Consider the following 54,399-nt stretch of genomic DNA (forward strand, 5'->3'; position numbering starts at 1 on the left):
GTCCATGATATTCATGGTGTCTTCAAGAGACCGCAATTGTCAGCGTTCGAGATGAACCTTTCAGTCCATCGCCAGAGCGCCGCCGCCTGCGTTTCTCTTTCCAAATCAACAATGTCAAAGACCCGCCCACCTTCCGGCGAACCAACCGTTTAACGCCCGTCGTCGGCGGAGGCGGCTATCTAGCGAACCTCGAATTCCATGTCAAATCGTTTCTCGAAGAAACTCTCCGACTTTCCCCGCCTGCCGGCCCAGAAGGCTTTCGGCGGAGCCGGCAGCTTCTAAAGAAGCCACCGGAGCCAGTCAAGCGCCTTTTCCAAAGAAAAGAGAAGCTTTCCTGGGGCGAAATACTTGGAAGCTCTTGCGAACCTCTTTGCATTTCTAAGAGGGCGGCTTCTAGCGAAGCAGATCCTCCCGGTCAACCGCCCTTTTCGCTTTTGTCTTCTTGGCGGCCAAAGCCACTTCAGAGCGCAAAAACCGACCGAGGCGCGCCGCTTGGAGCGCCGTAAGTCAGAAGGGATTCGATTGAGGCTGCGGAACTTAGCGATCCACTTTCAGAAACGCAAGCCCCGGAGGTCAAGGTTTCGTCCGGCGGGCCGCGGCCCCGAAGCGAGGGGCGGCTTCTAGAGCCCCCTCCCCGGCCCCGCAAGCCGGAAATCGCCATTCCATCCCCAGGTCCGCCAATCCCCTGTGCATGAACGCCGTCACGCGGACCTTGCGCATTGGCCAAGCCTCGCTCAGAAGGCTGAACGTTCCAGAGCGCGCGTATCCAAGCCGCGCGCTTATATAAGGTGACCGGCGTCCATGTTGTCCCAGAAGGCGCGTTACGCTCTGCGCGCGATGATCGAGCTGGCCCGCCACAACGGCCAGGTGACCGCCGGCGAACTGGCCGAGCGCGCCGACGCGCCGCGCAAGTTCCTGGAAGCGATTCTGCTGTCCTTGTCGCGCGAAGGGCTGGTGACCAGTCGGCGCGGCAAGTTCGGCGGCTACGTCCTAGGCCGTCCGGCCGAGGCGATCAGCTTCGCCGAGATCATCCGCCTGGTCGACGGCCCCCTGGCCCTGACGCCCTGCGTCAGCCGCACCGCCTTCCGCCGCTGCGAGGATTGTCGGGACCTGGCGACCTGCGCCCTGCGCGAGGCGCTGCTGCGCGCGCGCGACGCCACGGCCGCGGTGCTGGAAGGCTACAGCCTCGCCGACGCCGCCCAGGGCGCCGGCGCCGAGCTGATCGGGGGCTGAGCGCTCTATATAGAGGCCCGCCCTCAGCCCGCGGCGATATAAGCCTTGAGCCCGTCGGCCTCGGCTTGGGCCTCGTTGATCTTGTATTTCACGAGATCGCCGATCGAGATGATCCCGGCCAGGCGCTCGCCCTTCACCACCGGCAGGTGGCGGATCCGGCGATCGGTCATCCGCTCGAGCAGGGCGTCGATCGTCTCGTCGGGCTGGGCGAAGATCACGCTGGTGGTCATGCAGCCGCTGATCGGCTTGGTCAGCGCGCTCGCGCCTTCCTTGGCGATCACCCGGACGACGTCGCGTTCGGACAGGATCCCGACCACCGCCTCCTTGTCGTCGACCACCACCATGGCCCCGACGCGCCGCGTATGAAGAAGCGCCGCGGCCGCGCCGACGGTCTCCTGGGGGGAGGCCGTGAATACGAGATCGCCCTTGTCCTTGAGGATCTGAGAAACCAACACTGCGCTTTCTCCCTTGTTCTTTGGAGAACGAGAGTCTCGCAAAGAGGCCTCGGGATCAATGGGGGTCGGCGCCTTCCGGTTTGACTCCGGCCCAGCGCGCGAACGGGCCGATCAGCAGGACCCCGACGGCGAAGCCGACCAGGTGCGCCTCCCAGGCCACCGCCCCGGTTCCCATGGTCAGCAGACCGCCCGCCACCGCCATCACCAGATTGACCACCAGCCAGCCCAGGCCGAGCGAGATCACCCTCGGCCCCAGGATCGGACCGACCTGTCCGGGATGGTCCATGGTCCGGGCCGCCGCGCCCATCAGGCCAGACACCGCGCCCGACGCGCCGATCACCGCTACGGCCCCGTCGGGATGGATCGCCGCATAGCCGAGACCCGAGAGCGCGCCGCACGCCAGGTAGAAGAGGCAGAAGATTCCCCCTCCCCGGCCGTTTAGTCCTAGCAGGCGGGCCACCGGCGCGCCGAAGGCCAGGGCGAAGGCCGCGTTCATCAGGGCGTGAACCCAGCCGCCGTGCACGAACATCATGGTCACGACGCCCGTCCAGCGGCCCTCCCAGAAGTCCCGCGGGACAAGGGCCAGGGACTCGATGGTCGCGTCGCTGGCCCTCAGCAGAACCACGTGGGGAACCAGGATCGCGGCGCTCGCCAGCAAGGCGGGCCAGGGCGCATTGAAGATCGGCTCGGGGCGCTGGTCGGTCATCACGTTCTCATCTGGGACGGGTTCGTCGCGATTCGAAGCGTCCGTCCGCACGCTTAACCATTTTTTCTCGACCTTGGCGCTACACCCGAGGCTGTACCTTTTTGGCACGAGGGTTGCTTGCCCTTTCGTGTCGACAGTTCTCGGAGCCGCTTATGGCCTGGCATCGCATGAAGAAGATGAGCGTCGCGTCGGCGCTGACCGTCGTCGCGGCAGGCGTCGCGATGGGCGCTTGGGGCGCGGCCGCCGCCCAGACCATGTCGACGAACTCGGCCTCGTTCAACGCCGGCTACGGCCGCTCGTCGGGCCAGGAAAACCGCATGGTCGAATATTCGACCCGCGACGCCAACGGCAACCGGGTGGTCGTCGACGGCGTCATGCTGACCGGCGCGGACCAGAGCGTCTATTCGTCGAGCCGCAGCTCGGGCTCGCTGGACGCCTATTCGGGCGTGGGCGGGGTCGGCGGCTATGCCGGGGCGACCGCGATCGGCAACAACCTGACGGTCATCACCCAGGGCAACAACAACACGGTCATCGTCAATTCCAGCCAGGTCAACAACGGCAACGTCAGCGCCGGCTCGAATGTCGTGAAGGCGGGAACCGCGCAATGACGCTGAAGCGTACAGTGAGCCTGAAGCGCACGAGCTTGGCGCTGGCCCTGCTGGGAGCGACGACGCTCGCCGGCTGCGGCGGCGTCCCCATCGCCTCGACGGCCGGCAACTACGCGACGCCGATCGGCTCGGCGCCGGTCACGGCCAACCCCACCGACTATTCGGCGGCCCTTGTCTGCCTGAACCAGTACGCCCGCGCCAATCGCGTGGCCGCGCCGCGTATCGCGATCGGCCGCATCGCCGACTATACCGGCAAGGAAGAGTCCGACGGCTCGGGCCGCAAGGTGACCCAAGGCGCTTCGCTGATGGCCTTCTCGGCCTTCGCCAAGGCTGGCATGCCGATGGTCGAGCGCTTCGACACCTCGGTGTCGGAATTCGAGCTGAAATACGCCAACAACAAGCTGATCTCCGACCGTCCGAACGCCGCGCCCGATGCGCCGGCGGACTACCGCAAGATCCTGGCCGGCCAGGTGCCGGGCTCGGACTTCTACGTGGTCGGCGGCATCACCGAGTTGAACTACAACATCCGCTCGGCGGGCGTGGACGCCTATGCCGGCGACAAGGACACCGACGGGCTGAAGGGCAACTTCCGCCGCCGGGTGTTCGTGATGAACATCGCGCTGGACCTGCGACTGGTGAACACCCGCACGCTGGAGGTGGTGGACGTCATCTCCTACCAGAAGCAGGTCGTCGGCCGCGAAGTCAGCCTCGGCGTCTTCGACTTCCTGAACGGCAACCTGTTCGACATCTCGGCCGGCCGCGGGGCGCTAGAGCCCATGCAGCTGGCCGTGCGCGCCCTGATCGAGCGCGCCACGGTCGAGATGAGCGCCAATCTCTACGGCATGCCCGGCCCGCAAAGCTGCTTGCGCTACGACCCGTTCGGCGACGCCACCGTCGGCCAGACGGGCGCGTTCACGCCGGCCTACAACAACCTGGGAACCAACAATGCGCAGACCCGCGATGACCCGTCTCGCTGGAACGCTCACCGCGATCCCGATATTCGTGATGCTAAGCGGGGCCGCTACTAGCCAGACGCTTTCGCCGAGCCCGGTTCTCAACAACCAGGTCAATCTCGGCGAGATCTTCTCGGAGCAGACCCTCAACGTCCAGACCGTGTCGGACGGCGTCACCGCCAGCACGACGGCCCAGGCCAATGGCGTCTCGGTCGGGGTGACCAACGCCGACGCGTCGATCACCTCGAACCAGACCAACCAGGGGACCGTCTACGGCCACACCGTGGTCGACGTCGGCGTCAACGCCGGCGCCAGCAGCGCCGTGCGCACCACGGCGGTCGGCAATTCCGGCGCCTTCGCCGCTTCCAACGGCACGATCTCGGCCTTCGCGGTCCAGACCAATTCGGCCGAGGTCACCGCGCGCGGTCAGGTCGAGGCCGCCGACGCCGAGGCCAAGGACCTGACGGTCTCGACCCTGGCCATGGGCAACAGCCAGGGCGTCAACCTGGACAACGGTTCGGCCGGGGCGCGGATCAGCCAATCGACCACGGCCAACGTGCTGGCCGACGGCGGCGCGATCGTCCAATACGCCTCGGGGACCAGCGCGGTCACCGCGACCACCGCCGGCAACAACATCAACATGACGGGCGCCAACCAGTCGGCCGCCCGCCTGATCACCGACCAGGCCAATACGGCCGAGGTGACCCAGGCCAGCAAGTTCACGGCCTACGGCAACAGCTACCTGTCGGCGACCACCGCCACGGCCACGGGCAACAACCTGGCGGTCCAGAACGAAGGCCCGCTGGTCGATGTAGCGTCCAACCAGTGGAACACCTCGTACATCCGCGGCCAGGCCGAGGGCACCTCGTACCTGTTCGGCGCCGCCCAAACGAGCGCCTACGCGGTCGGCAACTCCTCGCAGGTCAACAATGTCGGCCCCGAGCTCGTGCTCGACAACCTGCAGACCAACACCGGCGGCGGGGTCGAGGCGACGGCCAGCTTCTCGGGGCAGGACGGCTATGACGCCGTGACCACGGCCACGGCCATGGGCAATGCGGTCACCGGTTATGCCTGCTCACGCTGCAACGGCCGCATGAGCGTGACCAACACCCAGAACAACAGCGCCGACGTCGGGGCCAGCTCCAGCACCACGATCGCATCGGGCGGCCGCCAGGTGACGGGCGTGTCGACCGCGATCGGCAACAACGCCAGCTTCAACGTCACCGCGCCGGGCTACTGAGGCCGAGGTCGGGTCTCGACCTTGAGCAGACCTTGACTGTCGAGCCGGGCGCGAAGAGCGTGGAAAAATGTCAAAAGATCCGGTGCTCGATGCGGCGATTGCCGACGTCCTTAGTCAGCTTGAGGCTGACGAAGAGATAGTGGTGTGTACGGCCTCGCCGCAGCGCATTGTGAAACGTCTGAGCGAAGCTGTTCTCAACGTCATGCCGAGCACTGAACTGACCCTCTCGGACCTTCAAAATCTGAAGGCGCTGCTCCACTATGCAGCCCACAACAAGGGCGTCTTTGATTGGGCGGAGATGCCGTCAATGACAGGCTTTTCTTCGCCCGACGGGCTCCGAGCGGTCGCGGATAAGCTGCCGACAGGATAGCGACACTTCCAGCCGCCTTTCCGGATGTCCGCTCTCCCCCCCAAAGTGGCCGCTCGGAAGTTTCGCCTTCGGGAAACTCTTCGATTGTCAGGCCTGAGCGCCGTTCGCCATCGGTTCGTCCGGGCGGCCCTCGCTCCATAGCGCGATCTTCAGCAGCAGCTCGCGAGGGCTGATCGGCTTGCCGACATGGTCGTCCATGCCGCTGGCGCGGTAAAAGGCGATCTGGTCGGGGAGGACATTGGCCGTCAGGGCGATGACCGGAGTCAGCGCCGCGGCGCCCGGCAGGCCGCGGATCACGCGGGTGGCGGCCAGGCCGTCCATGCGCGGCATCTGTACGTCCATCAGCACCAGGTCGTAGCCGCCCGAGCTCACCGCTTCGATGGCCGCCAGGCCGTCGGCTACGACGTCGACCGTATGGCCCATGGCCCGGACCAGGGTTCCAATCAGCTCGCGATTGGCCTCGTTGTCGTCGGCGACCAGCACATGAAGCGGTCGCGCGCTCTCTTGGATCGACTCGGCCTCGCGATGGTTGGGCGCGGCGACCACCGGCAGGTCCAGCACGCACCAGAAGCGGGCGCCCTGGCCGGCGATGCTGTCGACGCCGATCTCGCCGCCCATCAGCTGGACGATCTCCTTGCTGATCGCCAGGCCCAGACCCGTGCCGCCGAACGTCCGCGACACCTCCGGCCCCGCCTGGGCGAAGCGTTCGAAGACGGTGTCCAGCATGGCGGCCGGCACGCCGACACCGGTGTCAGAGACGGCCAGCTCGAGACGCGCCGAGCCGGCCTTCGCCCCGCTTCTGTAGGTCGCGCTCAGGGTCACCGATCCCGCGCCGGTGAACTTGACGGCGTTGCCCAGGAAATTGACCAGCACCTGCCGCAGGCGCTGGCCGTCGCCTTCCAGCCATTCGGGACAGGCCGGGTCGATGCGCAAGGTCAGGTCCAGGCCCTTGGACAAGGCCTGGGCTTCGAACATGCCGGCCGCCTGGTTCAGCAGGGCCCGCAGCGCGAACGGCCGCGACTCCAGATTGACGCCGCCGGCCTCTAGCTTGGCGAAGTCGAGCACGTCGTTCAGCGTGTCCAGCAGCACGACCCCGGCGTCGCGGATGCGGCCCAGGCGGCGGCGCTGCTCGTCGTCCAACTTCGAGGCGTCCAGCAGGTCCGTGAAGCCCAGGATGCTGGTCAGCGGCGTACGCAGCTCGTGGCTCATATTAGCCAGGAAGTCCTGCCGGGCGGCCATGGCCGCCTCGGCCCGCTCGCGCGCCTCGGCCAGGGCCGATTGCGCCTCGACCTCCTCGGTGATGTCGGTCTCGTTGACCAGAACACAGAGCTCGCCGGTGACCGGGTCGGGCGTGCGGCGGGCGGCCAGGCCGTGCCAGCGCTCGCCATGAGCCGTGATCATCCGATAGGCCCCCTCGACCGCGTCGCCGTCGAGGGCCGAGCTCCACAGCGCGCCGCCGGCGTCGCCATTGGCGAAGATCTCGGCGAACCGGACGCCGGCCCCCGGATAGCAGGACAGGGCGGCGGGATTGCCGAAGATGCGGAAGCCGTCGGCGTCGTACAGAGAGACCAGGGCGCTGGTGTGCCGCAGGGCCTCGATCGCCCGCTGCTGCTGCGCCTCGGCCTGAACCTCTGCGCCTTCCAGAAGCATGGCGTGGCCGCCGCCGGGCAGGGCGATGCGCGAGATCGTGGTGTCGACCACCAGCGGGGCGCCGTTCGGATAGAAGGTCCAGCGCTCCTCGACGGCGCCGCCGTTCTCGATACGGGCGGCGATGTCCTTCATGCGCGTGCGCACGGCCGGCGACTGGTCGGAAAAGTCCCTGGCCAGCAGGTCATCCAGCGTCGACGCGCCCCACAGGTCCAGCGCCGCGCGGTTCGCGTAGACCTTGCGCTTGCGGACGTCGTCGAACACCCAGATCGGCCGGCGCAGATGATCGAAACCCAGGCCCAGAAGGGCGGGAACATCAGAAGCGGCAATCCTTTCCGGGCTCGACGTCAAGGTGTGCACCTATGCTCCGCTAGGCCAAGGTCGTAGCAAGCTCACGCTTGGTGAGCCGTTAACAGGCGAATTTGTCGCGGTCGCCGACCGGCGTTCCTTGACCTGTGTCAAAGCCAGACTAAGCCGTGATTTTGACGTTTCCTCGGCGCGCCGCTCCCAGGACCGGTTGAAAAACCGACTTCGGGTTCACACGATTAGGGCGCACGCGTTCACGCGGCGAAACCGCTTACACTTTGCCCTGACGCGCTCTATACGCCCTCACCTCCGCGACACTCCGCCGCCTCCCAGTCCGAAGATCATGGCCTCCCCCACCCGCGCGCCCGTACTCGCCCTCAAGGACGTCCGTCTCGCCGACGGCGCCAAGCCCCTGTTCGACGGCGTCGACCTGGCCCTGGAGCCGCGCGTGCGCGCCTGCCTGGTCGGCCGCAACGGCGCGGGCAAGAGCACCCTGCTGAAGATCCTGGCCGCCCAGGGCGTCGAGGCCGACAGCGGCGAGCGCTCGGTCCAGCCGGGCGCCAAGATCATCTTCGTTAGCCAGGAGCCGGACATCACCGGCGACACCCTGCTGGACTATTGCACCGCCGGCGGCGCCGAGGACTACGAGGCCCAGGCGGCCCTGGCCGACTTCGGCCTGGATCCCGAGAAGAGCACGCAGGGCCTGTCGGGCGGCGAGAAGCGTCGCGCCGCCCTGTCGCGCGCCTTCGCCGAGCAGCCCGACGTGCTGCTGTTGGACGAACCGACCAACCACCTGGACATCTTCGCGATCCAGACCCTGGAAGAAGAGCTGGCGAACTCCAAGTGCGCCGCCCTGATCGTCAGCCACGATCGCGCCTTCCTGAACCGCGTCACCCAGCGCACCTTCTGGCTGGAGCACCGCAAGGTGCGGCGTCTGGACAAGGGTTTCGGCGAGTTCGAGATCTGGAGCGAACAGGTGCTGGCGGCCGAGGCCGACGAAGAGCGCCGCCTCAACAAGGTGCTGGAGCGCGAAAACGCCTGGCTGGCGCGCGGCGTCCAAGGTCGCCGCGCCCGCAACGAAGGCCGCCGCCGGGCCCTGATGGATCTGCGAGCGCAAAAGAAGGATCTGCAGGGCGACAAGCGCGGCTCCATGTACATGGCCGTCGAGACCGCCGCGACGTCGGGCAAGAAGGTCATCGAGGCCAAGCACCTCACCAAGGCGTTCGGCGACCGCGTGATCGTCCAGGACTTCTCGACCCGAATCCTGCGCGGCGACCGCGTGGCGCTGGTGGGTCCCAACGGCGCCGGCAAGACGACGCTGGTCCGCCTGCTGCTGGGCGAGCTGGAAGCCGACGCCGGCACGGTGCAGCTCGGCACCAATCTTGAAGTCTCCTACATCGACCAAGGCCGTATGGCGCTGTCGGACAAGATCACCCTCTGGGATTTCCTGACCCCCGGCGGCGGCGACTCCATCCTGGTGCGCGGCCAGCCCAAGCACGTGGCCGGCTACGCCAAGGACTTCCTGTTCACCGAGGCCCAGCTGCGCCAGCCGGTCACCAGCCTGTCGGGCGGCGAGCGCAACCGCCTGCTGCTGGCCCGGGCCCTGGCCAATCCCACCAACCTGATGGTGCTGGACGAGCCGACCAACGATCTGGACATGGACACGCTGGACCTGCTGGAGGACCTGCTGGCCGACTTCGACGGCACGCTGATCCTGGTCAGCCACGACCGCGACTTCATCGACCGCCTCGCCACCTCGACCATCGCCATGAACGGTCATGGCAAGGTGCTGGAGACTCCCGGCGGCTGGACCGACCTGATCGACCAGAGCCCCGATTTCTTCAAGGGCGCGCGCGGCGCCGCGGTCGGCTCGTCCTTCACGCCGGTGGCCCGCGCCACCAAGGGCGCGGCGCCCGCCCCTGCTCCCGCCGCGCCGCCCAAGAAGGTCGGCAAGTTGACCTTCAAGGACCAGCGCCGCCTGGAAGAGTGCGAGGCCCTGATCGCCAAGAGCCCGGCGATCATCGCCAAGTTCGAGGCGACCCTGGCCGATCCCGGCCTCTACAGCCGTGATCCGGCGACCTTCGACAAGACGATGAAGGCCCTCGACAAGGCCCGCGCCGATCTCGAACAGGCCGAGATGGAGTGGCTGGAGCTGGAAGAGAAGAAGGAAAGCCTGACCGCCGGCTAGCTGCCGAGCTTCGGCGCGTCATTCGACAGCATCGCCCGCCAAGTCGCCTATCCGACACGCCCACGCATCCTTCCGGGCGCGAGGTGCGTTGTGAAGCCCGAGGGACCTTCACCGGCGAGGAGCACATGGCTCGTCTCATCGTTATCGGCCTGGCCATCGGCGCCATGGCCCTTCCCACCGTCATGGCGCCCACCGACGCCGACGCCGCCACCTGCCACAGCCGCAAAGCCACCGGCACCGTGATCGGCGGCCTGGGCGGCGCCCTGGTCGGCAACGCGGTCAAGCGCGGCGGCGCCGGCCTGCTGATCGGCGGCGTCGGCGGCGCCTTGGTCGGCCGCGAGATCGGCAAGAGCGGCTGCCATCGCACCCGCACGGTCTATTACGAAGGCGGTTCGCGCGGCGCTTCCGCGTCGCGGACGACTCCGGAGCGGGCCCCGCCGGTCCGCCAGGTCTATTACGACCACATGGGCAACCCCGTCGCCGCGGGCGGGGTCGGCGGCGGAACCGTCCAGCAGGTCTCCAACACCACGTCCGGCGGCGTCTGTCGCGACGCGACGATCTCCTACTACGACGATCGCGGCCGCCTGAGTTCGCGCGCCGTCCAGATCTGCCCCCGCTGACCTTTGCTCACGAACGGAACTCAAGATGATCCGCAAGCCCGTGATGGCCGTCCTGGCGCCCATCCTTGCAGGAATGGCCGCTCTCAGCGTGGCGGCCTGCGAGGACCGGCATGACGCCATGGCCAATCCCAGAATCTGCGCCGACTTCAAGGCCAATCCGGGCGCGACCGCCGCCGCCGATCCGGCCACGCCGGTCGAGGAATGCACGCGCCGCTGGGCCTATAGCCTGGCCGGCGCCCGCGACAGCGCCGAGGTCGTCGCCGACGCCGTGGTCGCCGCCTGCGCGCCGGTCCTCAGCAAGTGGAACCAGGCCTCGCTGGGCCAGGCGGCTCCGGCCGGCGGCGAGCAGGCCTTGAGCCTGACCACCGGCCAGCCGACCAATCCCCTGGCCGAGCACAGCAGCTTCGCCCAGGGCCGGGCCCTGTTCTATGTGGTCCAGGCCCGCGCCGGTCGCTGCAAGGCCCCACCGGTGGTCAACGGCGCGCCCGAAGGTCTTTAGGGCTCTGACCTAGGCGAGCGCGCCGCGTTCCCATTCGAGGAACTCCGGCGTCTCCAGCAAGCGCTCGCAATAGGCGCCCGCCGCGCCGGCGTCGCCGTAGTCGGACAGGTGGACGCCGTACGTTCGGAATCGCGTCGCCACCGGCGTGTAGAAGGCGTCGGCGATCGACCATTCGCCCAGCAGGAACGGGCCGCCCGAACGCTTGAGGAGCTGGTTCCAGCGCTCGACGATCTTGCGCACGTCCTTCTGGGTGGCCTCGGAGAGGTCCAGCTTGCGGGGCGCCTCCTCCAGCGCCATCGGGCACTCGCCGCGCAGCGACTGGAAGCCGGAATGCATCTCGGCCGCCGCCGAGCGACCTATGGCGCGCAGGGCCCGATCTTCGGGCCACAGCTTCGCCTCGGGAAACGTCTCGGCCAGATATTCGCAGATCGCCAGCGAGTCCCAGACCACCAGGTCGCCGTCCTTCAGGGCCGGGGCCAGCTTGCTGGGCGAGACCTTGCCGATCTCCGCGGTCGTGACCTCGCCGTGGCGCAGCTCGACCAGAGTCTCCTTGAACGGCGCGCCGGTGCGCTTGAGCGCCAGCCACGGACGCAGCGACCAGCTGGACCACCGCTTGGTGCCGATCACGATCTCCATGGCGCGCTCCTTCGTCGATTCCTGTTCGGCAAGGGCTTAGCGCGCCCGTCGGCGCAAGGAAACGACCGCCTTGGCGCGACCGCGATTTAGCCTCTGGCGCTCCGGCTTCGGCTGCGTCTACAGTCGCCTCAAGAAATAGAACAAATGTTTGAAGGGAGAGTCAGGATGGCCGACGCGCGTGCGTCCGGCGGCGACCGGCCGCTTTATTCGAACGGCTACAAAGCCACGGTGCTGGGGCTGCTGCTGGCCACCTACACCTTCAACTTCATCGACCGGACGATCATCGCCACCATCGGCCAGGCCATCAAGGTCGACCTCAAGCTCTCCGACACCCAGCTGGGGTTGCTGGGCGGCCTCTACTTCGCCCTGCTCTACACTCTCCTTGGCATCCCCATCGCCCGCCTGGCCGAGCGCTGGAACCGGGTCAGCATCATCTCGGTGTCGCTGGTGATCTGGTCGGGCTTCACGGCGCTATGTGGCGCGGCCACGACCTTTGGCCAACTGGCCCTGTTCCGCTTCGGCGTCGGGGTCGGCGAGGCCGGCTGCTCGCCGCCCAGCCACTCGCTGATCAGCGACTATTACGAGCCCAAGAAGCGCGCCTCGGCCCTGTCGATCTATTCGTTCGGCATCCCGCTGGGCACCATGTTCGGCGCGGTGGCCGGCGGCTGGCTGGCCCAGGAGTTCAGCTGGCGCGTGGCCTTCGTCATCGTCGGCCTGCCCGGCCTGATCCTGGCGCTGATCGTCAAGCTGATCGTCAAGGAGCCGCCGCGCGGCCACTCCGAGATCATCGAGCGCCCGCTCGAGGCCGAAGGGCTCGTCGTCGAACCGGCCGGCAAGCCCCGCTTCTCCATGGCCACCGAGTTCTCCGAGCTGTGGACCGTGACCAAGGTGCTGTTCGGCAAGTGGCCGGTATTGCACATGGTTCTGGGCGTGACCGTCGCTTCGTTCGGCGCGTACGGCTCCGGCGCGTTCGTGCCGCCCTATTTCGTGCGGACCTACGGCCTGGGCCTGGCGCAGGTGGGCCTGATCGTCGGCCTGATCGGCGGCTTCTCGGCCGGCGTCGGCACCCTGGTCGGCGGCTTCCTGACCGACTGGGCCGGCAAGAAGAGCACCAAGTGGTACGCCCTGACCCCCGCCATCGGCCTGCTGATCTGCACGCCGATCTATATCAGCGCCTATCTGCAGACCCATTGGCAAACCACCGCCCTGATCCTGCTGGTCCCGGGGATCTTCCACTACACCTACCTGGCTCCGACCTTCGCCGTGGTGCAGAACTCGGTCGAGCCGCGCCGGCGGGCCACGGCCACGGCCCTGCTGTTCTTCTTCCTGAACCTGATCGCCCTGGGCGGCGGGCCGGTGTTCACCGGCTGGCTGATCGACCACCTGGCCCAGTTCAACTTCAACCATCCGAGCTCGAGCGGCCTCTTCCATGCCTTGGGCGGCGCGTTCGGCGAGAGCGGTCCGGCCAGCTTCGGGACCAGCTGCCCTGGCGGCCTGGCCCCCAAGGGCTCCGCGCCCGAGCTCGCCAAGGCTTGCGCCGGCGCCATGGCCCGCTCGACCCAGCAGGGCATCATCGTCTCGCTGAGCTTCTACGCCTGGGCCGGCGTGCACTACGCTTTGGCCAGCATCGGCTTGGCCAAGCACATGAAGGAACGGGCGGGGGCGTAGAGGACTTGCCCCCTCCGGATGCTGCGCATCCTCCTCCCCCGGAGGGGGAAGAAGGATCGCGGCGTCTTCTTCCCCCTCCGGGGGAGGAGCGCGAAGCGCGGAGGGGGCCAGTAACCGCCTCCGCCGCCAAGTAATAACCCTCTTCCCTTGACTCCCCGGCCCGCGCGGCCGAAACGGCCGGCCCATGATCAGCCGCTATGCCCGCCCCGAAGCCGCCGCCATCTGGTCCAGCCAGACCAAGTACAAGATCTGGTTCGAGATCGAGGCCCACGCCGCCGACGCCATGGCCGAGATCGGGACCATCCCGAAGCTCGCCGCCGAGACGATCTGGGAAAAGGGCCGCGACGCGGTCTGGGACAGCGACCGCATCGACGAGATCGAGCGCGTCACCAAGCACGACGTCATCGCCTTCCTGACCCATGTGTCGGAGATCGTCGGCCCCGAGGCCCGCTTCCTGCACCAGGGCATGACCAGCTCGGACGTGCTGGACACCTGCTTCGCCGTGCAGCTCAGCAAGGCCACCGACCTCTTGCTGGAAGATGTCGACCTCGTCCTGGCCGCCCTGAAGCGCCGGGCGCTCGAGCACAAGATGACGGTCTGCGTCGGCCGCAGCCACGGCATCCACGCCGAGCCGATCACCTTCGGCCTGAAGCTGGCCGGCTATTACGCCGAGTTCCAGCGCGCCAAGGAGCGCCTGGCGATGGCCCGCTTCGAGATCGCCACCTGCGCGATCTCCGGCGCCGTCGGCACCTTCGCCAATGTCGATCCGCGCGTCGAACAGCACGTGGCCGACAAGATGGGCCTGGCCGTCGAGCCGGTCTCGACGCAGGTGATCCCGCGCGACCGCCACGCGGCCTATTTCGCCGCCCTCGGCGTCGTGGCCTCGTCGGTCGAGCGCCTGGCCACCGAGATCCGCCACCTGCAGCGCACCGAGGTCCTGGAAGCCGAGGAGCCGTTCGATCCGGGCCAGAAGGGCTCGTCGGCCATGCCGCACAAGCGCAACCCGATCCTGACCGAGAACCTGACCGGCTTGGCCCGTCTGGTCCGCTCGGCCGTGATCCCGGCCATGGAGAACGTCGCCCTCTGGCACGAGCGCGACATCAGCCACTCGTCGGTCGAGCGCGGCATCGGCCCCGACGCCACCATCCACCTCGACTTCGCCCTGCGCCGCCTGGCCAGCGTCATCGAGCGCTTCAACATCTATCCCGACAACATGGCCAAGAACCTCGACAAGCTGGGCGGCCTGGTGTTCTCGCAGCGGGTCATGCTGGCCCTGACCCAGGAAGGCGTCAGCCGTGAGGACGCCTATGCGGCGGTCCAGGGCAACGCCATGAAGGTCTGGCGCGGCGAAGGCCGGTTCATCGACTTCCTGAAGGCCGACCCGGTGGTCTCCAAGGCGCTGTCGGACAGCGCGCTCGAGGAGCTGTTCGACTACGGCTACCACACCAAGAACGTCGACGTGATCTTCAAGCGCGTGTTCGGGGAGCAGGGCTAAACCGCCCGATGGTTCGCAAGGCGGGCTTCCCGGCGGTCGTCGACGCGAACACCCGCGTCCTGATCCTGGGCAGCCTGCCGGGCGAGGCCTCGCTGGCCGTTCAGCAGTACTACGGCAATCCGAGGAATGCCTTCTGGCGGCTGATGGAGGGCGTGCTCGATACGCCGCTCGTTCCGTTGACCTATGAGGATCGGCTGGCGGCCCTGCTGGCCCACGGCGTCGGCCTCTGGGACGTGATCGCCGAGGCCGAGCGGCCGGGCAGCCTCGACGCCGCCATCCGCGACCCGGCGGCGAATGATCTTCTGGCCTTGGTGGAGACGCTGCCGGCGCTGCGGGTCGTGGCCTTCAACGGCGGGACCGCGGCGAAGCTGGGCGGCAAGCTGATCGGGGATCGGGTCGCGGCGCTAGCCCTTCCTTCCTCCAGCCCGGCGCACGCCGCCCGGACCTTCGAGCAGAAGGCTGAGGCCTGGGGTCAGCTCAAAACCCCGCTCTCTTAGAGAGAGGGATTTTTACCGTCCCGCCGGTTTCCAGTTCACCACATGATACACCGCGTTCGTCGTCCCGACGTTCCGCAGCGCATGCGGGCTGTTGCTGGCGTTGAAGATCACCCCACCCGGGCCGACCGTCTTCCACACCCCTCCCGACAAGGTCTCGACCTGGCCCTCGCGGATGATCACCAGCTCCTCGTTCGGATGGGTGTGCGGCGGGTGCGAGCTGGTCCCGGGCTTGAGGGTGGTGACGTGCATCTCCAGCTCGTCCAGCGTCGCGGTCGGACCGCGAGCGATTTGCGCGTAGGTCCCGACATCGGTGTCGTGGGGCTTGAGATCCTCCCAGCGCCAGACCGACGGACCGATCAGGGCCGGCTTGGGAGCCTGGGCGGCGGCGACGCCCGCCAGGGTCAAGACCACCGCCCCGATGGCGATAGCCAAGTCGCGCTTGGTGATCATCGCCATCTCCCTAGAACGTGTACGGCTTGCGCTGCGGCCGGCTGAGCAGGGCATTGGCGGCGTCGTCGCCGATGAAGCGCTCGGCCTTGGGATCCCACTTCAGGCGACGGCCGGTCTTCATGGCCGCGTGATGCAGCAGGCAGGTCGAGCAGGCGCGGTGGCCGACCTCGGCGGTGGCGGCGGGCGGCTTGCGGCTGCGGATCGAGTCCAGCCAGTCGCCGTGTTGCTCCTCCGAGCGGCGCAGGTGGATCTCGTTCGGCCCGATCACGCTGTCGAGGATCTTCGGATCGCTGGCGACCAGCGCCGAGGCCGGCTTCGCGCCGGCGCCCGGATCACTGGCGGTCACGCCGCCATCGCGCGCCACGAAGATCCAGCCCTCGGTCCCGATGAACTTCACCCCGTTCGGGAAGTCGCCCGAGATGTCCATGGTCACCCCGTTGGCGTAGCGGGCGTGGGTCAGGAACTTGCCGTGCACGTTCCACAGGCCGCTCTTGGGGAACTCGGCCGAGCCCCAGACCTCGACCGGGCCCGAGTGCTCCATGTCCATGCCCCAGTGGGCCGTGTCGACATGGTGCGCGCCCCAGCCGGTGATCATGCCGGCCCCGAACTGCTCGCAACGCAACCAGCCCGGCCGGTCGAACGAGCCCTGCGGGTGCACTCGCATCTCGGTGTAGTAGGCCTCCGACGTCGAGCCCAGCCAGGCGTCGTAGTTGAGGTTGGCCGGGATCGGCTGCTCCGGCGCCTCGGGGCCGGAAGGGTCGCCCGGCAGCCCGACCTCGACGTGCTTGAGCTGGCCGATGCGGCCGTTGCGGACCAGCTCGCAGGCGCGGCGGAACTGCGGCCACGGCTTGTCCGAGCGCTGCTGCGAGCCGACCTGCAGGATGCGGCCCGTGACCTTGACGGCGTCGGCCATGGTCCGGCCCTCGGCGATCGTCAGCGAGGCGGGCTTCTGCAGATAGACGTCCTTGCCGGCCTTCACCGCGTGCACGGCCAGGATGGCGTGCTGGTGGTCGGGCGTGGCGACGATGACGGCGTCGATGTCCTTGGCCGCCAGCAGTTCGTGATAGTCGGCATAGGTCCGGGCGCTGTCCCATGGGCGGCCGTACTTCTTGCTGTAGGTCTCGTCGACCAACTGCTTGCCGAGGGCCAGGCGCTTGGAGTCGACGTCGCAGACCGCCAGGATCTGGGCGTGGTCGTACTTGAAGGTCTCGGCCATGTCGTGGCCGCGGGCGATGCGGCCGACGCCGATCACCCCGATATTGATCCGGTTCGACGGCGCGTTCTGGCCGAACACGGTAGCCGGCACGATGGTCGGAAAGGCGACGCCGGCGGCCAGGACGTTACGGCGGGTGAGCTTGCTCATGGTCCCCTCCCTCAGCCCAGAACCGGCTTGGTGGCGGTCTTCTGGGCGGTCAGCACCAGTTCGGCGGCCAGCAGGGCTTGATCCTGGTCCTGGGCGGTCGAGGTGCGCTCGACGATGTCGTTGACGAACTGCGGGCCGAACGGCAGCGCGACCTGGTTGCAGTCGATGTAGCGGGCCTGCTTTCGGTCGACGATCAGCAGGTGGTTGGCGCCGGGCCGGCCGGTCGGGTCGATATATTTGCGCAGCTCGATATAGCCCTCGGTCCCGAGGATGAAGAGCCGCCCGTCGCCCCAGACGCCCAGGCCGTCGGGCGTGAACCAATCGACCCGGACATAGCCCGTGCCGCCGTCGCCGACAGCGGTCATGTCGCCGAAGTCCTCGAACTTCGGATGGCTGGTGTTGTTGACGTTGCCGGTCTGGCTGGCGACGACCTTGGCGGTCTTGCTGCCGGTGTAGAACAGGAACTGGTCGGCCTGGTGCGAGCCGATGTCGGTCAGGATGCCGCCATAGCGCGCCTTGTCCCAGAACCAGTCCGGCCGGCCCGTGCCGATCCGGTGCGGGGCCAGGTTGACGGTCTGGACGACCTTGCCGATCGCCCCGGCCTGGACCAACTCGCCGGCCTTGATCGCCGAGGGCACCTCCAGCCGTTCGGAATACATGATCGCGTACTTGCGGCCGGTCTTCTTCACCGCCGCGCGCACCTGCGCCAGCTGCTCCAGGGTGATGATGCCTGGCTTGTCGGAGAGATAGTCCTTGCCCGCCGCCATCACCTTCAGGCCCAGCGGCACGCGCTGGTCGGGGATCGGGGCGGCGGCGACCAGCTGGATCGACTTGTCGTTCAGGATCTGGTCGATGCTGCTGGCCACCGGCGCGTCGCCGTGCTGCTTCCTGAAGTCGGCCAGCTGTTTCTCGTCGCCGCCGTAGGCATAGACGTAAGCGCACTCGCCCCCGCCCCGCTTCACCGCCGCCGTCATGCTCATGATGTGGTAGTGGTCGAGGCCGATCACCGCGAACTTGATCTTGTGCCGAGGTGTGACGACCGGGCCGGGCCCGGCGACCTCCTGGCTCACGGACTGGCCGCCCGTCTGGGCCGCCGCCTGGGCCATAGCCTCTCCCGCCAAGGCCGCGCCTCCGACGCTGGCCGCCATCAGGAACGCACGGCGGCTGGCTAGATCACTCATCGTCTTCCTCCACGCGTCAGTTTGCCTGACCAATCTTTGCAAGAGATCAGACCACTAAACCGCGACCGGGGAAATACCCTCCGAGGTCGTAGACGCCCAACCGGTAGTCGCAGCCGCCCCAATCGCTCCACATTACGGGAAATTCATCTGCGCCCGGCGCGCGCATGGGGCAGCATCGCCGCCTTCGAGGGGTTTGGGATCCTACACATGCGCATCTTCCTGCTGGCCGCCGTTTCCGCGGCCGCGATCTCCGGCGCGGCTTTCGCCGCCGAAAAGCCGATGTACGGCGCGTGGGGCGTCGACCTGACCGCCCGCGACGTCGCCGTGAAGCCGGGCGACGACTTCAACAAGTACGCCAACGGGGCCTGGGAAAAGAAGACGACGATCCCGGCCGACCAGGCCTCGGCCGGCGTCGGCTACGACGTCTACAACCGCTCCCAGGACCAGCTGCGCACCCTGATCGAGACGGCCGACGCCTCGACCCCGATCGGCGCGCTGTACAAGAGCTTCACCGACGAGGCCAAGGTCGAGCAGGTCGACGACGCGCCGTTGAAGGCCGACCTGGCCAAGCTCGCCGCCGTCTCCAGCAAGGCCGAGCTGGCCAAGGCCCTGGGCGCGGCCCACGGCGGTTTCGGCCCGGACCTGTTCTCGCTGGACATCTACCCGGACGCCAAGAACCCCGAACTGAACACCCTCTATATCGGCCAGTCGGGCCTGGGTCTGCCCGACCGCGACTACTATCTGACCGACGGTTTCAAGCCGCAGTTGGCCGCTTACACGGCTTTCGCCGAGCGGGCTCTGAAGATGGCCGGCTACGCCGACCCGGCCAAGTCGGCCGCCGACGTCATCGCCTTCGAGACCGCCATCGCCAAGGTCAGCTGGGCGGTCGCCGACCGCCGCGACATCGACAAGGTCTACAACCCCGTCACGATGGACGAGCTGAAGGCCTATGCTCCCGAAGTACCGTGGGCCGACTATCTGGCCGCTGCCGGCGTCACCGGACGCAGCCAGGTGGTGCTGGGCGAGAAGAGCGCCGTGCGCGACATCGCCAAGCTGTTCGCCGACACCCCGCTGGAAACCCTAAAGGCCTGGCAGACCGTGCAGGGCGTGCTGGAGATGTCGCCCTACCTCTCCAAGCGCTTCGTCGACAGCCGCTTCGACTACATCAAGGTGCTGTCGGGCCAGACCCAACTGCGTCCCCGCTGGAAGCGCGGCGTGCAGCTGGTCGACGGCAGCCTGGGCGAGCTGGTCGGCCAGGCCTATGTCGCCAAGTACTTCCCGCCCTCGTCCAAGGCCCAGATGGTCGACCTGATCGCCAATCTGAAAACAGCCATGGCCGAGCGCATCCAGAAAGCTCCGTGGATGGCCCCCGCCACCAAGCAGGCGGCGCTGGCCAAGCTGTCGAAGATGAGCGTCATGGTCGGTTATCCCGACAAGTGGCGCGACTATTCGGGCCTGAAGCTGGACGTCACCGACCTCTACGGCAATGTCCGCCGCAGCGGCGCCTTCGAGTGGGCCTACACCCTGGGCGATCTCGGCAAGCCGGTCGACCACGGCAAGTGGGGCATGACCCCGCAGACCGTGAACGCCTACAACGGCGGCCTGGAGAACAAGATCGTCTTCCCGGCCGGCATCCTGCAGGCCCCCTATTTCGATCCGGCCGCCGACCCGGCCGTGAACTACGGCGCGATCGGCGCGGTCATCGGCCACGAGATCAGCCACGGCTTCGACGACCAGGGCCGCAAGATCGACGACACCGGCAAGCTGCGCGACTGGTGGACGGCCGAGGACGCCAAGCGCTTCGAGGCCCAGGCCGCGGTGCTGGGCGGTCAGTACGGGACCTACGAGCCCGTGCCCGGCATGAAGATCAACCCGGCCCTGACCATGGGCGAGAACATCGCCGACCTGGCCGGCCTGCAGGTGGCCTACGACGCCTATCACGCGGCGCTGAAGGGCAAGCCCGCGCCGGTGGTCGGCGGCATGACCGGCGACCAGCGCTTCTTCCTGGCCTTCGCCCAGAGCTGGCAGGACAAGTCGCGCGACGACTCGCTGAAGCAGCAGATGGCCTCGGACCCGCACTCGCCGTCGAACTTCCGGGTCATCGGCCCGACGCGGAATGTCGACGCATGGTACGCGGCGTTCGGCGTCAAGCCGGGCGACAAGTTCTACCTGCCGCCGGAGAAGCGCTCGCGCATCTGGTAGGGATGACGAAGACGCTCGCGCCGTCCTTCGACGGCGCGAGCGGACGCCAGATCGTCAGGCGATCTTCTTGACCGGCACGTTCTCGACGTGGGTCGTCACGTAGTTGAAGCCGCCCGAGCCGTCCCATTGCTGGTCCACCGACAGGGCGGCGGTGAACTTGGCCAGGAACGAGCCGATGGCCGGCGGCGGCACGCTGTAGACGAAGTCGCCCTGCAGCGAGACCAGCTGGTGATTGGGGCCAAAGCCGGTCTGATAGATCTGCCCGGTGACGGGGAAACGGTGGTTGCCCCCAGGAATGGCCTGGGAGATCTCGGCGATGCCGGCGACGTGGCCCGAGGCGGCCTGCACCGAGAGCGCGAGATTGACGATGGGCGCGCCCGGCAGACCCGTGTTGCCGACCACCGCCTTGACGAAATAGAGACCGATCACGTCGCTGGCGGTCTTTTGGGTGTGAAGCGTACCGACTTCCGCAGTCATTGAACGTCCTCCCGTTCGGGCGGTCCCGATGACCGGCCCGGCGGCACCTTGATCTTTCTCCCCAACCGCGCCAGATAAACCTATGCGGAAAATATTAATTTCTAACAACTCATAAGTGCATTGAACAATCGAGTGCGCCAGAGGTCGCGCGCCGAGCCCTTGCGGCGCAAAGCTTCGGGCGTCCGCCCCGGCTTCCCCAACCCAGAGCCGCCTATAGAATAAATCGAACGACGCTCTCCCCGCTTGATCAAGGCCCAGCTTGGTTGGAGGCCTGATCAAGGAGAGGGCACGACGACGGCTTCGCGCCGCCCGCTTTGCTAGGTGTTTGCGGCCGAGCGGTTCTCGGGCCACCTTCTCGGTCGAACGCGGTTTGTGAGGGACCATGGCCTTCGCCTCGACCATTGGCGCGACGACCTGGCGGTTCGACAGCCTGGCCGACCTGATGGCCAAGGCCTCGCCGCCGCGGTCGGGCGACGCCCTGGCCGGGATCGCCGCGACCAGCGCCCAGCAGAACGTCGCCGCCAAGCAGGCCCTGGCCGACACGCCGCTGAAGACCTTCCTGTCCGAGACCCTGGTCCCCTACGAGATCGACGACGTCACCCGCCTGATCCTGGACGGCCACGACGCGGCCGCCTTCGCGCCGGTGGCGTCCCTGACCGTTGGCGAGTTCCGCGACTGGCTACTGTCCGAGGCCGCGACGCCGGCCGCCCTCGCCCGCCTCGCGCCCGGCCTGATCCCCGAAATGGCCGCCGCCGTCAGCAAGATCATGCGCAACCAGGATCTGATCCTGGCGGCCAGCAAATGCCGGGTGACGACCAGGTTCAGGAACACCATCGGCTTGCCGGGAACCATGGCCGTCCGCCTGCAGCCCAACCACCCGACCGACGACCCGGCCGGCATCACCGCCTCGATTCTGGATGGCCTGCTGTACGGCTGCGGCGACGCGGTGATCGGCATCAATCCGGCTAGCGACAACCTCTCGGTGCTAGGCGACCTCGTGCGGCTGATGGACGACCTGATCCAGCGGTTCGAGATCCCCACCCAGTCGTGCGTGCTGACCCACGTGACCAGCGCCGTCGAACTGATCGAGCGCGGCGCGCCGGTGGACCTGGTGTTCCAGTCGATCGCCGGGACGCAGGCCGCCAACGCCAGCTTCGGCGTCACCCTCTCGCTGCTGCAGGAGGGGCTGGACGCGGGCCGATCGCTGAAGCGCGGAACCGTCGGCGACAACGTCATGTATTTCGAGACCGGCCAGGGCTCGGCCCTGTCGGCCGGCGCGCACCACGGCGTCGACCAGCAGACGCTCGAAGCCAGGGCCTATGGCGTCGCGCGGGCGTTCGAGCCGCTGCTGGTCAACTCCGTCGTCGGCTTCATCGGCCCCGAGTACCTGTATGACGGCAAGCAGATCATCCGGGCCGGGCTGGAGGACCACTTCTGCGGCAAGCTGCTGGGCGCGCCGCTGGGGGTGGACGTCTGCTACACCAACCACGCCGAGGCCGATCAGGACGACATGGACAGCTTGCTGACCCTGCTGGCCACAGCGGGGGTCACCTTCGTTATGGGCGTGCCAGGCGCTGACGACGTCATGCTGAACTACCAGTCGACCTCGTTCCACGACGCCCTCTATGTCCGCGAACTGCTGGGTTTGAAGCGCGCGCCCGAGTTCGAGGCTTGGCTGGAACGGTTGAGGATCACCGGCGCCGACGGTCGCCTGGTCCCGGCGCGCTCCAATCATCCGCTGCTGGCCAGCGCATGAGCCGCCTGGTCCCGCCCGATCCGTGGAGCGCACTGCGGGCCCGCACTCCCGCGCGCATCGCCATCGGCCGTTCGGGGGCCAGCCTGCCGACCCGCGAGGTGCTGGCCTTCGCCCTGGCCCACGCCCAGGCCCGCGACGCGGTGCACACGCCGTTCGAAGCCGAGGCGGTGGCGGCGGGGATCGAGGCGCTGGGCGTCGCCGCCTTGCGCATGGAGAGCGCCGCGCCGGACCGCGCCAGCTATCTGCGCCGGCCGGACCTGGGGCGCCGCCTGTCGGACGCCAGCCGTATCGCCCTGGCCAGCGCGCGAGGGCCCGCGGACCTGGCGATCGTCGTCGCCGACGGCCTGTCCAGCACGGCCGTTCACGCCCATGCCGCGCCGCTGCTCGCCGCCCTGCTGCCCCACATCGAGGCCGAGGGCTGGAGCCTGGCGCCCGTCGCCGTCGCCAGCCAGGCCCGCGTGGCCCTGGGCGACGAGGTCGGCGAGTTGTTGGGCGCACGCCTGCTGCTGCTGCTGGTCGGCGAGCGGCCCGGCCTGTCCTCGCCCGACAGCCTGGGCGCCTATCTGACGTTCCAACCGCGCGTCGGCCGCACCGACGCCGAACGCAACTGCGTCTCCAACATCCGCGCCGAGGGGCTGTCGTACGACCAAGCCGCCTTCAAGCTGGCCTGGCTGATGCGCGAGGCCCTGCGCCTGTCGGTCACCGGCGTAGCGCTGAAGGACGAGAGCGACACCGAGGGCCTGCCCAATCTCTCATCCAGCCCGTCGATCGCCCGCGATTTGGACGAACCGCGTTCGTCGTGATCAAATACTAACCGGCGGTCGGGGGCGGGCGTCGAACACGGCTTCAGGACTCGTCTCTCGACCAACGCGGGGCGCACCCTTGGCGTCGAGACCATGGAGGGACGAGTCATGAGCGAACCGGCGGCGGGCGGCGGCGTTAGCTACGAGAAGGTCGACGACGGCTATTTCGAGAAACGTGGTCTCAAGCGCTATGCGGGCGTGTTCTCGCTGTGGGCGTTGGGCGTGGGGGCGGTGATCTCGGGCCAGTTCTCGGGCTGGAACCTGGGGATGGGCGTCGGCGGCTGGGGCGGCATGCTGGTCGCCACCCTGATCATCACCGTCATGTATCTGGGCCTGACCTTCTCGATCGCCGAGATGGCGGCGGCCCAGCCGCACACCGGCGGCGCCTACTCTTTCGCCCGGTCCGCGATGGGCCCCTGGGGCGGCTTCATCACCGGCCTGTGCGAGAACGTCGAATATGTGCTGACGGCTGCCGTGGTCTGCTTCTTCATCGGCAGCTATCTGGGCGGGATCTTCGGGACGCCGGCCTGGGTCCAGCCGCTCTACTGGATTGGGGCCTATGTCGTGTTCGTCGGCCTGAATGCCGGCGGGGTGGCGATGTCGTTCCGCTTCACGGTGTTCATCACCCTGCTGGCCCTGGCCTGCCTGGCCGTGTTCTGGGTCAGCGCCTTGCCGCACGCCGACTTCGCCAAGTACGCCCTGAACGTCGGCCCCGGCGGGACCGAGCTGAAGGACGGCCACGGGCCGTTCCTGCCGGCCGGGATTGGCGGGGCCCTGGCCCAGCTGCCGTTCGCGGTCTGGCTGTTCCTGGCCATCGAGCAGCTGCCCCTGGCGGCCGAGGAATCGCATACGCCGCAACGCGACCTGCCTAAGGGCATCATCCTGGGCATGCTGACCCTGATCGTCTCGGCCCTGCTGGTGCTGTGGCTGAACAGCTCGATCCCGGCCGGAACCTTCGCCCTGTCCAAGTCGGGCGAGCCGATCCTGGACGGCTTCCGCGCCATCTACGGCGGCTCGCTGGCCAAGGTGCTGGCGGCGGTGGCGGTGGCGGGCCTTGTGGCCAGCTTCCACGCCATCATCTTCGCCTATGGCCGGCAGATCTATTCGCTGTCGCGGGCCGGCTACTTTCCCCGCGCCCTGTCGGTGACCCATGGCGTGCGCAAGACCCCGGACGTGGCCCTGATCACCGGCTCGCTAGCCGGCCTGGCCGTGATGCTGGTCGTGTGGTTCGGCCTCGGGGCCGAGAAGGGCGCGGCGATGATCGGCGGGACCCTGCTGAACATGGCGGTGTTCGGGGCCATGCTGTCCTATGTGGCGCAAGGCGCGTCCTACATCCTGCTGCGCCAGAAGCTCCCGAACATGGAGCGGCCCTACAAGAGCATCTTCGGCGTGGCCGGGGCCGGCGTGACGGTGATCATCTCGCTGGTGACGATCTTCTACCAGCTGAAGGACCCGGTCTATCGCGCCGGCGTCATCGGGGTGGCGATCTGGTTCGCGGTGGGCATCGCCTATTTCGCCGCGTTCGGCCGCAAGAAGCTGGTGCTGTCGCCGGAGGAGGCCTTCGCCCTCAACGGCGGCAAGGCGGCCTACGAGACGCACTGATCCAAATGAAAAAGGCCGCCCCGTGGGGCGGCCTCGTTCGGAGCGCGTGAGAGGCGGCGGTTACTCGCCGGCCTTGATCTGCTCGCGGGCATGGGACAGCAGTTCGTCCATCTTCATGCGGACCTCGCCCTCGGACACCGAGACGCCCGAGCCCTTCAGGTCTTCGAAGACCTTGCGCAGCACGTCCTCGTCGCCCGGCTGTTCGAAGTCGGACTTGACCACGGCGCGCGCGTACTCCTCGACCGTCGCCAGGCCCATCAGGCCGGCCGCCCATTCGCCCAGCAGGCGGTTGCGGCGCGCGGTCGCCTTGAATTCCAGTTCGTTGTCGTGCGCGAACTTGCGTTCGAAACCCTGTTCGCGTTCGTCGAAGGTGGTCATGAAGGCCCCAAAGTCGTCAGCCTGTCGCGGCCAGATGAACTCATCCGGCCGCGACAGGCCATAATTCTAAACATTTTGAGCATGATGGTCGCCGAAACCGGCGTCCACTTTCGGCTATCATGCTCTTACGCCGGCTGCATATCCCGTGGCGGTCTCCGCCGCAATCGGCGGATAGGCCGCAGCCGATGTTTCCGCGCCAACCATAGACCAAATAACCCTCCTGTGTTTGCGCGGTCGCGCTCATTCAGGTAGGTTCCGACGGACATTTTTTAGTGAGCGGCCTTGAGTCGAACGCCGCGCGCAGCTATCCGCCGCGCGCGCTTTTCGTTTCTCCGGGAACTTTCTTCCCGCCAGGGCCGGGCGCGCGCTTCCAGAAGGGCCTCGACGAGAGCCATGACGACCCGTCGCAAGAAGATCTACGAAGGCAAGGCCAAGATCCTGTACGAGGGGCCCGAACCGGGCACTCTGATCCAGTACTTCAAGGACGACGCGACCGCGTTCAACGCCCAGAAGAAGGCCGTGCTGGAAGGCAAGGGCGTCATCAACAATCGGATCAGCGAGTACATCATGACTCGTCTGAACACGATCGGCGTCCAGAACCACTTCATCCGCCGCCTGAACCTGCGCGAGCAGCTGATCAAGGAAGTCGAGATCGTCCCGCTCGAGGTCGTGGTGCGCAACATCGCCGCCGGCTCGATCGCCACGCGCCTGGGGCTGACCGAAGGCCAGCCCCTGCCCCGCTCGATCATCGAGTTCTACTACAAGGACGACAAGCTCAACGACCCCATGGTGTCGGAAGAGCACATCACCGCGTTCAACTGGGCCGCGACCCAGGAGATCGACGACATGATGGCCATGGCCCTGCGGGTGAACGACTATCTGTCGGGCCTGTTCAGCGGCGTCGGCATCACGCTGGTGGACTTCAAGATCGAGTTCGGCCGCATCTACGAGGGCGACTTCTCGCGGATCATCCTGGCCGACGAGATCAGCCCCGACAGCTGCCGCCTCTGGGACAGCCTGACCAACGAGAAGCTGGACAAGGACCGCTTCCGCCGCGACATGGGCAATGTCATCGAGAGCTATACCGAGGTGGCCCGCCGCCTCGGTATCATGAAGGAAATGCCGACCGTCATCCAAGGCGGCGTGCACTGATCTAAGGGCCGCCCCACGGGGCGGCCGCGACGCCATGGCGTCGCCAGGGAGAAGCTACAGTGAAAGCCACCGTCCACGTGTTCCTGAAGCCCGGCGTGCTCGACGTCCAGGGCAAGGCCGTCGAGAACGCCCTGCACGGCCTGGGCTGGCCCTCGGTGAAGGACGCCCGCGTCGGCCGCGTCATCGAGTTCGACCTGGCCGAGACCGACGCCGAGAAGGCCAAGGCCGAGGTCAAGACCATGTGTGAGAAGCTGCTGGCCAATACGGTCATCGAAAGCTACCGCATCGACGTCGCCTAGGCGGCGGCCCTCTCCGGGGCGGAATTTTCTCCGCCCCGCCCCTTCCGATCGCAGCTTCGCCACACAATGTTCGGCGAGATGACGAAAGGGAGACCGTCGATGAGCGCGAAGTTCCACCTGGCCGAGGTCAATGTCGGACGCCTGAGGGCGCCGATCGATCATCCCATGATCAAGGACTTCGCGGACAATCTCGACCGCATCAATGCCCTGGCGGAATCCTCGCCGGGCTTCGTCTGGCGCCTGACGGGCGACGGCAACAACGCCACCGACCTGTCGATCGACGGCGACCCGCTCTACATCCCCAACCTGTCGGTCTGGGAAGACATCCCCTCGCTCGGCGCCTTCGTCTATCGCAGCGCCCATGTTGAGATCATGCGTCGCCGCCGCGAGTGGTTCGAGCACATGGATTTCTACATGGCCCTCTGGTGGGTCCCGGTCGGCCATGAACCGACCGTCGAAGAGGCCCTGGAAAAGGTGGCCCTGATCGCGGCCCATGGCCCGACGCCGGCGGCCTTCACGTTCAAGTCCCCGTTCCCGGCGCCGACGGGCGAGCCGGTGGAGCCGGAATTGGACGAGTGCGCTTAGGCGTTCAGAGCGCCCCCTCCGTCTCGTCGCGTATCCGCATCGTGACGGAGGGGCGTTCTAGCGCTGACATCTCGCCCGAACGGTGCTACAGGCCCGCGCCATGAAAGCCGCCGTCGTCGTTTTCCCGGGTTCGAACTGCGATCGTGACTGCAAGGTCGCCATCGAGCGCTCCGCCGGAGCGCGTGTCGAAATGGTCTGGCACCAGGAGACGGCGCTGCCGGACGACCTGGACCTGATCGTGCTGCCGGGCGGTTTCTCGTACGGCGACTACCTGCGCTGCGGCGCCATGGCCGCCCAGAGCCCGGTGATGAAGGAAGTCGTCTCGGCCGCCGCCAAGGGCGTGGCCGTGGTCGGCATCTGCAACGGCTTCCAGGTGCTGACCGAGGTCGGCCTGCTGCCCGGCGCCCTGCTGCGCAACGCCGGCCTGAAATATGTCTGCAAGCCGGTCGGCCTGGACATCGTCAACGGCCAGACCCGCTTCACCGCCGGCTATGGCGAGCAGCGCCAGGCGGTCATGACCGTCGGCAACGGCGAGGGCAACTACTTCGCCGACGAGGAAACCCTCGACCGCATCGAGGGCGAGGGCCAGGTGGTGTTCCGCTATCAGGAAAACCCAAACGGCTCGGCCCGCGCCATCGCCGGCATCGTCAACGCCGGCGGCAATGTGCTGGGCCTGATGCCCCACCCCGACCGCGCCTTCGACGCCGACCTGGGCTCCGAGGACGGCGCGGTGCTGTTCCGCAGCATCTTCCAGAGCGCCTGAGACTTAAAAGGGGGGCTTCGATGCGTCGCGTGTTGATCGTCGGAGCCGCCCTCATCGCCGGACTATCGGCCGCCGCCGTCGCCCAGGCGGAGCCCCTCCCCTGCAGCGGCGACTTCTTCTCTCAAGCCCAGGACGACCTGGCCGCCTACCGCGTCAGCGCGCCCAAGACCAACTTCTACAACGACATCCCGAGCTGCCCCGGCCAAGCCTCGTGCCGTATGAAGAGCTATGTCGTCGCCAAGGACGTGGTGCTCGTCAGCGGTGTCGACGACGGCTGGGCCTGCGCCATGTTCGTCGGCAAGACCAGCTTCACCCATGGCTGGCTGCGAGTCTCTGACCTCGCCAAGCTCCCGCCCCCGGCCGCCAAGCCGACCGACTGGGCGGGGACCTGGTTCGTCGGCGAGGAGACCCAGATCACGATCAGCCGCGATGGAAACGGTCTGCGGGCCAGCGGCGACACGACGTCGCCCCGCCCTTCGCACCCCACGGGCGGCTTCGACGGCGTTCTGGCGGCGGATGGTCCCCGCGCCCGATACAGCGACGACCTCTGCGTCGTGCGCTTCCGGCGCTTCGACCGTTACCTCATCGTCGACGACAACGACCGCTGCGGCGGCATGGGCGTCAGTTTTGACGGCGTCTACACGCGCTGATCCGAAAGCGCCGTTACACTATAGCACTCCCGAAAAACCGCTCCTAAGGTGCCCGCCTCAGTAGGAGGGCCAATCCATGAGTTTCGTTTCCACCCTGCGCGCGGGCCTGCTGGCCGCCGTGGCCATCTCGACCGTCGCGGTCGCCGCCGCTCAAGCGCAGACCCCACCGCTCACCCCCGACATCGACGGCAAGTACGTCGCCGCCAAGGTCGGCTACGACTACGAAAAGCGCGTCGTGATGGTGCCGATGCGCGACGGGACCAAGCTGTACACCGTCATCGTGATCCCCAAGGGCGGCAAGAACCTGCCGATCCTGCTGACCCGCACGCCCTACAACGCCGCCAAGCGCACCGCCCGCTTCGATAGCCCGCACATCAACGGGACCCTCGCCCAGGGCGACGAGGTCTTCGTCGCCGACGGCGGCTATATCCGGGTGATCCAGGACATTCGCGGCAAGTACGGTTCGGAAGGCGACTACGTGATGACGCGCCCGCTGAAGGGCCCGCTGAACTCGTCCGAGGTCGACCACTCCACCGACGCCTACGACACCATCGACTGGCTGGTGAAGAACGTGCCGGAAACCAACGGCAAGGTCGGCATGCTGGGCTCGTCGTATGAGGGCTTCACGGTCGTCATGGCCCTGGTCAACCCGCACCCGGCCCTGAAGGTCGCCGCGCCGATGAGCCCGATGGTCGACGGCTGGATGGGCGACGACTGGTTCCATTTCGGCGCCTTCCGCCAGCCGAACTTCGACTACTTCACCGGTCAAACCACGGTGCGCGGCGCGGGCGAGAGCGTCCAGCGCCAGGGCTATGACGACTACACGAACTTCCTGCGCGAGGGCTCGGCCGGCGACTACGCCAAGAACCATGGCCTGGACAAGCTGCCCTGGTGGAAGAAGCTCAGCGAGCATCCGGCCTATGACAGCTTCTGGAGCGAGCAGGCCCTCGACAAGACCATGGAGAAGACGCCGCTGAAGGTGCCAACCATGTGGATCCAGGGCCTCTGGGACCAGGAGGACATGTGGGGCGCGGTGCACTCCTACCCGGCCCTCGAATCCAAGGACACCGGCAACGACAAGAACTATCTGGTGCTGGGCCCGTGGCGGCACAGCCAGGTCAATTACGACGCCTTCAACCTGGGTCCGTTCAAGTGGGACGGCGACACCGCCACGCAGTTCCGGCGCGACGTGCTGCGGCCCTTCTTCGACCAGTACCTGAAGGGCGGCCCCAAGGCCGACACCCCGCCGGTGCTGATCTACGATCCGGGCCAGAACAAGTGGAACCGCTACGCCAGCTGGCCGCAAAACAAAGAGACCAAGAACCTCTATCTGGAAGCCAATGGCGGCCTGGACTTCACCGCTCCGGCGAGCGCCAAGGGCGCGGCGGCCTATGACGAGTACGTCTCCGACCCGGCCAAGCCCGTGCCGTACATCCCCCGTCCGTTGCAGTTCAACGACCGCAGCCGCTGGACCCAGTGGCTGGTCACCGACCAGCGCGGCGTCGACGGCCGTCCGGACGTGCTGACCTACACGACCGAGCCGCTGAAGGAACCGCTGAAGATCGCCGGGGTGCCGAAGGTGAACCTGGTCGCCTCGACCAGCGGGACCGACAGCGACTGGGTGGTCAAGTTGATCGACGTCTATCCGGACGAGATGCCCAACCAGCCCGAGCTGGGCGGCTATCAACTGGCCGTGGGCATGGACATCTTCCGCGGCCGCTATCGCGAGAGCTTCAGCGATCCCAAGGCGCTCAAGCCGAACACGCCGTTGAAGTACCAGTTCATCTTGCCGACCGCGAACTACACCTTCCAGCCGGGTCACCGGATCATGGTGCAGGTCCAGTCCAGCTGGTTCCCGCTCTACGACCGCAACCCGCAGACCTTCGTGCCGAACATCTTCTTCGCCAAGCCGGCCGACTATGTGAAGGCCACGCAGCGGGTGTTCCACGCCGGCGACACGGCCAGCTTCATCGAGCTGCCGGTCGTGGACGTGAAGTAGCGGGAGGGAAGCTCCTCCCCCGCGTCGCTGGGGAGCATCTTCAAAACAAGAAGGGCCGGCGATGACCGCGCCGGCCCTTCCCCTACGGAGAGATGGTCTTCGAATCAGCGCTCGCCGCGCCGTTCCATGTCGTTGTCCTTCTGGCCGCCCGGATTGCGGCCCTGCTCATTCTGGCGCGGCTGGCCCTGCTGTTGCTGCTGGCCGGGCGCTCGGCGCTGCTGGTCCTGTTGTTGCTGCTGCGGGTTCCGGTTGTTGTCAGCCATCGGGCTTTCTCCTTTTTCACCGCACGCTCACGGCGCACGATGGAAAAACGAGTCCGGACTCGCGCCGTTCCTACGGCGAAGACGCCTTATTTCCGGCTAAGCTCCAGGATTCGCACGGGTTTCTCGATGATCTGCCCCTTCATGTAGGGGTCGTCGGCCTTGCTGACCGTCGGCGCGTCGTGGATGGCGCGGACCACGTCCATCCCCTCCACCACCTTGCCGAACGCGGCGAAACCCTGACCGTCCTTGTTGCGCGAGCCGCCGAAGTCCAGGGCCGGATTGTCGCCCAGGCAGATGAAGAACTCCGAGGTCGCCGAGCCCGGCGCATCGCGGGCCATCGAGATCACCCCGTCCTTGTGCGAGAGGCCCGTGCGCTTGGTGGTCTCGTGGACGATCGGCGGCAGCGGCCGCCCGCCGTCGCCCAGCCCGCCCTGGATGACGCTGATCGTGGCCGGGTTGTTGTCGTTCTTCGGCGAGACGGTCCGATAGAAGGTCCCGCCTGCCATTAGCCCCCTGTCGGCATAGGCCAGGAAATTGGCCACCGTGACCGGCGCGCGGTCCGGATAAAGGGCGATGACGATCGTCCCCTTCTCGGTGACCATCCTGACCTGAACCTCGCGATCCTTCTTGGCCGCGATCAGCGGCGCTGCGGCCAGGGCGGTCAGAACGGCGCGACGGTCGAGGCTGGGGCGCATGGGTGTCTCCGGAAGGATTTCTCGTCATAGCGTCGTTCGCCGCGAAAATCTGCGCCCCTGGATGGAGGCACAGGGTTAACGATCGCGAGTCAGGCGAGGACGCTGGAATAGCCGCTTCATTCGATCCAACGTCCGTTTCAGAAGATTTTGGGGGAGTTCGTCGCGGGTGGGGGCGCCGCGCGGCGATAACGTTCAAGGCCATGACCGATCCGGACGTCCAGTTTCCCGACACCTATGTCAGCGGCGTGCCCGTCTGGGCCAAGCGTCGCAAGCGTTCCGCCGTCCATCCCCTGCTGCGCGCCACGATCGTGTTGCTGGCCCTGTTCGGCGCGGTGGTGATCGGCGTCTCGCTGCGCCTGGGCTCGGTCGAGAAGGGCGGCGCGGTGATCGATCACTGGCTGGCGGTGGGCGCGGTCCATCTGGAAGCCGCCATCAAGAAGTTCTGACGTCCCATCCGGCGTCTCAAGACGGCTCGGCGGCAAGAAGTCTCAGGCGGACTGTGGCGGAATCCGAACGTCCGGGGTAGAAGGCGCGCCCATGAGCACGCCCCAAAAGCCCATGGCCGAATTGGCCGCCGAGTTCGGCCTGAAACCCGCCGAGTACGACGTCGTTCTGAAGCGGCTGGGCCGAGAGCCCAATCTCGTGGAACTGGGCGTGTTTTCGGTGATGTGGTCCGAGCACTGCTCGTACAAGTCGTCGAAGAACCAGCTGAAGAAGTTCCCGATCGACGGTCCGCGGGTGATCTGCGGCCCTGGGGAGAACGCCGGCGTCATCGATATCGGCGACGGCCACGCGATCATCTTCAAGATGGAGAGCCACAACCACCCCTCCTACATCGAGCCCTATCAGGGCGCGGCGACGGGCGTGGGCGGCATCATGCGCGACGTCTTCACGATGGGCGCGCGGCCGATCGCCCTGCTGAACGCCCTGCGCTTCGGCGATCCCAGCCATCCCAAGACCAAGCGCCTGGTCGACGGCGTGGTCGCCGGCATCGCCGGCTACGGCAACTGCGTGGGCGTGCCCACGGTCGCCGGCGAGACCAACTTCCACCGGGGCTACAACGGCAACATCCTGGTCAACGCCATGTGCGTGGGCCTGGCCGACGCCGACAAGATCTTCTACTCGGCCGCTCCCGGCCCGGGCCTGGCGGTCGTCTATTTCGGCTCGAAGACCGGCCGCGACGGCATCCACGGCGCGACCATGTCCTCGGCCGAGTTCTCCGAGGACTCCGAGGAGAAGCGCCCCACCGTCCAGGTCGGCGACCCCTTCGCCGAAAAGCTGCTGATCGAGGCCACGCTGGAGCTGATGGCCACCGGCGCCGTCGCCGCCATCCAGGACATGGGCGCGGCCGGCCTGACCTCCTCGTCGGTCGAGATGGCCGGCAAGGGCGGGGTCGGCATCGAGCTGAACATGGACATGGTTCCGCAGCGCGAAGAGGGCATGAGCGCCTACGAGATGATGCTGTCGGAAAGCCAGGAGCGCATGCTGGCGGTCCTGAAGCCCGGCCGCGAGCAGGACGGCCACGCCATCTTCGAGAAGTGGGGCCTGGACGCCGCCGTCATCGGCTACACCACCGACACTGGCCGCCTCGTCCTGAAGCATCACGGCGAGACCGTCTGCGACGTGCCGCTGGCCCCGCTGTTCGACGACGCGCCGCTGTACGATCGTCCGTGGGTCCAGCCCAAGCTCGACCCGCGCCTCGATCCCGGCCAGATCCCCGCCCCGATCAACTGGAACGAGGCGGTGCTGAAGATCGTCGGCTGCCCCGACATGGCCTCCAAACGCTGGCTGTGGGAGCAGTACGACCGCCACGTGATGGCCGACACACTGGAGGACAGCGCCACCGGCTGCGACGCCGGCATCGTGCGCATCCATGGCACCGGCAAGGCCATCGCCGTGACCAGCGACTGCACGCCCCGATATGTCCAGGCCGACCCCTACGAGGGCGGCAAGCAGGCGGTGGCGGAAGCCTGGCGCAACCTGACGGCCGCCGGCGCCCTGCCGGTCGCCATCACCGACAACCTGAACTTCGGCAGCCCCGAAAAGCCCGAGACCATGGGCCAGATCGTCCGCGCCACCGACGGCATGGCCGAGGCCTGCCGCGCGCTCGACTTCCCGGTCGTGTCGGGGAACGTGTCGCTCTACAACGAGACCAATGGCGTCGCCATTCCGCCGACCCCGACCGTCGGCGCCGTGGGCCTGCTGGAAGACTATGACCTGCGCACCGGCTTCGGGAACGTCGCCGACGGCGACACCCTGGTGCTGATCGGCGAGACGCACGGCGAGCTGGGCGCCTCGATCTATCTGCGCGAGATCCTGGGCCGCGAGGACGGCGCCCCGCCGCCGGTCGACCTGGCCGTCGAGCGCAAGAATGGCGACTTCGTCCGCGGCCTGATCGGTTCGGGCTTGGTGGCCGGCGTCCACGACCTGTCGGACGGCGGCCTGCTGGTCGCCGCGGCCGACATCGCCCTGGCCAGCAAGGTCGGCGTCACCCTGAACGCCACCAGCCCCACCCACGCTCACCCGTACCTGTGCGGCGAGGACCAGGCCCGCTACCTGATCGCCACGCCCGATCCGGACGCGGTGCTGGAAGCAGCCAAGGCGGCCGGCGTCCACGCGATCGTCGCGGGCGCGGCCGGCGGCGACGCCTTCGCCTCGCGCGAGCTGTTCAGCATCCCGCTGGACACCCTGCGCGCGGCCCACGAAGCTTGGCTGCCGGGCTACATGAACGCCCCCAAGGCCTGACGGAAAGACCCAGTACCATGCGTATTCTCGCCCTGACGGCCGTGGCCGCCCTGCTCCTTGCCGGCTGCGCGCCGACCGCCGAACCGGCCGCGCCGACGGCGCAAACCCTGGCCAGCGCCTGCGCGGCCAAGGGCGGCGCGATCCAGCCGGTGGGCAAGGCCCAGATCCCGACCTGCGTCGTGGCCTATGCCGACGCCGGCAAGGCCTGCACCGACAAGAGCCAGTGCGAAGGCGCGTGCGTGCTGGAAGGCAATCTGGAGCCCCAGGGTCCGGTCACCGGCGCCTGCCAGAAGACCAACCGCCAGTTCGGCTGCCACGCCAGGGTCGTGAACGGCAAGGCGACGGCCGCGATCTGCGTGGACTAGAGGGTTCGAACTCACCGCTCCCAGCGTCAGCGCGCTGGGAGCGGATGCTCGGCGTCCGCTAGTCGGCGTCCGGCTCGGCTGGGCCTTCGCGGAATTCATCCGCCCCAACGAACGCAACGCCCTCTTCGTCCAGGACCCATGCGCCGAGGAAGGCGGCATGTTCCGGATCGATCTCCTCATCGATCAGGTCGCCGTCGTAGAGGCCGACGGTGCTGAAGTCGAAGTCCAGCGAGAGTTGATGGGCCATGCCCACCATCTCCTCGGCCATGCGGCGCGAATAGCCCAGAGCCTCGCTTTCATTGATGAAGTCGTCGCTCAGCGTGCTCACCTCCACCGCATTGCTGCCTTGGGTCGCACTGGTCGTAACGATGGTGAACGCGGGCATGGGCATCTCTCGTGAGGTGGGAATCGTCACTTAGTCCGGTTCGCCCGAGTCGAGGGCTACATTCTGAAGAACACTTCCGGCGCGGCCGAGGCGTTCAATCCCCGCCTCGGGCGTCCCTCTTCGCGGCGCGATAGGTCTTCTGCAGCCCCGCCAAGCGGCGACGCTCGGTGTCCTTGGCGATGCGGTCGGCGCGGGCTTCGACCTCGGCCAGCTCGGCTCCCAGCTTCTGGAAGTTGGCCCAGCGGGCGGGGTCGAGCGCGCCGTTCGCCAGCGCCTCGCGCACCGCGCAGCCGGGCTCCTTGGTGTGGCCGCAGTCGTTGAACTTGCAGGTTCCGATCAGCCGTTCGACGTCGTCGAACGCCACGCTCACGCCTTCCTCGGCGTCGATCAGGCCCACTTCCCGGATGCCGGGGGTGTCGAGGATCAGCCCGCCGCCGGGCAGCAGGACCAGTTGGCGATGGCTGGTGGTGTGGCGGCCCTGGTCGTCGGACTCCCGGATCTCGCGGGTCGCCATGCGGTCCTCGCCCAGGAAGGCGTTGACCAGGGTGGACTTGCCGACGCCGGACGAGCCGATCAGCACGCAGGTCTCGCCCGGCGCCACCTGGGCCAGGAGGGCGTCCAGGCCCTGCCCTTGCCGCGCCGACACCGTCAGCACCGGACAGCCGGCCGCCAGGGCGGCGATCGCCTCGGCTTGGCTACCCGGATCGTCGGCGAGGTCTGACTTGGTCAGCACCACCACGGGCCGCGCCCCGCTCTGCCAGGCGGCGGCCAGATAGCGTTCGATGCGGCGCGGATTGAGGTCGGCGTTCAGTGAGGTGACGATGAAGGCGACGTCGATATTGGCGGCGATGACCTGCAAGGTCTGCACGCTGTCGGCCGCCCGGCGCACGAAGGCGGTGCGGCGCGGCAGGATGGCGTGGATCGTGGCGGCGCCGTCGGCCGGGTTAGGCGACAGCGCCACCCAGTCGCCGACGGCCGGATGGCCCGCCTCGCGCGCTTCGTGCAACAGGCGGCCGGCGAGCTTGGCGCGCAGTTCTCCCTCGCCGGTGACCACATCATAGCTGTCACGGTGCTGGGCGATGATCCGGCCAGGGCTATGGCCGGCGCGCGCGTGCGGCTCGAAGGCCTGTCGCAGCGTGTCGGACCAGCCGTATTGCTTGATCAAGTCACGGGCCTTCACATCGTCGGCGATCGGTCGCGGCTCGCCACGTCCCTTTTACGTCCGTCGTTCCGAAACGTCGCGCGCGAATTCGAGCAGCGCCGCGGCGAATGGCTCCGGCGCCTCGATCGACAGGAGTTCACCACTGCCGGCGATCGTCTTCCCCCGCACCTGAACAGCGCCCGCCCCGCGCAGGCCTTCCAGATAGGGTTCGATCGGGTGAGGGTCGGCGCCGCCACGCATGTACAGGATTGGCGTGTCGATCACCCTGGGGACAGCGTTGTATTCGGCGTCGCGAGGCAAGGCGCGATACCAGTCGAAACCCGTGCGAAGCGCCGCCGAGGTGGAGTATTGCTCGACGCAAGCCTGGCGGAACCCTTCGTCGATCTTCGCCTTGTCGCCCGCAAGAGCATCAAAAAAGAAGTCGAAGTAAGGACGTTCGCGTCCGGAAACGAGCGTCTCCGGCAGACCGGGAATCTGGTGAAAGGCGAAATGCCAGATCCGCGGATTGGCGAGCACGTCCTCCCACGGGTCGAGTCCAGGGATCACCGTGTTCATGATCACCGCGCCGGCGAGCCGATCCCCGAAATCGCGTGCGGCGGCGAAGGCGATCATGCCGCCGACATCGACGCCCGCCACGATCATGGTCTTGGCCCCGGCGGCCTCCGCGCCGGCGATGATCGTCTTGGCGATGTCGGCCTTCAGGGTCGGGACCGGCTCGCCGGTCGACTTGCCAGTTCCCGGGAGGTCGAACGCCAGGACGAAATGCTCCCGGCTCAAGGGCTCCAGGACGGGGCTCCAGACCGCGCTGCAAAGCGGCCAGCCGTGGAGCAGGACAATAGCCGGGCGATCGGGCGAGCCCGCCGCGAGCGCGGACAGGCGCAAGGAACCGACTTCGACAGAGATTTGACGGCGCATCAGGTGAAAACACCTCGCCCGCGCGTCGGTTTCCATGACCTGGCGGGCGGGGTGACGGTTGTCTTCCGACCTGACGGCCCTAGGCCGCGTGGGCCCGCCCCGACCAGCGCGCCACCGTCTCCAGCAGCTTGGCCGGGTTGATGGGCTTGCCGAGGTGATCGTCCATGCCGGCCGCCAGACAGGTGGCGATCTGTTCGGGCAGGACGTTGGCGGTCATGGCCACGATCGGGGTGGCCACGCCCCGCGCGCCCTCCATGGCGCGGATCTCGCGGGTGGCGGTCAGGCCGTCCATCACCGGCATCTGCACGTCCATCAGGACGAGGTCGTAGTGGCCCTGGCGCATGGCCTCGACGCCGGCGACGCCGTCATTGGCGGTCTCCACGCCGACGCCGAACGGCTCCAGCATGGCGCGGATCAGCTCGCGATTGACGGCGTTGTCCTCGACCAGCAGCAGTCGCACCCCGGCCTCGGCGTCCAGCAGCGGCGTGTCGTCGGCTTCGATCGGGGCCAGCCGCGCCAGCGGCCCCCGGACCTCGAACCAGAAGGTCGAGCCCTGGCCTTCGATGCTGTCGACGCCGATCCGGCCGTCCATCCGCTCGATGATCCGGCGCGAAATGGCCAAGCCCAGGCCCGTGCCGCCGAACCGGCGCGAGACCGCCGCATCGGCCTGGGAGAAGCGGTCGAAGATGTTCTCGCGATGCTCGGACGCGATGCCGATGCCGGTGTCGGTGACCTCGGCGCGCAAAACGGCCTGATCGCCATCGAGCGTCTGGCTGAGCGCGACGGTGATCGCGCCGTGGGCCGTGAACTTCACGGCATTGGACAGAAAGTTCAGCAGCACCTGGCTTAGGCGCGGGCCGTCCAGGCTCATTGGCTCCAGGCCCTTGCCGGCCCGGACCACGACCTTCAAGCCCTTGGCGGCGGCGCGCTCCTCGACCAGGGCCGCACAGGACGAGGCCATGGCCGCCGGGTCGAACGGTCCCGGATCCAGCTCCAGTCCGCCCGCTTCCAGCCGCGAGAAGTCCAGCACGTCGTTGACGACGCTGAGCAGGGTGTGGCTGGCGTCGAGGATGTGGCCGACCTGACGGGCGGCGGTCTTGGTCAGGCCGCGCGACCGGCGCAACACCTCGGCGAAGCCCAGGATCGCGGTCAGCGGCGTGCGCAGCTCGTGGGTCATGTTGGCCAGGAAGTCGGACTTGGCCGCCGAAGCGGTCTCGGCCAAGTCCAGCGCCTTGGCGATGTCCAACTCCAAGCGCTTGCGCTCGGTGATGTCGCGCGAGGTGACCAGCAGGATGCCCGAACCGTCGCCCAGGCGCGAATAGGCGCTCTCGAGCCAGATCGACGCGCCGTCCTTGCGGAAGCACTCGTAGTCGGCGCTGATCGGCGGGCCGCCGGGCTCCAGGCTTCGGATGATGCCCTGGACACGCTTGAAGTCCGCCTCGCTGACCATGGCGGTCGGCGGCAGGGCCATGAACTCGTCGGCCGAATAGCCGGTGATCCGCGTAATGCTGGGCGAGCTGTAGAGGCGCTCGCCTTGAGGGGTCCACAGGGCGACGTGGTCAGTCAGGTTGTCGCCCAGCAGCCGATAGAGGCGCTCGGCCTCGCGGAGCTTGGTCAGGGCGCCCTCGGCCTCTTCGATCGCGCGCTGCTTGGCCGCGACGCTGGCGGCGAGGTCATCGCGCATCCGCTCCAGCCGCATCCGCTGACCGGTCAGCCAATAGGACAGCGGCGTCGCGACGATCGCGGCGATGAGCAGGGTGGTGACCGGGGTAAACGCCTCGGGCGACCGCGAGATCAGCACGTTGAAGACGTAGTCGGCCGCGATCGCCGCGGCCACGATGAAGCCCACCGTCGGCGCGGTCCTGAAGATCCGGTCTCGGAAAACAGCCAGGGTGATGTCGACGGCTCCTTCGGGCTGGACGTTGCCGCCCTCCAGATTAAGGAGAGGTGACGCTTGTCCGCCACCACGGGCGACAATTCGCCGCGCCGTGAATTAGGAGTAAAATCCGGGTCTTATCGCCCTGCGGCCTTGGCCACGTCGTCGAGCTCGCGCTCCAGGGCGAGGCTGGCCTGGACCACCGTCGCCACCGAGCGTTTGAAGAAGTCCTGGGGCACGGTCGCGAAGTCGTCGGTCGGCTTGTGGTACTCGGGATGGTCCTCGACCCCGAAATAGACCCAAGGCACGCCCTTCTCGGCGAAGGCGTAGTGGTCGGACTGGTTGGTCCAGTTGTTGTCCTTGCCGTCGGCGTCGGTGTCGTGGCCCAGCTTCAAGGTCACCGGCGCGGTCGTGGCGACCTTGACCAGGATCGGCTTCAGGAACGGGAACGGCGCGGTCCCGGAGACGTAGAGCTCGTTCTTGGCGTTCTTGCTCAGCATGTCGAAATTGACGTCCAGCGCGATGCTAGCCAGCGGGACCGGCGGCGCGGCGACGAACGCCTTGGCGCCGCGCAGGCCGCCCTCCTCGGCGTCGACCACCGCCAGGATCACGTCGTGCTTGGGAGGCTTGGCCTTGAACGCCTCGGCCACCGCCAGCAGACCCGCCACGCCCGAGGCGTTGTCGTCGGCGCCGTTGTAGATCTCGCCATTGCGCACTCCGAGGTGGTCGTAGTGAGCCGAGACGACCATGGCCTTGCCGCCGCGCATCCCCCTGATCCGGGCCACCAGATTGGTCCCCTGCACGGTCGAGCCGTCGCGCTTGGCGTAGGTGAACGGCTGCTCGAACTTGTCGCCGAGCGGCGACAGCCCGATCTGCGCGAAGCGGGACAGGATATAGGCCCGCGCCTTCTCCGACCCCGGCGTGCCCGGCGCGCGGCCCTGCATGTCGTCGGCCGAGAGGATGCGGACGTCATCGATGGCCTTGTCGCCCGGCCCCGCGAACGCCGGCGCGGCGATCGCGAGCGACAGGACGGCGGCGGCGAACGCCCGCGGACGGCGAGCCAGGGAGCGGCGAGAAAGACGGGTCATGACGCCTACATGCCGTGCGCCGCGCGGCGAATTCAATTAAATCTCCGACATCCGCCCGCGAACCCTAAGACGAGCGCTGTCAAAATACGCCCGTTCTTAAGGAATCACGGCCACATAGACCCTCCAAGGATCGGAGCCTTCCTGTGCCCATGTCCCATGCCGACCTCGAAGCGCGCCTCACCGCCGCCTTCCCGGATTCCGAGATCGTGCTGACCGACCTGGCCGGCGACAACGATCACTGGAAGGCCCGCATCGTCTCCCCCGCCTTCAAGGGCTTGAACCGCGTGCGCCAGCATCAGCTGGTCAACAAGGCCCTGGCCGATGTGCTGGGCGGGACACTGCACGCCCTGGCCCTCGAAACCGCCGCCCCGGCCGAATAGGAGAGCCCGTGCGCTACCGCCCCTTCGGCGCGACCGGCATGGCGGTTTCGGCGCTCACCCTGCGCCTGGCCGACGGCTCGCGCTTGCGGGCCAATGACTGGCGCGCCTTGGTGTTCACGGCGCTGGAGAACGGCATCAACAGCTTCCAGGTCGAGGGCGACTCGCCGGAGCTGCTGCGCGGCGCGGCCGAGGCCTTCGCCTCGGTCGAGCGCCACCTGCTGTTCCTGACCTGGCGGGTGCGCGGCGACGCCGCCGCCCTGGGCCAGCAGGCGGTCGACAACCTGCTGGGCTCGGCCTTCGAGGGGCTGGGCCTTTCCTACCTCGATCTCGTCCTGATCAACGATCCGCTGGGACCCGCCCTGCCATTCGCCTTCGACGCCGGCCTGCGCTCGCTGTACCACAGCCGCGCGGTGCGCGGCGTCGGCATCGCCAGCCGTGGCGATATCGATCCCGGCCTCTTGAAGAGCGGCCTGATCACGGCGGTCTCCTCGCCGTTCAACCTGTCGTCCGGCTGGGCCGAACGCCACCGCATCCGCCACGCGTCCCAGCACGACTTCGCGGTGATCGGCGAGGATTTCTGGCCTCAGGCCCTGCGCGAGGGCGGCGAGCTGGCCGGCCCCAAACCGTCGCTGTGGCGGCGGCGGTCCGACCCGCTGGCCGACATCGGCGGCTACGAGTTCCTGCACGCCACCCAGGGCTGGAGCGGCGAGGACATCTGCCTGGGCTACGCCCTGACCGAACCGTCGCTCTCCACCGTCCGCATCACCGCCGACACCCGCGCCGAGGTCGAGCGCCTGGCCGCCGTGGTCGAGCGCGACCTGCCCAACGGCGTCTGCGCACAGATCGAGATGGCCCGCTTCTCGGCCCAGGAGCGCGAGAAGGCGGAGGGTCGCACCTGATCCCTCCCCTCTTGACCAAGGGCCTTGCGGCGCCTAGCTGAAAGCCTTCGCCCTAGGACTATCCGCATGACCGACGTCGCCTCCTCCCCCGCCCTGGACTTCATCGCCAAGACCGTCGCCGAAAATCCGGTCGTGGTCTTCATGAAGGGCGTGCCGGACCAGCCGCGCTGCGGCTTCTCGTCGGTCGTGGTGCAGATCCTCGATCACCTGGGCGTCTCGTTCGTCGGCGTCGACGTGCTGCAGGACGATGACCTGCGCCAGGGCGTCAAGACCTTCACCGACTGGCCAACCATCCCTCAGCTCTACGTCAAGGGTGAGTTCGTCGGCGGCAGCGACATCATTCGCGAGATGTTCCAGTCGGGCGAGCTGAAGACCTTCCTGACCGAACAGGGCGTCCTGGCGGCGTGAGCCTTCAGGCGAAGTGCGAAGCGGTTCGCCGCCCGGAAGGCTCACGCTTTAAAAAGAACGCGCGGGGACGCGCGTGAGCCGGGTCTTCGTTCCGCCTTCGGACACCTATTCCCTGACCTTCACGCCCAAGGCGTCGGATATCGACGCCAACGGCCACGTCAATAACGTTGTCTATCTGGGCTGGGTCCAGGACCTGGCCATCGCCCACTGGGAAGCTTGGGCCAGTGAAGAGCAACGCGCGGGCTGGTCCTGGATCTGCCGGCGACACGAAGTCGACTACCGTCGCGAACTGTTGCCGCACGAGAGCGCCACCGGCTACACCTGGGTCGGCGAACTTAAAGGCCCGCGTTTCGAGCGCTACGCCCGCATCGACGGTCCGGACGGCGAGATGTGCGCTCAGAGCCGCACCGACTGGGTGCTGATCGACATCGCCGCCAAGCGCCCGGCGCGCGTTATGCCCTGGATGATCGAGCGCTTCACACCGAAGGGGTGATCGGATTGGCGATGACGATACGCTCACCGCGCGTCAGTCCCAGCTCTTCATAGCTGAACACCAAATCCGCCCAACCGACCGCGCCCTTGCAGGTCTCCAACCGCCGCCGGGCGAAGGCGACCACCGCGTGGCCAGCCTTGCGGTCGACCCGGAACACGACATCGGCCTTGGCCGCGCAGCCTTTGGACGCCACGCGGATCGTCAGGGCGTCGGGGCCCGTCTCGGCGGCCAACAGCGGTTCCAGCTCCGGCCAGGTCTCGTCCGGCGCGGCGGCCATCAACGCGGGCGTCGTCGCGCAGCCAGTCAGGCCCAGGGCCGCTCCGGCGAGCACGAAACCTCTGCGTGAAACCCCGCCTGCCATCGACCTCTGTACGAACCGCCCAAACTGCGCTGAAGATCGTCCACCGCTGGCGTCCTGACCAGTCCCCCGAAGCCCGCCGGGCTTCGGCATTCAAACATTGGAGCGCGCGCCGCGCTCCGGGGGAGCATATCGTGCGTGTTCGTTCCGCCTTGCTGGCCGCGTCCTTGGCTGGCGTCCTGGCCGCCCCGGCCCATGCCGCCTCCGACTACCGCAAGCTGGGCGCTGAGATCGACCGTCTGATGGCCGCCGGCAAGATCCCCGGCGTGGCCATGGCGGTCATCGACCACGGCAAGGTCGCTCACGTGGTCGCCAAGGGCGTGCGCAACGAAAAGGGCGATCCGCTGACGCCCGACACGATCATGTACGCCGCCTCGATCACCAAGGCGACGTTCGCCTACTACGTCCTGATGCTAGTCGACGACGGCAAGGTCGATCTCGACAAGTCGATCGCCGAATACCTGCCCAAGCCCCTGCCGGACTATCCCAGGTACGCCGATCTGGCCGTCGATGAGCGTTGGAAGACGATCACGCTCCGGCGCCTGCTGACCCACAGCTCGGGCCTGGCCGATCAACGGTTCTACGATCCCGAGAACAGGTTCCGCTTCAACCTGGAGCCCGGCAGCCGCTACGCCTATTCGAACGAAGGCGTGAACCTGGCCCAGTTCGTCATCGAGCAGAGCCTTGGCTTGAAGGTCGGCGACGAGATGGACCGCCGGCTGTTCAAGCCCCTGGGCATGACCCGCTCCAGCATGATCTGGCGCGACGACTTCAAGGCCAACCTGGCCGACGGCCAGCATGCGGACGGCAAGTGGGAGACCCACGACGACCGCTCCAGCGTCAAGGCGGCCGGCTCGCTGGACACCACGATCTCGGACATGGCCAAGCTGGCGGCGGCGATGGTGTCGGGCTGGAGGCTGTCGACCAAGGCGCGGGCCGAACTGGACAAGGGCAGCTTCCCGATCGTCAGCCAGAGCCAGTTCCCGCCGTTCCTGATCAAGGACAATCCCGACAACGCTAGGGTTGGCCTGAAGGCCGGGATCGGCGTCGTGGTGTTCGACGGGCCGCAGGGCCGGGCCTTCTACAAGGGCGGCCATAACGACATCACCGACAATCAGCTGGTCTGCGTCGAGAAGGGCAAGCGCTGCGTGGTGCTGCTGACCAACAGCGGCGTGGGCCAGAAGGTTTTCCCGCCGCTGGTCAAGGCCGCGCTAGGCGACATTGGCGCGCCGTGGACGTGGGAGTACGGGGAGGTTCCGAGCGTCGGGCCGTAGAGAACCCGTAGAATCTGTCATCCCGGCCGCAGCGAAGCGGAAGCCGGGACCGCCACGCGCTCAAAGCTTCCGGCGGTCCCGGATCGGCGCGCTTCGTGCTTGTCCGGGATGACAGTTGATCACTAGCTCCAGGGACCGGGATTTCGGCCCCCACCACTCGGCGGAACCACCGTCGTCGTCGCCCGCCGCGTCCCCTGCCCCACACCCAACCGCATCAGGGCCTCGACGCGGTTCTGAGTCGAGGGGTGGGTCGAGAACAGGCTGTCCGCACCTTTCCCGTTCAGCGGGTTGATGATGAACATGTGGGCGGTGGCCGGATTGCGCTCGGCGTCATAGTTGACGTAGCCGCCGCGGGCGTAGGCCTCGATCTTCTCCAGCGCCCGGGCCAGGGCGGCCGGGTCGCCGCCGATCGCCGCGCCGATGCGGTCGGCCTCGTATTCGCGAGCCCGGCTGATCGCCATCTGCACCAGCATGGCCGCGATCGGGGCCAGGATGGCGATCGCGATCGCGCCGATCAGGCCGCCGCGATTGTCTTCGTCGCGCGAGCCGCCGAAGAAGAACGCGAAATTGGCCAGGGCCGAGATCGCGCCGGCGATGGTGGCCGTCACGGTCATGGTCAGGGTGTCACGGTTCTTCACGTGGGCCAGCTCGTGGGCCATCACGCCGCGGATCTCGTCACGGGTCAGCAGGCGCAGCAAACCGGTGGTGGCGGCGACGGCCGCGTGGGCCGGGTCGCGGCCGGTGGCGAAGGCGTTGGGCTGGTCGCTGTCGATCACCGTCACGCGCGGACGCGGCAGGCCGGCCTTGGCCGCCATCGCGACCACGTCGACGACGTAGTTACGGATCAGCGGCTCGGGATGGCTCTCGTCGACTTCCTGCGCGCCATAGGTCCGCAGCACGATCTTGTCGGCGTTCCAGTACGAGAAGGCGTTCAAGGCCAGGGCGAACACCAGGGCGATCAGCATGCCCGTCGGCCCGCCGATCAGATAGCCCGCGCCCATGAACAGGGCCGTCAGGCCCGCCAGCAGCATGTAGGTCTTGAAGTGGTTCATCGGTCTAATCGTCAGTCGAAGATGTCGAACAGGTCGAAGCGCTTTTTCTTGTGATGGCCGTGGTGGCCAAGATGGCGACGATCGTCGTCGTAACGCTTGTGATCGTCGTGACGCCCAGGGTCGCGCCTATGGTCCGAATAGTGGTCGGGACGGCTGTAGGGCCGCGGATCGGCCTGGGCCGCCTGCGCTTCCTCGCGCTCCAGGGTCATCAGCTTTTCCAGCTCGCCGCGGTCCAGCCAGACGCCTCGGCAGCGCGGGCACATGTCGAACTCGACGCCGGCGCGCTGCACGGTCTGCATGGAGCCGTCGCAGTTGGGGCACATCAGAAGGGGCATTGTCGAACCTCCGGTCCAAAAGGATGGATCGGGTGTCCTCGATGGAGGCGGCGCCTTTGGGGAGGGGGGCAGAGGCAGCCGGACCCAGACATCGAGAACACCCGATGCGGTCCGACATCACGAGTGCTTGCATCACTCGCCAGAGGGGCCCGGTCCCGCCCGACTAAACTGGGATCGCCGCCCAGGGCTTTCAAGGGCGCCCCGGCCCTTAAGGGGAAGGTCCTCCCCCGCGTCGCGGGGAGGATCAAAACAAAAAAGGCCCCGGATCGCTCCGGAGCCTTTTCCGTAGGGTTCGGATCCGACGCTTACGAAGCGTAGAATTCGATAACCAGGTTCGGTTCCATCTTCACCGGATACGGAACTTCCGACAGTTCCGGCGCGCGGACGAAGGTAGCCGACATGGCCTTCACTTCGACGGGAACGTACTCGCAGAAATCGCGCTCGTTCGAGGCCAGCGACTCCAGCACCAGGGCCATGTTGCGCGACTTTTCACGGACGCTGATCACGTCGCCCGGCTTGCAGCGGTACGACGCGATGTTGACGCGCTTGCCGTTGACCAGGACGTGGCCGTGGTTGACGAACTGGCGGGCCGCGAACGGGGTCGGGACGAACTTGGCGCGGTAGACGATGGCGTCCAGACGCGATTCCAGCAGGCCGATAAGGTTTTCCGAGGTGTTGCCCTTGCGACGGGCGGCTTCCTCGTAGGTGCGCGAGAATTGCTTCTCGGTCAGGTTGCCGTAGTAGCCCTTCAGCTTTTGCTTGGCGCGCAGCTGCAGGCCGAAGTCCGAAACCTTCTGCTTGCGGCGTTGGCCGTGCTGGCCGGGGCCGTACGAGCGCGAGTTGACCGGGGACTTGGGACGGCCCCACAGGTTCTCACCCATGCGGCGGTCGATCTTGTACTTGGCGCTATGGCGCTTGGACATAAGTCACTCTTTTATTCGATCCGCGCCGGCTCCCCTCGAAAGAGGTGCGATTTCAACGGCGGCGTCGGGTCAATCCGTCATACGATATCCGCGCCGTCCGGCAAGCCGGCGGCGTGAAGGCGCGGTTTATGCCGAAGGGGCGGGCGGGAGTCAACGACCTTGGAGCCGCTCGGCGTGCCACGCCACGTGATCGCCAATGAACGTCGCGATGAAGAAGTAGCTGTGGTCGTAGCCTTCTTGCCGCCGGACCGTGACCTTGCGGCCAGCCTTCTCGGCGGCGGCTTCGATCAGTTCGGGCTTCAGCTGGCTTTCCAGGAAGCTGTCGGCCAGGCCCTGGTCGATCAGAATCTCGTCGAACCTCTCGCCGACGCCGTCCTCGATCAGCGCGCAGGCATCGTGGGCCCGCCAGGCGGCGCGGTCGGGGCCGAGATAGGCGGTCATCGCCTTGTCACCCCAAGGGCAGTTCAGCGGCGAGACGATCGGCGAGAAGGCGCTGACCGACCGGAACAGGTCCGGATTGCGCAGGGCGATGGTCAGGGCTCCGTGGCCGCCCATCGAGTGACCGAAGATCCCCCGCCGCGCCGGGTCCAGCGGAAAGGCACCGTCGACCGCCATCAGCAGGTCGCCGGTGACATAGGCGTACATCTTGAAGTGCGGCGCCCACGGCGCCTGGGTGGCGTCGACATAGAAGCCCGCCCCCTGCCCCAGGTCATAGGCCGGGTCGTCGGCGACGCCCTCCCCGCGCGGACTGGTGTCGGGCGCGACGATCGCCACGCCGTGCTTGGCGGCGTGTTCGTAGACCCCCGACTTCACCGTGAAATTGTCCTCGGTGCAGGTCAGGCCCGACAGCCAGACCAGATAGGGGAACGGCCCCTCCCCCTCGGGCGTCCACACCGTGAACTTCATCGGCGTACCGGTGCTGGTGCTGGCGTGCCGGCAATAGCGCAGGGTCCCGCCATGGAGCCGGTGGGTGTTGAGGATCTCGACGGTCATGGCGCTTACTCGGCATTCTGGGGCGACAGCAGACGATCGGCGATGAACCCGGTCAACAGCGCCCTGCTCCAAGGCCAGGCGCCCAGGCCGCTGGAACCGTTGATATGGCCCAGAGCGCCGGCCTCGACCAGTTCGGCGCCCCAGGCGGCGGCCTTAGCGGCGGCATAGGCCGGCGTCCCATAGGGATCGTCGGCGCTGGCGACCATCAGCACCGGGAACGGCGCCTTGACGTTCAGCGCGCCTCGGAAGCTGGCGGCCTCGACCGCCGGAAAGCTCGGGCCATCGGGGTCGGGGGTCGCCACCAGGAACGCGCCCCGCGCGGCATGGCTGGTTCGCGTCCACCAGTGGGCGACCAGCAGGCAGCCCAGGCTGTGGGCGACCAGCACCGGCGGCTCCGCGCATGCGACTACCGCGGAGTCCAGCGCCGCCAGCCAGTCCTCGAGTTCGGGCGCGTCCCAGCTGGAAGGCGCGATGCGCACGAAGCTCGGATCCTCGCGCTCCCACAAGGTCTGCCAATGGGCGTCACCGGATCCGCCGATGCCCGGGATGATGATGACGGAACCCAAGACGGCCGCTCCCTAGAACGTCACCACGGTCCGAATGCTCTCGCCGGCGTGCATCAGGTCGAACGCCTTGTTGATGTCCTCCAGCGGCAGGACGTGGGTGATCATCGGGTCGATCTGGATCTTCCCGTCCATGTACCAGTCGACGATCTTGGGCGTGTCGGTGCGGCCGCGCGCGCCGCCGAAGGCCGTGCCCTTCCAGACCCGACCCGTGACCAGCTGGAACGGGCGCGTGGCGATCTCCTTGCCGGCCTCGGCCACGCCGATGATGATGCTCTCGCCCCAGCCGCGGTGGCAGGCCTCCAGCGCCTGGCGCATGACCGTGGTGTTGCCGGTGGCGTCGAAGGTGTAGTCCGCGCCGCCGTCGGTCAGGGCCACCAGGTGGGCGACGAGGTCGCCGTCGATGGTCTTCGGGTTGACGAAGTGGGTCATGCCGAACTTGCGGCCCCATGCCTCGCGGTCCGGATTGAGATCGACGCCGATGATCATGTTGGCCCCGACCAGCTTCAGGCCCTGGATGACGTTGAGGCCAATGCCGCCCAGACCGAACACCACCGCGTTGGCGCCCGGCTCGACCTTGGCGGTGTTGACCACCGCGCCGACGCCCGTCGTCACGCCGCAGCCGCAGTAGCAGGCGGTCTTGAACGGCGCGTCCCGGCGGATCTTGGCCACGGCGATCTCGGGCAGGACCGTGTAGTTCGAGAAGGTCGAGCAGCCCATGTAGTGGTGGATGGTCTGGCCCTTGTACGAAAAGCGGCTGGTGCCGTCCGGCATCAGCCCCTTGCCCTGGGTGGCCCGGATGGCCGTGCAGAGATTGGTCTTGCCGCTGAGGCAGCTTTTGCATTGGCGGCATTCGGGCGTGTAGAGCGGGATCACGTGGTCGCCGACGGCCACCGAAGTGACGCCGGGCCCGACCTCGACCACCACGCCCGCGCCCTCATGGCCCAGGATCGAGGGGAACAGGCCCTCGCTGTCCAGGCCGTCCAGCGTGTAGGCGTCGGTATGGCAGACGCCGGTGGCCTTGATCTCGACCAGCACCTCGCCCGCCTTGGGGCCCTCCAGGTCGACCTCGACGATCTCCAGCGGCTTCTTGGCCTCGAAGGCGACGGCGGCGCGGGTCTTCATCGGGGAGTCTCCTCAAGAGCGAGTCGGCGCGACTTTGCCGTTCCGAACCGCCCGGGTCGAGCCCCGATCAAGCCCTCGCCACGGCTGGGAGCGCGACAGTTCAAGCTTCGTCGAACCATCTGCCGCGCGCGCCATGGCATCGGAGGGGCGAAGGAGACGCCCATGCCCCAAGCCCCCTACGCCATGCTCGCCGCGATCCTGGCGCTGGCGACCGCGCCGATCGCTTCCGCCGCCGAACGTCAGCACGTCCTGCCAGGCGCGCCCGCGCCCGACTGGCGGCCCAGTCTGCTGGTTCGCGAGCAGCCGCCCGCCTCCGGCGACCGCTCCCATCCGGTGCTGTACGTCCACGGCGCCAGCTTTCCCTCGGCCCTGTCGATCATGTTCCGGTTCGGCGGGCGCTCGTGGGCCGACGCGCTGAACGACGAGGGCTACGACGCCTTCGGCCTGGACTTCGCCGGCTATGGCGGTTCGGAACGCTATCCAGAAATGGCGGGGCCTCAAGCGGGCGCGCCGCTGGGCCGCGCCGAGGACGCCGCCCGGCAGATCGAGCGGGCCGTCGCCTTCATTCGACAGGAAACCGGCGCCAGGACGGTCTCGATCATCGCCCACTCATGGGGGACCATGCCGGCGGCGCGGTTCGCCGAGCTGCATCCCGAGCTCGTCGACCACCTGGTGCTGTTCGGCCCGATCCTGCGCCGCGACGGCCCGCGCGATGTGGAACCGAACGCCTGGACCCTGGTCACCAACGACCAGCAGCACCGGCGCTTCGTCAAGGACGTGCCGGCCGCTCATCCGCCGGTGCTGGAAGAGGCCGACTTCCCGACCTGGGCCGCGACCTACCTGGCTTCGGACCCCGGCGCCGCCGATCGTTCGCCGCCCGCCGTGAAGATCCCGTCCGGCCCCTCCGCCGAGGTCATCGACGCGTGGTCGGGTAAGCTCCCCTATGCGCCGTCGCGGCTGCGCGTCCCGGTGATGGTGGTGCGCGGGGCGTGGGACAGCTCGTCGACACCTCAGGACGCCGAGCGGTTCCTCGCCGAGCTGCCGCCGGGTCTGGAGCGCCGCTTCGTCGAGATCCCCGAGGGCACGCACCTGCTGCACCTCGAGACTGGCCGCCACGCCTTGTACGCGGCGGTCAACGCCTTCCTAGCCGGGCGCTAGTCTTCCTTCTTCGCCGCCTTTTCGGCCAGCTTGGCCAACACCCGACCCCGGCCCTTGCTGAGCGCGGTGATCACGCCGCGGAAGGTGCGGACTTCCTGGTCGGTCAGGCGGGCGCGAGCCAGGGGGACGCGCAAGTTGCGGACCATCGACGGCTTCTTCTCGGGCGGATGATAGAAGCCGGCCTTGTCGAGCTCGCCTTCGAGGTGCTCGTAAAGACCCAGCAGCGTCGCCTGATCGGCGGGCTCCTCGACGTTCTGCTCGAACTTTTTCCAGGGCCGGTCGTCCTGGGTCATCTTCCATTCGTAGGCGTTGATCGACACCGCCTGGGCCAGGTTCAGCGAGCGGAAGCGCTCATCGATCGGGATCGAGACGATGGCCTGGCACAGGGCGATGTCGTGGGTCTCCAGGCCTGCCCGCTCGCCGCCGAACAGCAGGCCGACGGCGCGGCCCCGGGCGACGTCCTCGGCCAGGTGGCCGGCGCTCTCGCGCGGGGTGTAGATGGGCAAGCGGGTCTCGCGCGGCCGGGCCGTGGTGGCATAGACCAGCTTCAGGTCGGCGATGGCCGCCTCCAGGCTGTCGAACACCTTGGCGTCGTCCAGCGGCCAGCTGGCGCCCGAGGCGCTGGCCCAGGCCCGCTCTTGCGGCCAGCCGTCGCGCGGCCGCACCAGGCGCAGGTCGTAGAGTCCGAAATTGGCCATCACCCGCGCCACCGCGCCGATATTCTCGGCCAGCTGCGGCTCGTTGAGGATCACGCAGGGAGGCGTGACTTTGGGGGGAACGGGTTTGGTCGCGGCTTCGTCGGTCATCCGCGTCCTTTGCCGCCGAGACCACGCGGGATGCAAGTGTTGAGCAGCCGAAACCTCTACGGCCGCGTTTAACCGGGATGTCACGCCGCGCGCTTCTGACCGCCCTCCTCGCCCTGCCCCTGCTCGCCGCCTGCGGTGAGGCGCCGATGCTGGGCCAGCAGGAGCCGCGGATGAAGCCCAAGCGATTGCAGGGCCGGATCGAGGCGATCGCCGCCCGGGCCGCGCCCGCGACCCTGGGCGTGGCGGTCGAGGACCTGACTACTCGCCAGCTCTGGACCTTCAACGGCGATCAGGCCTTCCCGCTGGGCCCGGCGGCGCGGGTCCCGATCCTGGCGGCGATGATGGCCGAGGCCGCGGCGGGCCGCCTGCCGCCGGGAGAACTCGTCACGGTCCGCGACGTCGACCTCTCGCCGCCGCCCAGCGCTGTCGCCGACGCCTGGCCCGGCCGGCAGACCTGGAGCGTCGCCGATCTGGAGACCCTGGCTCTGCACGGCGACACCACCGCCCTCGACCTCCTGACCAAGCGGATCGGCGGACCGGGCGCGGTCAACGGATGGCTCGACGTGCAACGGATCGAGGGCGTCAGCGTCGACCGTTACCGCCGCCAGATCGCGACCGAGGCGCGCGGCCTGGCCTCGTTCCGCGCCGAATGGAAAGGCGACACCGCCTGGCGAAAGGCGATCGAGACCGTCCCCGCCGCCGACCGGATCCGCGCCGCGCGAGCGCGCCAGGGCGACGCGCGCGACACCGCCACGCCCGTGGCCATGGCCCGGCTGCTGGAAGCCTTCGCCTTTCGTGAGCTGGGCCTGGCGCCCGACTTCGACGGCCTGCTGGGCCACGACGCGGGCTATCTGGCGCTCGCCCTGCCGAAGGGCGCGCGCCTGGCCCAGGCGGCGGGCTCGGCCCGACCGGACCTGGGAACCACGCCCGGGAGCCAGGCGCTGGCCGTCGTCGAGCTGAAGGACGGCCGTCGCATCGCGTTCGTGATCTTCCTGACCGGCTCGGCCGCCGACGCGGCAAAACGCGAGGCGCTGATCACCGATGTCGGCCGCGCGGTGCTGGAAGAGTTCTAGCGCCTCTGCGCCCGCGCCAGGGCCTCCAGCAGCTGGGCAGGATGCAGCGGCTTGGCCAGGTGCAGGTCGGCGCCCGCGGCCTCGGCGGCGGCGATGTGCTCTTCCATGGCGTTGGCGGTCAGCATGACCACCAGGACCGGCGGCGCGCCCGAGGCCGCCTCCCGCGCGCGGATGGCGCGAGTGGCCGACAGCCCGTCCATTACTGGCATCTGCATGTCCATCAGCACCGCGTCGAAGCCGCCGGCCTCCAGCGCGTCCAGCGCGGCCTGGCCGTCCTCGACCATGGTCAGGTCGACGCCGAACGGCTCCAGCACGATCTCGACGACCTTGCGGTTGGTCGGATGGTCCTCGGCGACCAACACCCGCATGCCCTCCAGCGAGATCTCGCGGTCTTCCTCGGCCGCGACCTCGGCCAGGTCGGCGCAGCGCCGCAGCGGCAGCACGACCTCGAACCGGGCGCCCGCGCCCAGCGTGGCGTCGGCCTCGATGTGGCCGCCCATCATCTCGGCCAGGGCCGCGCAGATCGACAAGCCCAGTCCGGTGCCGCCGAACTGGCGGGTGATCGACTGGTCGGCCTGGACGAAGCGCTTGAACAGACGGTCGCGCACCGCGTCGTCGAAACCGACGCCGGTGTCGCGCACAGTGAAGCGCACCGCCTCACCGACACGGTCGACGTCCAGCGAGACCTCGCCCTCGGCCGTGAACTTCACGGCGTTGGCCAGCAGGTTGGAGAGGATCTGGCTGATCCGGCCGGCGTCGCCCTCGTAGGTTCCGGCCGCGTCAGGCGCGACCGTCCAGCGAAACGCCAGGCCCTTGGCCTCGGCGGCGGCGGCGTGCAGCTCGGCCATGCCGCGCACCAGCTGGCTCAGGTCGAACGGCGCGGGAGCCAGTTGGAACTGACCGGCCTCGATCTTGGACACGTCGAGGATGTCGCCCAGCACCTGTTCCAGCAGACGCCCCGACGACGAGACCAAGGCCGCCAACTCGCGGCGGGCGTCCGGGTCTTCTTCGTGAGCCAGGCGGTCGCCAATGGCGATCACCCCGTTCAGGGGCGTGCGCAGCTCGTGGGACATGTTGGCCAGGAACACCGACTTGGCCTGGTTGGCGCGTTCCAGCTCGGCGGTGCGTTCGGCGACGCGGACCTCCAGCGAGCGGCGAAGCTCTTCGTTGCGCTCCCGCTGACGGCGCAGGGCGCGGGCCAGCGAGCCGATCTCGTCGGGCCGCCGTTCGAACGGCTCCGCCGCCTTCGGGTCGCCCTGCTGCTGGGCTTCGGCCAACGCTTCCAGCGGCGCGGCGACCATCCGGTTGGTCAGGCCGTAGAGCAGCAGCACCTGCAGGGCCACGCCGACGAAGCCGAACAGCAGCACCCACGAGGCGGTCTTCAGCGACGACCAGACGATGTCTCCCGACGGGAAGGTCATCAGGAACCACCAGCCTGGCTCGACCAGGCGACCATAGGCCACCACGCGGTCGCCCTTGGGCGAGAGCACGGTGCCGACGTCACGCTTCTGAGCCTTGATGTGGCCGACCAGGCCCTTGAGATCGTTCTCCCTCTCGAACCTGTGCAGCAGGCCGACGTCGACGACGCCGTTGCGGGTCACCCCCTGGGCGGCGACCAGCTCGCCGTCGTCGGCCACGATCAGATTGCGGCCGCCCGGCAGGGCGTCGGCCACGGCGCGCAGCAGATAGGAGTCCAGCGACAGGCTGGTGCCGAACGCGCCCATGAACCGGCCCTTGTCATAGAAGGGCGTCATGCAGGCCGCGTTCAGGCCCCGGCCGCTGGGATCGGAGATCAGCCGCCGCAGCTTGGTGCATTTCATCACCCGGCCCGGATTGTTCTCCGGCAGGGTCAGGAGGGTCATCTCCTCCTTGGCGATGTTCAGGGTCGGCGGGGCGTCGCGCCGATAGAAGAGCAGCTTGTCCGGCCGACGCGGGCCGAACATCACGAGGCGCGTCCTGGGCGTGAAGAAGTAGAAGTTGTCGTAGTGCCGGATCTCGGCCTCGCCGATCCCAGCGACGACGTCGGTGGCGGCGACGAACAGGGCCTGCTCGGACAAACTCATTGTCCCGGCGTCCGGCAGATAGGCGCCGACGCCATAGACGTAGCGGTTACCGACCCGCGCGCCGTCGAACAGGCCAGACGCCGAGCGCCGCGTGCCGTCGCCCTTTTCCGGGAACAGGCGCTCGAACTGGTCATGGACCCGCGGGTCGTTCTCCATGGCCAGACGCCGCGTCAGGGCCTCCGAGGCCGCGTCGTGCACCTTGACCAGGTCGGAGAACAGGC

At 67.9% G+C, this 54,399-nt stretch carries 56 protein-coding genes and 1 pseudogene (1 of these 57 only partly in view); 32 read left to right on the forward strand and 25 right to left on the reverse strand.

The annotated features are described in order from the left end of the window. Positions 1-801: 801 nt before the first annotated feature. Positions 802-1,233 carry an Rrf2 family transcriptional regulator gene (locus tag ASC70_RS04040; protein WP_056046698.1) on the forward strand — a complete coding sequence of 144 codons (432 nt, stop codon included), beginning with the start codon at positions 802-804 and terminating at the stop codon, positions 1,231-1,233. 23 nt (positions 1,234-1,256) lie between these two features. On the opposite strand, the gene ASC70_RS04045 is transcribed toward ASC70_RS04040, so the two are convergent. Together ASC70_RS04045 and ASC70_RS04050 are read right to left on the reverse strand one after the other, a co-directional pair. After that, positions 1,257-1,688, reverse strand: coding sequence for a CBS domain-containing protein (locus ASC70_RS04045; protein WP_047404907.1), 432 nt, complete (start codon positions 1,686-1,688; stop codon positions 1,257-1,259). Between the two features lie 55 nt (positions 1,689-1,743). Then, a complete protein-coding gene (locus ASC70_RS04050) occupies positions 1,744-2,394 on the reverse strand; it encodes a rhomboid family intramembrane serine protease (protein ID WP_056046701.1) in 651 nt (216 codons plus the stop codon). 152 nt (positions 2,395-2,546) lie between these two features. On the opposite strand from ASC70_RS04050, the gene hfaA reads away from it, so the two are divergent. The 4 genes from hfaA (at position 2,547) to ASC70_RS04070 (ending at position 5,565) form a co-directional block, all read left to right on the forward strand. Then, on the forward strand, positions 2,547-3,002 hold the full coding sequence (hfaA, locus tag ASC70_RS04055) for a holdfast anchoring protein HfaA (RefSeq protein ID WP_056046703.1): 456 nt from the start codon (positions 2,547-2,549) through the stop codon (positions 3,000-3,002). Positions 3,003-3,016: 14 nt separating this feature from the next. Next, positions 3,017-4,030, forward strand: coding sequence for a holdfast anchoring protein HfaB (gene hfaB / locus ASC70_RS04060; protein WP_056048384.1), 1,014 nt, complete (start codon positions 3,017-3,019; stop codon positions 4,028-4,030). Continuing rightward, on the forward strand, positions 3,948-5,195 hold the full coding sequence (gene hfaD / locus ASC70_RS04065; RefSeq protein WP_082539887.1) for a holdfast anchor protein HfaD: 1,248 nt from the start codon (positions 3,948-3,950) through the stop codon (positions 5,193-5,195). Before hfaB ends, hfaD begins: the two co-directional genes overlap by 83 nt. 67 nt (positions 5,196-5,262) lie before the next feature. Further along, positions 5,263-5,565 (forward strand): hypothetical protein, encoded by a 303-nt coding sequence (locus ASC70_RS04070; protein WP_056748881.1) that lies wholly within the window; start codon positions 5,263-5,265, stop codon positions 5,563-5,565. 87 nt (positions 5,566-5,652) lie between these two features. Here ASC70_RS04070 and ASC70_RS04075 read toward each other — a convergent pair whose 3' ends face one another. Next, positions 5,653-7,572 carry a PAS domain-containing hybrid sensor histidine kinase/response regulator gene (locus ASC70_RS04075; protein ID WP_056046710.1) on the reverse strand — a complete coding sequence of 640 codons (1,920 nt, stop codon included), beginning with the start codon at positions 7,570-7,572 and terminating at the stop codon, positions 5,653-5,655. Between the two features lie 289 nt (positions 7,573-7,861). Here ASC70_RS04075 and ASC70_RS04080 point away from each other — a divergent pair, with 289 nt between their 5' ends. The 3 genes from ASC70_RS04080 to ASC70_RS04090 all read left to right on the forward strand — a co-directional run bounded on the left by ASC70_RS04080 (position 7,862) and on the right by ASC70_RS04090 (position 10,825). Then, complete coding sequence (locus tag ASC70_RS04080; protein WP_056046711.1) at positions 7,862-9,706, forward strand: ABC-F family ATP-binding cassette domain-containing protein; 1,845 nt, start codon at positions 7,862-7,864, stop codon at positions 9,704-9,706. 125 nt (positions 9,707-9,831) lie between these two features. Then, positions 9,832-10,326, forward strand: coding sequence for a glycine zipper family protein (locus ASC70_RS04085; protein WP_056046713.1), 495 nt, complete (start codon positions 9,832-9,834; stop codon positions 10,324-10,326). Positions 10,327-10,351: 25 nt separating this feature from the next. Further along, positions 10,352-10,825 (forward strand): hypothetical protein, encoded by a 474-nt coding sequence (locus ASC70_RS04090; protein ID WP_056046715.1) that lies wholly within the window; start codon positions 10,352-10,354, stop codon positions 10,823-10,825. Positions 10,826-10,834: 9 nt separating this feature from the next. Here ASC70_RS04090 and ASC70_RS04095 read toward each other — a convergent pair whose 3' ends face one another. Then, positions 10,835-11,461, reverse strand: coding sequence for a glutathione S-transferase family protein (locus tag ASC70_RS04095; protein WP_056046718.1), 627 nt, complete (start codon positions 11,459-11,461; stop codon positions 10,835-10,837). 165 nt (positions 11,462-11,626) lie between these two features. Between ASC70_RS04095 and ASC70_RS04100 the strand changes: the two genes are divergently transcribed. The 4 genes and pseudogenes from ASC70_RS04100 to ASC70_RS04110 all read left to right on the forward strand — a co-directional run bounded on the left by ASC70_RS04100 (position 11,627) and on the right by ASC70_RS04110 (position 15,121). After that, positions 11,627-13,129, forward strand: coding sequence for an MFS transporter (locus ASC70_RS04100; protein WP_082539886.1), 1,503 nt, complete (start codon positions 11,627-11,629; stop codon positions 13,127-13,129). A gap of 36 nt (positions 13,130-13,165) precedes the next feature. After that, positions 13,166-13,263: pseudogene (locus ASC70_RS25875) on the forward strand (hypothetical protein); the annotation flags it as partial. A 50-nt stretch (positions 13,264-13,313) separates the two neighbouring features. Continuing rightward, positions 13,314-14,624 (forward strand): adenylosuccinate lyase, encoded by a 1,311-nt coding sequence (gene purB / locus ASC70_RS04105; protein ID WP_056046721.1) that lies wholly within the window; start codon positions 13,314-13,316, stop codon positions 14,622-14,624. An 8-nt stretch (positions 14,625-14,632) separates the two neighbouring features. Next, positions 14,633-15,121 carry a DNA-deoxyinosine glycosylase gene (locus ASC70_RS04110; protein ID WP_056046722.1) on the forward strand — a complete coding sequence of 163 codons (489 nt, stop codon included), beginning with the start codon at positions 14,633-14,635 and terminating at the stop codon, positions 15,119-15,121. A gap of 12 nt (positions 15,122-15,133) precedes the next feature. Here the strand turns inward: ASC70_RS04110 and ASC70_RS04115 are convergent, their stop codons facing one another. From ASC70_RS04115 to ASC70_RS04125, 3 genes are read right to left on the reverse strand one after another with little or no spacing between them, the layout of a single operon-like run. Beyond that, positions 15,134-15,571, reverse strand: coding sequence for a dimethylsulfonioproprionate lyase family protein (locus ASC70_RS04115; RefSeq protein ID WP_056046724.1), 438 nt, complete (start codon positions 15,569-15,571; stop codon positions 15,134-15,136). 10 nt (positions 15,572-15,581) lie between these two features. Next, positions 15,582-16,934, reverse strand: coding sequence for a Gfo/Idh/MocA family protein (locus tag ASC70_RS04120; RefSeq protein WP_056046726.1), 1,353 nt, complete (start codon positions 16,932-16,934; stop codon positions 15,582-15,584). A gap of 11 nt (positions 16,935-16,945) precedes the next feature. Next, positions 16,946-18,115, reverse strand: a complete 1,170-nt coding sequence (locus ASC70_RS04125) for a Gfo/Idh/MocA family protein (protein WP_082539885.1) — start codon at positions 18,113-18,115, stop codon at positions 16,946-16,948. Between the two features lie 207 nt (positions 18,116-18,322). On the opposite strand from ASC70_RS04125, the gene ASC70_RS04130 reads away from it, so the two are divergent. Next, positions 18,323-20,317, forward strand: coding sequence for a M13 family metallopeptidase (locus ASC70_RS04130; protein WP_056046730.1), 1,995 nt, complete (start codon positions 18,323-18,325; stop codon positions 20,315-20,317). A 54-nt stretch (positions 20,318-20,371) separates the two neighbouring features. Here the strand turns inward: ASC70_RS04130 and ASC70_RS04135 are convergent, their stop codons facing one another. After that, positions 20,372-20,794 carry a DUF1842 domain-containing protein gene (locus tag ASC70_RS04135; protein WP_047404938.1) on the reverse strand — a complete coding sequence of 141 codons (423 nt, stop codon included), beginning with the start codon at positions 20,792-20,794 and terminating at the stop codon, positions 20,372-20,374. 382 nt (positions 20,795-21,176) lie between these two features. Here ASC70_RS04135 and ASC70_RS04140 point away from each other — a divergent pair, with 382 nt between their 5' ends. The 3 genes from ASC70_RS04140 (at position 21,177) to ASC70_RS04150 (ending at position 24,955) form a co-directional block, all read left to right on the forward strand. Continuing rightward, positions 21,177-22,550, forward strand: coding sequence for an ethanolamine ammonia-lyase subunit EutB (locus ASC70_RS04140; protein ID WP_056046731.1), 1,374 nt, complete (start codon positions 21,177-21,179; stop codon positions 22,548-22,550). Then, positions 22,547-23,353, forward strand: coding sequence for an ethanolamine ammonia-lyase subunit EutC (gene eutC, locus ASC70_RS04145; protein ID WP_056046733.1), 807 nt, complete (start codon positions 22,547-22,549; stop codon positions 23,351-23,353). Before ASC70_RS04140 ends, eutC begins: the two co-directional genes overlap by 4 nt. A 108-nt stretch (positions 23,354-23,461) precedes the next feature. Continuing rightward, entirely contained in the window at positions 23,462-24,955 is a 1,494-nt protein-coding gene (locus ASC70_RS04150; RefSeq protein WP_047404941.1) for an amino acid permease, read from the forward strand. A gap of 60 nt (positions 24,956-25,015) precedes the next feature. Here ASC70_RS04150 and ASC70_RS04155 read toward each other — a convergent pair whose 3' ends face one another. Then, positions 25,016-25,333: a DUF1476 domain-containing protein gene (locus ASC70_RS04155; RefSeq protein ID WP_047404943.1), complete on the reverse strand. Its 318-nt coding sequence runs from the start codon at positions 25,331-25,333 to the stop codon at positions 25,016-25,018. Positions 25,334-25,726: 393 nt separating this feature from the next. On the opposite strand from ASC70_RS04155, the gene purC reads away from it, so the two are divergent. The 6 genes from purC (at position 25,727) to ASC70_RS04185 (ending at position 30,781) form a co-directional block, all read left to right on the forward strand. Further along, positions 25,727-26,485, forward strand: a complete 759-nt coding sequence (gene purC, locus ASC70_RS04160) for a phosphoribosylaminoimidazolesuccinocarboxamide synthase (protein ID WP_047404945.1) — start codon at positions 25,727-25,729, stop codon at positions 26,483-26,485. 59 nt (positions 26,486-26,544) lie between these two features. Then, positions 26,545-26,784 carry a phosphoribosylformylglycinamidine synthase subunit PurS gene (gene purS, locus ASC70_RS04165; protein ID WP_047404947.1) on the forward strand — a complete coding sequence of 80 codons (240 nt, stop codon included), beginning with the start codon at positions 26,545-26,547 and terminating at the stop codon, positions 26,782-26,784. Between the two features lie 99 nt (positions 26,785-26,883). Further along, positions 26,884-27,369: a DUF3291 domain-containing protein gene (locus tag ASC70_RS04170; RefSeq protein ID WP_056046735.1), complete on the forward strand. Its 486-nt coding sequence runs from the start codon at positions 26,884-26,886 to the stop codon at positions 27,367-27,369. 100 nt (positions 27,370-27,469) lie between these two features. After that, positions 27,470-28,132, forward strand: a complete 663-nt coding sequence (gene purQ, locus ASC70_RS04175; protein ID WP_047404951.1) for a phosphoribosylformylglycinamidine synthase subunit PurQ — start codon at positions 27,470-27,472, stop codon at positions 28,130-28,132. Between the two features lie 20 nt (positions 28,133-28,152). Continuing rightward, the gene (locus ASC70_RS04180; protein ID WP_056046736.1) at positions 28,153-28,782 is read left to right on the forward strand and encodes a hypothetical protein; all 630 of its coding nucleotides are present in this window, start codon (positions 28,153-28,155) and stop codon (positions 28,780-28,782) included. A gap of 76 nt (positions 28,783-28,858) precedes the next feature. Next, on the forward strand, positions 28,859-30,781 hold the full coding sequence (locus ASC70_RS04185) for a CocE/NonD family hydrolase (protein ID WP_056046738.1): 1,923 nt from the start codon (positions 28,859-28,861) through the stop codon (positions 30,779-30,781). A 104-nt stretch (positions 30,782-30,885) separates the two neighbouring features. Here the strand turns inward: ASC70_RS04185 and ASC70_RS25245 are convergent, their stop codons facing one another. Both ASC70_RS25245 and ASC70_RS04190 read right to left on the reverse strand, forming a co-directional pair. Further along, on the reverse strand, positions 30,886-31,044 hold the full coding sequence (locus tag ASC70_RS25245) for a hypothetical protein (protein WP_164468827.1): 159 nt from the start codon (positions 31,042-31,044) through the stop codon (positions 30,886-30,888). Between the two features lie 86 nt (positions 31,045-31,130). Beyond that, positions 31,131-31,739 (reverse strand): peptidylprolyl isomerase, encoded by a 609-nt coding sequence (locus tag ASC70_RS04190; RefSeq protein ID WP_056046740.1) that lies wholly within the window; start codon positions 31,737-31,739, stop codon positions 31,131-31,133. A 200-nt stretch (positions 31,740-31,939) separates the two neighbouring features. Between ASC70_RS04190 and ASC70_RS04195 the strand changes: the two genes are divergently transcribed. The 3 genes from ASC70_RS04195 (at position 31,940) to ASC70_RS04205 (ending at position 34,849) form a co-directional block, all read left to right on the forward strand. After that, positions 31,940-32,185, forward strand: coding sequence for a hypothetical protein (locus ASC70_RS04195; RefSeq protein ID WP_056046742.1), 246 nt, complete (start codon positions 31,940-31,942; stop codon positions 32,183-32,185). A gap of 91 nt (positions 32,186-32,276) precedes the next feature. Then, positions 32,277-34,484 (forward strand): phosphoribosylformylglycinamidine synthase subunit PurL, encoded by a 2,208-nt coding sequence (gene purL, locus ASC70_RS04200; protein WP_056046744.1) that lies wholly within the window; start codon positions 32,277-32,279, stop codon positions 34,482-34,484. Between the two features lie 17 nt (positions 34,485-34,501). Continuing rightward, positions 34,502-34,849 carry a hypothetical protein gene (locus ASC70_RS04205; RefSeq protein ID WP_056046746.1) on the forward strand — a complete coding sequence of 116 codons (348 nt, stop codon included), beginning with the start codon at positions 34,502-34,504 and terminating at the stop codon, positions 34,847-34,849. A 58-nt stretch (positions 34,850-34,907) separates the two neighbouring features. Here ASC70_RS04205 and ASC70_RS04210 read toward each other — a convergent pair whose 3' ends face one another. The 5 genes from ASC70_RS04210 to ASC70_RS04230 form a co-directional block, all read right to left on the reverse strand. Continuing rightward, on the reverse strand, positions 34,908-35,234 hold the full coding sequence (locus tag ASC70_RS04210; protein WP_056046748.1) for a hypothetical protein: 327 nt from the start codon (positions 35,232-35,234) through the stop codon (positions 34,908-34,910). A gap of 94 nt (positions 35,235-35,328) precedes the next feature. After that, positions 35,329-36,399 (reverse strand): ribosome small subunit-dependent GTPase A, encoded by a 1,071-nt coding sequence (rsgA, locus tag ASC70_RS04215; RefSeq protein ID WP_056046750.1) that lies wholly within the window; start codon positions 36,397-36,399, stop codon positions 35,329-35,331. A 51-nt stretch (positions 36,400-36,450) separates the two neighbouring features. Further along, positions 36,451-37,347, reverse strand: coding sequence for an alpha/beta fold hydrolase (locus ASC70_RS04220; RefSeq protein ID WP_200939246.1), 897 nt, complete (start codon positions 37,345-37,347; stop codon positions 36,451-36,453). Positions 37,348-37,390: 43 nt separating this feature from the next. Then, positions 37,391-39,208 (reverse strand): ATP-binding protein, encoded by a 1,818-nt coding sequence (locus ASC70_RS04225; protein WP_082539884.1) that lies wholly within the window; start codon positions 39,206-39,208, stop codon positions 37,391-37,393. A gap of 116 nt (positions 39,209-39,324) precedes the next feature. Further along, complete coding sequence (locus tag ASC70_RS04230; protein ID WP_056046756.1) at positions 39,325-40,275, reverse strand: M20/M25/M40 family metallo-hydrolase; 951 nt, start codon at positions 40,273-40,275, stop codon at positions 39,325-39,327. A 143-nt stretch (positions 40,276-40,418) separates the two neighbouring features. On the opposite strand from ASC70_RS04230, the gene ASC70_RS04235 reads away from it, so the two are divergent. The 4 genes from ASC70_RS04235 (at position 40,419) to ASC70_RS04250 (ending at position 42,455) form a co-directional block, all read left to right on the forward strand. Continuing rightward, on the forward strand, positions 40,419-40,655 hold the full coding sequence (locus ASC70_RS04235; protein ID WP_047404972.1) for a BolA/IbaG family iron-sulfur metabolism protein: 237 nt from the start codon (positions 40,419-40,421) through the stop codon (positions 40,653-40,655). An 8-nt stretch (positions 40,656-40,663) separates the two neighbouring features. Next, complete coding sequence (locus ASC70_RS04240) at positions 40,664-41,554, forward strand: hypothetical protein (protein WP_056046759.1); 891 nt, start codon at positions 40,664-40,666, stop codon at positions 41,552-41,554. A 66-nt stretch (positions 41,555-41,620) separates the two neighbouring features. Then, entirely contained in the window at positions 41,621-41,962 is a 342-nt protein-coding gene (gene grxD, locus ASC70_RS04245; RefSeq protein ID WP_047404976.1) for a Grx4 family monothiol glutaredoxin, read from the forward strand. A gap of 73 nt (positions 41,963-42,035) precedes the next feature. Continuing rightward, entirely contained in the window at positions 42,036-42,455 is a 420-nt protein-coding gene (locus ASC70_RS04250) for a thioesterase family protein (RefSeq protein WP_056046761.1), read from the forward strand. Here ASC70_RS04250 and ASC70_RS04255 read toward each other — a convergent pair. Then, positions 42,439-42,786, reverse strand: a complete 348-nt coding sequence (locus tag ASC70_RS04255; RefSeq protein ID WP_235519242.1) for a hypothetical protein — start codon at positions 42,784-42,786, stop codon at positions 42,439-42,441. The two genes, ASC70_RS04250 and ASC70_RS04255, sit on opposite strands and share 17 nt — an antisense overlap. Positions 42,787-42,947: 161 nt before the next feature. Here ASC70_RS04255 and ASC70_RS04260 point away from each other — a divergent pair, with 161 nt between their 5' ends. Beyond that, positions 42,948-44,087 (forward strand): serine hydrolase, encoded by a 1,140-nt coding sequence (locus tag ASC70_RS04260; RefSeq protein WP_056046765.1) that lies wholly within the window; start codon positions 42,948-42,950, stop codon positions 44,085-44,087. Positions 44,088-44,209: 122 nt separating this feature from the next. Here the strand turns inward: ASC70_RS04260 and htpX are convergent, their stop codons facing one another. From htpX to ASC70_RS04290, 6 genes are all read right to left on the reverse strand, one after another. Then, positions 44,210-45,139 (reverse strand): zinc metalloprotease HtpX, encoded by a 930-nt coding sequence (htpX, locus tag ASC70_RS04265; protein WP_056046767.1) that lies wholly within the window; start codon positions 45,137-45,139, stop codon positions 44,210-44,212. Positions 45,140-45,150: 11 nt separating this feature from the next. After that, a complete protein-coding gene (locus ASC70_RS04270; protein ID WP_056046769.1) occupies positions 45,151-45,474 on the reverse strand; it encodes a zf-TFIIB domain-containing protein in 324 nt (107 codons plus the stop codon). 305 nt (positions 45,475-45,779) lie between these two features. Next, the gene (gene rpsD / locus ASC70_RS04275) at positions 45,780-46,397 is read right to left on the reverse strand and encodes a 30S ribosomal protein S4 (protein ID WP_056046771.1); all 618 of its coding nucleotides are present in this window, start codon (positions 46,395-46,397) and stop codon (positions 45,780-45,782) included. Between the two features lie 150 nt (positions 46,398-46,547). Beyond that, a complete protein-coding gene (gene fghA / locus ASC70_RS04280; protein WP_056046773.1) occupies positions 46,548-47,390 on the reverse strand; it encodes an S-formylglutathione hydrolase in 843 nt (280 codons plus the stop codon). Between the two features lie 5 nt (positions 47,391-47,395). Continuing rightward, positions 47,396-47,956 carry an alpha/beta hydrolase gene (locus tag ASC70_RS04285; protein ID WP_056046775.1) on the reverse strand — a complete coding sequence of 187 codons (561 nt, stop codon included), beginning with the start codon at positions 47,954-47,956 and terminating at the stop codon, positions 47,396-47,398. 12 nt (positions 47,957-47,968) lie between these two features. Continuing rightward, positions 47,969-49,078 carry an S-(hydroxymethyl)glutathione dehydrogenase/class III alcohol dehydrogenase gene (locus tag ASC70_RS04290; RefSeq protein ID WP_056046777.1) on the reverse strand — a complete coding sequence of 370 codons (1,110 nt, stop codon included), beginning with the start codon at positions 49,076-49,078 and terminating at the stop codon, positions 47,969-47,971. A 162-nt stretch (positions 49,079-49,240) separates the two neighbouring features. Here ASC70_RS04290 and ASC70_RS04295 point away from each other — a divergent pair, with 162 nt between their 5' ends. Next, the gene (locus ASC70_RS04295) at positions 49,241-50,236 is read left to right on the forward strand and encodes an alpha/beta hydrolase (RefSeq protein ID WP_056046779.1); all 996 of its coding nucleotides are present in this window, start codon (positions 49,241-49,243) and stop codon (positions 50,234-50,236) included. Here the strand turns inward: ASC70_RS04295 and ASC70_RS04300 are convergent. Then, positions 50,233-51,042 (reverse strand): RNA methyltransferase, encoded by an 810-nt coding sequence (locus tag ASC70_RS04300; RefSeq protein WP_056046781.1) that lies wholly within the window; start codon positions 51,040-51,042, stop codon positions 50,233-50,235. The genes ASC70_RS04295 and ASC70_RS04300 overlap by 4 nt on opposite strands. A gap of 77 nt (positions 51,043-51,119) precedes the next feature. On the opposite strand from ASC70_RS04300, the gene ASC70_RS04305 reads away from it, so the two are divergent. After that, a complete protein-coding gene (locus ASC70_RS04305) occupies positions 51,120-52,115 on the forward strand; it encodes a serine hydrolase (RefSeq protein ID WP_056046782.1) in 996 nt (331 codons plus the stop codon). On the opposite strand, the gene ASC70_RS04310 is transcribed toward ASC70_RS04305, so the two are convergent. Next, a protein-coding gene (locus tag ASC70_RS04310; RefSeq protein ID WP_369815101.1) for an ATP-binding protein crosses the window boundary here: on the reverse strand, positions 52,112-54,399 show its 3' portion. 199 nt of this gene lie beyond the right edge of the window; 2,288 of the gene's 2,487 nt are visible here — the last part of the coding sequence; the start codon falls outside the window, past its right edge — the gene reads right to left on this strand; it ends in the stop codon at positions 52,112-52,114. The two genes, ASC70_RS04305 and ASC70_RS04310, sit on opposite strands and share 4 nt — an antisense overlap.

It is taken from the genome of Caulobacter sp. Root343 (assembly GCF_001425745.1).
Taxonomy (GTDB): Bacteria; Pseudomonadota; Alphaproteobacteria; order Caulobacterales; family Caulobacteraceae; genus Caulobacter.

Bases quoted from the DNA above. Each gene is read 5' to 3' on its own strand.
- ASC70_RS04040 (WP_056046698.1), top strand. From the start codon at position 802: ATGTTGTCCCAGAAGGCGCGTTACGCTCTGCGCGCGATGATCGAGCTG.
- ASC70_RS04050 (WP_056046701.1), bottom strand. From the start codon at position 2,394: ATGACCGACCAGCGCCCCGAGCCGATCTTCAATGCGCCCTGGCCCGCC.
- hfaA (WP_056046703.1), top strand. From the start codon at position 2,547: ATGGCCTGGCATCGCATGAAGAAGATGAGCGTCGCGTCGGCGCTGACC.
- hfaD (WP_082539887.1), top strand. From the start codon at position 3,948: ATGCGCAGACCCGCGATGACCCGTCTCGCTGGAACGCTCACCGCGATC.
- ASC70_RS04070 (WP_056748881.1), top strand. From the start codon at position 5,263: ATGTCAAAAGATCCGGTGCTCGATGCGGCGATTGCCGACGTCCTTAGT.
- ASC70_RS04080 (WP_056046711.1), top strand. From the start codon at position 7,862: ATGGCCTCCCCCACCCGCGCGCCCGTACTCGCCCTCAAGGACGTCCGT.
- ASC70_RS04085 (WP_056046713.1), top strand. From the start codon at position 9,832: ATGGCTCGTCTCATCGTTATCGGCCTGGCCATCGGCGCCATGGCCCTT.
- ASC70_RS04090 (WP_056046715.1), top strand. From the start codon at position 10,352: ATGATCCGCAAGCCCGTGATGGCCGTCCTGGCGCCCATCCTTGCAGGA.
- ASC70_RS04095 (WP_056046718.1), bottom strand. From the start codon at position 11,461: ATGGAGATCGTGATCGGCACCAAGCGGTGGTCCAGCTGGTCGCTGCGT.
- ASC70_RS04100 (WP_082539886.1), top strand. From the start codon at position 11,627: ATGGCCGACGCGCGTGCGTCCGGCGGCGACCGGCCGCTTTATTCGAAC.
- purB (WP_056046721.1), top strand. From the start codon at position 13,314: ATGATCAGCCGCTATGCCCGCCCCGAAGCCGCCGCCATCTGGTCCAGC.
- ASC70_RS04110 (WP_056046722.1), top strand. From the start codon at position 14,633: ATGGTTCGCAAGGCGGGCTTCCCGGCGGTCGTCGACGCGAACACCCGC.
- ASC70_RS04115 (WP_056046724.1), bottom strand. From the start codon at position 15,571: ATGATCACCAAGCGCGACTTGGCTATCGCCATCGGGGCGGTGGTCTTG.
- ASC70_RS04120 (WP_056046726.1), bottom strand. From the start codon at position 16,934: ATGAGCAAGCTCACCCGCCGTAACGTCCTGGCCGCCGGCGTCGCCTTT.
- ASC70_RS04125 (WP_082539885.1), bottom strand. From the start codon at position 18,115: ATGAGTGATCTAGCCAGCCGCCGTGCGTTCCTGATGGCGGCCAGCGTC.
- ASC70_RS04130 (WP_056046730.1), top strand. From the start codon at position 18,323: ATGCGCATCTTCCTGCTGGCCGCCGTTTCCGCGGCCGCGATCTCCGGC.
- ASC70_RS04135 (WP_047404938.1), bottom strand. From the start codon at position 20,794: ATGACTGCGGAAGTCGGTACGCTTCACACCCAAAAGACCGCCAGCGAC.
- ASC70_RS04140 (WP_056046731.1), top strand. From the start codon at position 21,177: ATGGCCTTCGCCTCGACCATTGGCGCGACGACCTGGCGGTTCGACAGC.
- eutC (WP_056046733.1), top strand. From the start codon at position 22,547: ATGAGCCGCCTGGTCCCGCCCGATCCGTGGAGCGCACTGCGGGCCCGC.
- ASC70_RS04150 (WP_047404941.1), top strand. From the start codon at position 23,462: ATGAGCGAACCGGCGGCGGGCGGCGGCGTTAGCTACGAGAAGGTCGAC.
- ASC70_RS04155 (WP_047404943.1), bottom strand. From the start codon at position 25,333: ATGACCACCTTCGACGAACGCGAACAGGGTTTCGAACGCAAGTTCGCG.
- purC (WP_047404945.1), top strand. From the start codon at position 25,727: ATGACGACCCGTCGCAAGAAGATCTACGAAGGCAAGGCCAAGATCCTG.
- ASC70_RS04170 (WP_056046735.1), top strand. From the start codon at position 26,884: ATGAGCGCGAAGTTCCACCTGGCCGAGGTCAATGTCGGACGCCTGAGG.
- purQ (WP_047404951.1), top strand. From the start codon at position 27,470: ATGAAAGCCGCCGTCGTCGTTTTCCCGGGTTCGAACTGCGATCGTGAC.
- ASC70_RS04180 (WP_056046736.1), top strand. From the start codon at position 28,153: ATGCGTCGCGTGTTGATCGTCGGAGCCGCCCTCATCGCCGGACTATCG.
- ASC70_RS04185 (WP_056046738.1), top strand. From the start codon at position 28,859: ATGAGTTTCGTTTCCACCCTGCGCGCGGGCCTGCTGGCCGCCGTGGCC.
- ASC70_RS25245 (WP_164468827.1), bottom strand. From the start codon at position 31,044: ATGGCTGACAACAACCGGAACCCGCAGCAGCAACAACAGGACCAGCAG.
- ASC70_RS04190 (WP_056046740.1), bottom strand. From the start codon at position 31,739: ATGCGCCCCAGCCTCGACCGTCGCGCCGTTCTGACCGCCCTGGCCGCA.
- ASC70_RS04195 (WP_056046742.1), top strand. From the start codon at position 31,940: ATGACCGATCCGGACGTCCAGTTTCCCGACACCTATGTCAGCGGCGTG.
- purL (WP_056046744.1), top strand. From the start codon at position 32,277: ATGAGCACGCCCCAAAAGCCCATGGCCGAATTGGCCGCCGAGTTCGGC.
- ASC70_RS04205 (WP_056046746.1), top strand. From the start codon at position 34,502: ATGCGTATTCTCGCCCTGACGGCCGTGGCCGCCCTGCTCCTTGCCGGC.
- ASC70_RS04210 (WP_056046748.1), bottom strand. From the start codon at position 35,234: ATGCCCGCGTTCACCATCGTTACGACCAGTGCGACCCAAGGCAGCAAT.
- ASC70_RS04220 (WP_200939246.1), bottom strand. From the start codon at position 37,347: ATGGAAACCGACGCGCGGGCGAGGTGTTTTCACCTGATGCGCCGTCAA.
- ASC70_RS04230 (WP_056046756.1), bottom strand. From the start codon at position 40,275: ATGACCCGTCTTTCTCGCCGCTCCCTGGCTCGCCGTCCGCGGGCGTTC.
- grxD (WP_047404976.1), top strand. From the start codon at position 41,621: ATGACCGACGTCGCCTCCTCCCCCGCCCTGGACTTCATCGCCAAGACC.
- htpX (WP_056046767.1), bottom strand. From the start codon at position 45,139: ATGAACCACTTCAAGACCTACATGCTGCTGGCGGGCCTGACGGCCCTG.
- ASC70_RS04270 (WP_056046769.1), bottom strand. From the start codon at position 45,474: ATGCCCCTTCTGATGTGCCCCAACTGCGACGGCTCCATGCAGACCGTG.
- rpsD (WP_056046771.1), bottom strand. From the start codon at position 46,397: ATGTCCAAGCGCCATAGCGCCAAGTACAAGATCGACCGCCGCATGGGT.
- fghA (WP_056046773.1), bottom strand. From the start codon at position 47,390: ATGACCGTCGAGATCCTCAACACCCACCGGCTCCATGGCGGGACCCTG.
- ASC70_RS04290 (WP_056046777.1), bottom strand. From the start codon at position 49,078: ATGAAGACCCGCGCCGCCGTCGCCTTCGAGGCCAAGAAGCCGCTGGAG.
- ASC70_RS04295 (WP_056046779.1), top strand. From the start codon at position 49,241: ATGCCCCAAGCCCCCTACGCCATGCTCGCCGCGATCCTGGCGCTGGCG.
- ASC70_RS04300 (WP_056046781.1), bottom strand. From the start codon at position 51,042: ATGACCGACGAAGCCGCGACCAAACCCGTTCCCCCCAAAGTCACGCCT.
- ASC70_RS04305 (WP_056046782.1), top strand. From the start codon at position 51,120: ATGTCACGCCGCGCGCTTCTGACCGCCCTCCTCGCCCTGCCCCTGCTC.